The 55,332-nt window shown below is 64.5% G+C and carries 55 protein-coding genes and 1 pseudogene (2 of these 56 cut by a window edge); 26 read left to right on the plus strand and 30 right to left on the minus strand.

Annotated elements, in window-relative coordinates:
* The 3 genes from ACMGFI_RS08585 to ACMGFI_RS08595 form a co-directional block, all read left to right on the plus strand.
* A protein-coding gene (locus ACMGFI_RS08585) for an aminotransferase class I/II-fold pyridoxal phosphate-dependent enzyme (RefSeq protein WP_436908922.1) crosses the window boundary here: on the plus strand, positions 1–1,011 show its 3' portion. It extends 39 nt beyond the left edge of the window; the window shows 1,011 of its 1,050 coding nt (coding positions 40–1,050); its start codon lies beyond the left edge, outside the window; it ends in the stop codon at positions 1,009–1,011.
* Positions 998–1,735 (plus strand): adenosylcobinamide amidohydrolase, encoded by a 738-nt coding sequence (locus tag ACMGFI_RS08590; RefSeq protein ID WP_436908925.1) that lies wholly within the window; start codon positions 998–1,000, stop codon positions 1,733–1,735. The genes ACMGFI_RS08585 and ACMGFI_RS08590 overlap by 14 nt, the downstream gene beginning before the upstream one ends.
* Positions 1,736–1,797: 62 nt before the next feature.
* Positions 1,798–2,472 carry a cob(I)yrinic acid a,c-diamide adenosyltransferase gene (locus ACMGFI_RS08595; RefSeq protein ID WP_436908928.1) on the plus strand — a complete coding sequence of 225 codons (675 nt, stop codon included), beginning with the start codon at positions 1,798–1,800 and terminating at the stop codon, positions 2,470–2,472.
* Between the two features lie 96 nt (positions 2,473–2,568).
* Here the strand turns inward: ACMGFI_RS08595 and ACMGFI_RS08600 are convergent, their stop codons facing one another.
* The 4 genes from ACMGFI_RS08600 to ACMGFI_RS08615 all read right to left on the minus strand — a co-directional run bounded on the left by ACMGFI_RS08600 (position 2,569) and on the right by ACMGFI_RS08615 (position 7,291).
* Complete coding sequence (locus ACMGFI_RS08600; RefSeq protein WP_436908930.1) at positions 2,569–3,348, minus strand: proteasome assembly chaperone family protein; 780 nt, start codon at positions 3,346–3,348, stop codon at positions 2,569–2,571.
* 123 nt (positions 3,349–3,471) lie between these two features.
* Entirely contained in the window at positions 3,472–5,187 is a 1,716-nt protein-coding gene (locus ACMGFI_RS08605; protein WP_436908932.1) for a hypothetical protein, read from the minus strand.
* Complete coding sequence (locus ACMGFI_RS08610; protein WP_436908934.1) at positions 5,184–6,008, minus strand: ABC transporter ATP-binding protein; 825 nt, start codon at positions 6,006–6,008, stop codon at positions 5,184–5,186. Before ACMGFI_RS08610 ends, ACMGFI_RS08605 begins: the two co-directional genes overlap by 4 nt.
* Positions 6,009–6,484: 476 nt before the next feature.
* Entirely contained in the window at positions 6,485–7,291 is an 807-nt protein-coding gene (locus ACMGFI_RS08615; protein ID WP_436908936.1) for a class I SAM-dependent methyltransferase, read from the minus strand.
* 553 nt (positions 7,292–7,844) lie between these two features.
* Here ACMGFI_RS08615 and ACMGFI_RS08620 point away from each other — a divergent pair.
* Together ACMGFI_RS08620 and ACMGFI_RS08625 are read left to right on the plus strand one after the other, a co-directional pair.
* Positions 7,845–9,407, plus strand: coding sequence for a cobyric acid synthase (locus tag ACMGFI_RS08620; protein ID WP_436908937.1), 1,563 nt, complete (start codon positions 7,845–7,847; stop codon positions 9,405–9,407).
* 286 nt (positions 9,408–9,693) lie between these two features.
* Entirely contained in the window at positions 9,694–11,007 is a 1,314-nt protein-coding gene (locus tag ACMGFI_RS08625; protein ID WP_436908939.1) for an MFS transporter, read from the plus strand.
* A gap of 51 nt (positions 11,008–11,058) precedes the next feature.
* Here ACMGFI_RS08625 and ACMGFI_RS08630 read toward each other — a convergent pair whose 3' ends face one another.
* Together ACMGFI_RS08630 and ACMGFI_RS08635 are read right to left on the minus strand one after the other, a co-directional pair.
* A complete protein-coding gene (locus ACMGFI_RS08630) occupies positions 11,059–12,726 on the minus strand; it encodes a PKD domain-containing protein (protein WP_436908942.1) in 1,668 nt (555 codons plus the stop codon).
* A 107-nt stretch (positions 12,727–12,833) separates the two neighbouring features.
* The gene (locus tag ACMGFI_RS08635) at positions 12,834–13,649 is read right to left on the minus strand and encodes a TrmB family transcriptional regulator (protein ID WP_436908943.1); all 816 of its coding nucleotides are present in this window, start codon (positions 13,647–13,649) and stop codon (positions 12,834–12,836) included.
* A 367-nt stretch (positions 13,650–14,016) separates the two neighbouring features.
* Between ACMGFI_RS08635 and ACMGFI_RS08640 the strand changes: the two genes are divergently transcribed.
* Together ACMGFI_RS08640 and ACMGFI_RS08645 are read left to right on the plus strand one after the other, a co-directional pair.
* Entirely contained in the window at positions 14,017–14,811 is a 795-nt protein-coding gene (locus ACMGFI_RS08640; RefSeq protein WP_436908945.1) for a TrmB family transcriptional regulator, read from the plus strand.
* A 132-nt stretch (positions 14,812–14,943) separates the two neighbouring features.
* Positions 14,944–15,255, plus strand: a complete 312-nt coding sequence (locus ACMGFI_RS08645) for a HalOD1 output domain-containing protein (RefSeq protein ID WP_436908947.1) — start codon at positions 14,944–14,946, stop codon at positions 15,253–15,255.
* Between the two features lie 24 nt (positions 15,256–15,279).
* Here the strand turns inward: ACMGFI_RS08645 and ACMGFI_RS08650 are convergent, their stop codons facing one another.
* Positions 15,280–15,618 carry an ArsR/SmtB family transcription factor gene (locus ACMGFI_RS08650; protein ID WP_436908949.1) on the minus strand — a complete coding sequence of 113 codons (339 nt, stop codon included), beginning with the start codon at positions 15,616–15,618 and terminating at the stop codon, positions 15,280–15,282.
* 195 nt (positions 15,619–15,813) lie between these two features.
* On the opposite strand from ACMGFI_RS08650, the gene ACMGFI_RS08655 reads away from it, so the two are divergent.
* Positions 15,814–16,608, plus strand: a complete 795-nt coding sequence (locus tag ACMGFI_RS08655; RefSeq protein WP_436908952.1) for a nucleotide-binding protein — start codon at positions 15,814–15,816, stop codon at positions 16,606–16,608.
* A gap of 219 nt (positions 16,609–16,827) precedes the next feature.
* Here the strand turns inward: ACMGFI_RS08655 and ACMGFI_RS08660 are convergent, their stop codons facing one another.
* The 6 genes from ACMGFI_RS08660 to ACMGFI_RS08685 all read right to left on the minus strand — a co-directional run bounded on the left by ACMGFI_RS08660 (position 16,828) and on the right by ACMGFI_RS08685 (position 20,867).
* Positions 16,828–17,229 carry a HalOD1 output domain-containing protein gene (locus ACMGFI_RS08660; protein WP_436908954.1) on the minus strand — a complete coding sequence of 134 codons (402 nt, stop codon included), beginning with the start codon at positions 17,227–17,229 and terminating at the stop codon, positions 16,828–16,830.
* Between the two features lie 343 nt (positions 17,230–17,572).
* Positions 17,573–17,926, minus strand: coding sequence for a DUF7344 domain-containing protein (locus tag ACMGFI_RS08665; protein ID WP_436908957.1), 354 nt, complete (start codon positions 17,924–17,926; stop codon positions 17,573–17,575).
* A gap of 70 nt (positions 17,927–17,996) precedes the next feature.
* Positions 17,997–18,653: a helix-turn-helix domain-containing protein gene (locus ACMGFI_RS08670; protein ID WP_436908959.1), complete on the minus strand. Its 657-nt coding sequence runs from the start codon at positions 18,651–18,653 to the stop codon at positions 17,997–17,999.
* A 107-nt stretch (positions 18,654–18,760) separates the two neighbouring features.
* Entirely contained in the window at positions 18,761–19,579 is an 819-nt protein-coding gene (locus ACMGFI_RS08675) for a TrmB family transcriptional regulator (RefSeq protein ID WP_436908960.1), read from the minus strand.
* A gap of 247 nt (positions 19,580–19,826) precedes the next feature.
* Positions 19,827–20,183, minus strand: a complete 357-nt coding sequence (locus tag ACMGFI_RS08680) for a DUF7344 domain-containing protein (RefSeq protein WP_436908961.1) — start codon at positions 20,181–20,183, stop codon at positions 19,827–19,829.
* 162 nt (positions 20,184–20,345) lie between these two features.
* On the minus strand, positions 20,346–20,867 hold the full coding sequence (locus ACMGFI_RS08685; protein WP_436908962.1) for an Lrp/AsnC family transcriptional regulator: 522 nt from the start codon (positions 20,865–20,867) through the stop codon (positions 20,346–20,348).
* Between the two features lie 524 nt (positions 20,868–21,391).
* Here ACMGFI_RS08685 and ACMGFI_RS08690 point away from each other — a divergent pair.
* Complete coding sequence (locus ACMGFI_RS08690; protein ID WP_436910228.1) at positions 21,392–22,279, plus strand: RNA-guided endonuclease InsQ/TnpB family protein; 888 nt, start codon at positions 21,392–21,394, stop codon at positions 22,277–22,279.
* A gap of 173 nt (positions 22,280–22,452) precedes the next feature.
* On the opposite strand, the gene ACMGFI_RS08695 is transcribed toward ACMGFI_RS08690, so the two are convergent.
* From ACMGFI_RS08695 to ACMGFI_RS08705, 3 genes are all read right to left on the minus strand, one after another.
* Positions 22,453–22,746, minus strand: a complete 294-nt coding sequence (locus ACMGFI_RS08695) for an amphi-Trp domain-containing protein (protein ID WP_436908965.1) — start codon at positions 22,744–22,746, stop codon at positions 22,453–22,455.
* Positions 22,739–22,909, minus strand: coding sequence for a hypothetical protein (locus ACMGFI_RS08700; RefSeq protein WP_436908966.1), 171 nt, complete (start codon positions 22,907–22,909; stop codon positions 22,739–22,741). The genes ACMGFI_RS08695 and ACMGFI_RS08700 overlap by 8 nt, the downstream gene beginning before the upstream one ends.
* Positions 22,910–23,026: 117 nt before the next feature.
* Entirely contained in the window at positions 23,027–23,263 is a 237-nt protein-coding gene (locus ACMGFI_RS08705) for an HTH domain-containing protein (RefSeq protein ID WP_436908968.1), read from the minus strand.
* A 387-nt stretch (positions 23,264–23,650) separates the two neighbouring features.
* On the opposite strand from ACMGFI_RS08705, the gene ACMGFI_RS08710 reads away from it, so the two are divergent.
* Together ACMGFI_RS08710 and ACMGFI_RS08715 are read left to right on the plus strand one after the other, a co-directional pair.
* Positions 23,651–23,845 carry a hypothetical protein gene (locus ACMGFI_RS08710; RefSeq protein WP_436908969.1) on the plus strand — a complete coding sequence of 65 codons (195 nt, stop codon included), beginning with the start codon at positions 23,651–23,653 and terminating at the stop codon, positions 23,843–23,845.
* 18 nt (positions 23,846–23,863) lie between these two features.
* Positions 23,864–23,968, plus strand: a pseudogene (locus ACMGFI_RS08715) (IS6 family transposase); the annotation flags it as partial.
* 262 nt (positions 23,969–24,230) lie between these two features.
* Here ACMGFI_RS08715 and ACMGFI_RS08720 read toward each other — a convergent pair.
* From ACMGFI_RS08720 to ACMGFI_RS08730, 3 genes are all read right to left on the minus strand, one after another.
* Complete coding sequence (locus tag ACMGFI_RS08720) at positions 24,231–25,478, minus strand: Hint domain-containing protein (RefSeq protein ID WP_436908971.1); 1,248 nt, start codon at positions 25,476–25,478, stop codon at positions 24,231–24,233.
* A gap of 174 nt (positions 25,479–25,652) precedes the next feature.
* Positions 25,653–27,083: a hypothetical protein gene (locus ACMGFI_RS08725; RefSeq protein WP_436908973.1), complete on the minus strand. Its 1,431-nt coding sequence runs from the start codon at positions 27,081–27,083 to the stop codon at positions 25,653–25,655.
* A 1,878-nt stretch (positions 27,084–28,961) separates the two neighbouring features.
* Positions 28,962–32,651 (minus strand): ATP-binding protein, encoded by a 3,690-nt coding sequence (locus ACMGFI_RS08730; protein ID WP_436908975.1) that lies wholly within the window; start codon positions 32,649–32,651, stop codon positions 28,962–28,964.
* A gap of 508 nt (positions 32,652–33,159) precedes the next feature.
* On the opposite strand from ACMGFI_RS08730, the gene ACMGFI_RS08735 reads away from it, so the two are divergent.
* The 4 genes from ACMGFI_RS08735 (at position 33,160) to ACMGFI_RS08750 (ending at position 35,609) form a co-directional block, all read left to right on the plus strand.
* Positions 33,160–33,432, plus strand: a complete 273-nt coding sequence (locus tag ACMGFI_RS08735; protein ID WP_436908977.1) for a HalOD1 output domain-containing protein — start codon at positions 33,160–33,162, stop codon at positions 33,430–33,432.
* 417 nt (positions 33,433–33,849) lie between these two features.
* The gene (locus ACMGFI_RS08740) at positions 33,850–34,818 is read left to right on the plus strand and encodes a transcription initiation factor IIB (RefSeq protein ID WP_436908979.1); all 969 of its coding nucleotides are present in this window, start codon (positions 33,850–33,852) and stop codon (positions 34,816–34,818) included.
* 138 nt (positions 34,819–34,956) lie between these two features.
* Positions 34,957–35,334: a helix-turn-helix domain-containing protein gene (locus tag ACMGFI_RS08745; protein WP_436908980.1), complete on the plus strand. Its 378-nt coding sequence runs from the start codon at positions 34,957–34,959 to the stop codon at positions 35,332–35,334.
* Positions 35,331–35,609: a DUF7521 family protein gene (locus ACMGFI_RS08750; RefSeq protein ID WP_436908981.1), complete on the plus strand. Its 279-nt coding sequence runs from the start codon at positions 35,331–35,333 to the stop codon at positions 35,607–35,609. Before ACMGFI_RS08745 ends, ACMGFI_RS08750 begins: the two co-directional genes overlap by 4 nt.
* Positions 35,610–35,663: 54 nt before the next feature.
* Here the strand turns inward: ACMGFI_RS08750 and ACMGFI_RS08755 are convergent, their stop codons facing one another.
* The 5 genes from ACMGFI_RS08755 to xseA all read right to left on the minus strand — a co-directional run bounded on the left by ACMGFI_RS08755 (position 35,664) and on the right by xseA (position 39,426).
* The gene (locus tag ACMGFI_RS08755) at positions 35,664–35,813 is read right to left on the minus strand and encodes a DUF7837 family putative zinc-binding protein (protein ID WP_436908982.1); all 150 of its coding nucleotides are present in this window, start codon (positions 35,811–35,813) and stop codon (positions 35,664–35,666) included.
* 203 nt (positions 35,814–36,016) lie between these two features.
* Positions 36,017–36,646 (minus strand): cupredoxin domain-containing protein, encoded by a 630-nt coding sequence (locus ACMGFI_RS08760; RefSeq protein WP_436908983.1) that lies wholly within the window; start codon positions 36,644–36,646, stop codon positions 36,017–36,019.
* A gap of 881 nt (positions 36,647–37,527) precedes the next feature.
* Positions 37,528–38,205: a class I SAM-dependent methyltransferase gene (locus ACMGFI_RS08765; RefSeq protein ID WP_436908984.1), complete on the minus strand. Its 678-nt coding sequence runs from the start codon at positions 38,203–38,205 to the stop codon at positions 37,528–37,530.
* A gap of 70 nt (positions 38,206–38,275) precedes the next feature.
* Positions 38,276–38,485, minus strand: a complete 210-nt coding sequence (xseB, locus tag ACMGFI_RS08770) for an exodeoxyribonuclease VII small subunit (protein WP_436908985.1) — start codon at positions 38,483–38,485, stop codon at positions 38,276–38,278.
* Positions 38,482–39,426: an exodeoxyribonuclease VII large subunit gene (xseA, locus tag ACMGFI_RS08775; protein WP_436910229.1), complete on the minus strand. Its 945-nt coding sequence runs from the start codon at positions 39,424–39,426 to the stop codon at positions 38,482–38,484. Before xseA ends, xseB begins: the two co-directional genes overlap by 4 nt.
* A gap of 214 nt (positions 39,427–39,640) precedes the next feature.
* Between xseA and ACMGFI_RS08780 the strand changes: the two genes are divergently transcribed.
* The 3 genes from ACMGFI_RS08780 to ACMGFI_RS08790 are packed head-to-tail and all read left to right on the plus strand — an operon-like array spanning position 39,641 to position 42,170.
* Positions 39,641–40,504, plus strand: coding sequence for a hypothetical protein (locus ACMGFI_RS08780; RefSeq protein WP_436908986.1), 864 nt, complete (start codon positions 39,641–39,643; stop codon positions 40,502–40,504).
* On the plus strand, positions 40,501–41,241 hold the full coding sequence (locus ACMGFI_RS08785; protein ID WP_436908987.1) for a DUF8168 family protein: 741 nt from the start codon (positions 40,501–40,503) through the stop codon (positions 41,239–41,241). The genes ACMGFI_RS08780 and ACMGFI_RS08785 overlap by 4 nt, the downstream gene beginning before the upstream one ends.
* Complete coding sequence (locus ACMGFI_RS08790) at positions 41,238–42,170, plus strand: hypothetical protein (protein ID WP_436908988.1); 933 nt, start codon at positions 41,238–41,240, stop codon at positions 42,168–42,170. The genes ACMGFI_RS08785 and ACMGFI_RS08790 overlap by 4 nt, the downstream gene beginning before the upstream one ends.
* A 201-nt stretch (positions 42,171–42,371) precedes the next feature.
* Here ACMGFI_RS08790 and ACMGFI_RS08795 read toward each other — a convergent pair whose 3' ends face one another.
* The gene (locus ACMGFI_RS08795; RefSeq protein WP_436908989.1) at positions 42,372–42,857 is read right to left on the minus strand and encodes a hypothetical protein; all 486 of its coding nucleotides are present in this window, start codon (positions 42,855–42,857) and stop codon (positions 42,372–42,374) included.
* Positions 42,858–43,480: 623 nt separating this feature from the next.
* On the opposite strand from ACMGFI_RS08795, the gene ACMGFI_RS08800 reads away from it, so the two are divergent.
* Entirely contained in the window at positions 43,481–43,786 is a 306-nt protein-coding gene (locus ACMGFI_RS08800; protein WP_436908992.1) for a DUF7344 domain-containing protein, read from the plus strand.
* Between the two features lie 334 nt (positions 43,787–44,120).
* On the opposite strand, the gene ACMGFI_RS08805 is transcribed toward ACMGFI_RS08800, so the two are convergent.
* Complete coding sequence (locus ACMGFI_RS08805; RefSeq protein ID WP_436908994.1) at positions 44,121–44,633, minus strand: PIN domain-containing protein; 513 nt, start codon at positions 44,631–44,633, stop codon at positions 44,121–44,123.
* A complete protein-coding gene (locus ACMGFI_RS08810; RefSeq protein ID WP_436908995.1) occupies positions 44,634–44,924 on the minus strand; it encodes a hypothetical protein in 291 nt (96 codons plus the stop codon).
* Positions 44,925–45,070: 146 nt separating this feature from the next.
* On the opposite strand from ACMGFI_RS08810, the gene ACMGFI_RS08815 reads away from it, so the two are divergent.
* The 3 genes from ACMGFI_RS08815 (at position 45,071) to ACMGFI_RS08825 (ending at position 49,086) form a co-directional block, all read left to right on the plus strand.
* Positions 45,071–46,243, plus strand: a complete 1,173-nt coding sequence (locus ACMGFI_RS08815) for an outer membrane protein assembly factor BamB family protein (RefSeq protein ID WP_436908997.1) — start codon at positions 45,071–45,073, stop codon at positions 46,241–46,243.
* Positions 46,236–47,522, plus strand: coding sequence for an outer membrane protein assembly factor BamB family protein (locus ACMGFI_RS08820; protein WP_436908999.1), 1,287 nt, complete (start codon positions 46,236–46,238; stop codon positions 47,520–47,522). Before ACMGFI_RS08815 ends, ACMGFI_RS08820 begins: the two co-directional genes overlap by 8 nt.
* A gap of 754 nt (positions 47,523–48,276) precedes the next feature.
* Positions 48,277–49,086, plus strand: a complete 810-nt coding sequence (locus ACMGFI_RS08825) for a DNA-binding protein (protein ID WP_436909001.1) — start codon at positions 48,277–48,279, stop codon at positions 49,084–49,086.
* A gap of 281 nt (positions 49,087–49,367) precedes the next feature.
* On the opposite strand, the gene ACMGFI_RS08830 is transcribed toward ACMGFI_RS08825, so the two are convergent.
* Positions 49,368–49,961, minus strand: coding sequence for a beta-class carbonic anhydrase (locus ACMGFI_RS08830; RefSeq protein WP_436909003.1), 594 nt, complete (start codon positions 49,959–49,961; stop codon positions 49,368–49,370).
* A 187-nt stretch (positions 49,962–50,148) separates the two neighbouring features.
* On the opposite strand from ACMGFI_RS08830, the gene ACMGFI_RS08835 reads away from it, so the two are divergent.
* Complete coding sequence (locus ACMGFI_RS08835) at positions 50,149–50,913, plus strand: pirin family protein (protein WP_436909004.1); 765 nt, start codon at positions 50,149–50,151, stop codon at positions 50,911–50,913.
* A gap of 83 nt (positions 50,914–50,996) precedes the next feature.
* Here ACMGFI_RS08835 and ACMGFI_RS08840 read toward each other — a convergent pair whose 3' ends face one another.
* On the minus strand, positions 50,997–51,710 hold the full coding sequence (locus tag ACMGFI_RS08840; protein ID WP_436909006.1) for a helix-turn-helix domain-containing protein: 714 nt from the start codon (positions 51,708–51,710) through the stop codon (positions 50,997–50,999).
* 89 nt (positions 51,711–51,799) lie between these two features.
* Here ACMGFI_RS08840 and ACMGFI_RS08845 point away from each other — a divergent pair, with 89 nt between their 5' ends.
* The 3 genes from ACMGFI_RS08845 to ACMGFI_RS08855 all read left to right on the plus strand — a co-directional run bounded on the left by ACMGFI_RS08845 (position 51,800) and on the right by ACMGFI_RS08855 (position 55,100).
* Positions 51,800–53,134 carry a cytochrome P450 gene (locus tag ACMGFI_RS08845; protein ID WP_436909007.1) on the plus strand — a complete coding sequence of 445 codons (1,335 nt, stop codon included), beginning with the start codon at positions 51,800–51,802 and terminating at the stop codon, positions 53,132–53,134.
* A gap of 149 nt (positions 53,135–53,283) precedes the next feature.
* The gene (locus tag ACMGFI_RS08850; RefSeq protein ID WP_436909009.1) at positions 53,284–54,234 is read left to right on the plus strand and encodes a helix-turn-helix domain-containing protein; all 951 of its coding nucleotides are present in this window, start codon (positions 53,284–53,286) and stop codon (positions 54,232–54,234) included.
* Entirely contained in the window at positions 54,231–55,100 is an 870-nt protein-coding gene (locus tag ACMGFI_RS08855; protein WP_436909011.1) for a hypothetical protein, read from the plus strand. Before ACMGFI_RS08850 ends, ACMGFI_RS08855 begins: the two co-directional genes overlap by 4 nt.
* Before the next feature lie 229 nt (positions 55,101–55,329).
* Here the strand turns inward: ACMGFI_RS08855 and ACMGFI_RS08860 are convergent, their stop codons facing one another.
* Positions 55,330–55,332, minus strand: the final stretch of a protein-coding gene (locus tag ACMGFI_RS08860; RefSeq protein WP_436909012.1) for a type B DNA-directed DNA polymerase. It continues 2,148 nt past the right edge of the window; the window shows 3 of its 2,151 coding nt (coding positions 2,149–2,151); the start codon falls outside the window, past its right edge — the gene reads right to left on this strand; its stop codon occupies positions 55,330–55,332.

Genomic DNA, 55,332 nt, shown 5'->3' on the forward strand with positions numbered 1-55,332 from the left:
GTGGTCCACGGGAGCAGCGACGACCCCGACGCGCTCGATTTCAGCGCGAACGTCAACCCCGAGGTCCCCGACGGCGTCGCCGAGACGTACGCGGGCGCGCTCGACGACGCGCGCAGCTACCCGCCGGAGGACTACCCCGACTACCGACGGGCCGCGGCGCGGTACGTCGACTGCGAGGCCGGCGACGTGATCCCGACGGCGGGCGGGCTGGCGGCGATCCGGCTGGCCGTCGCGGTGACGGTCGACCCCGGCGACCGGGCGCTGGTCCCCGCGCCGACGTTCGGGGAGTACACCCGCGAGGTCGAGTTGCAGGGCGGCGAGCCCGTGGCGGTCGGCCACGACGCCCTGCTGGAGCGCGACCCCGGCGAGTTCGCGCTCGCGATCCTCTGTAATCCGAACAACCCGACCGGCGACGCCTACGAGCCGGGAGCGATGGCCGAGTTCGCCGAGCGCTGTCGCGCGGCCGGGACGCCGCTACTGGTCGACGAGGCCTTTCTCGGGTTCACGGACCGGCCGTCGCTGGCGGGCGAGTCGGGGGTCGTCGTCGCGCGGTCGCTGACGAAACTGTTCGGACTGCCGGGGTTGCGGGCGGGCTTCGCCGTCGCGGCGGGCGAACTGGGCGAGCGGATCCGGACGGCGGCGATCACCTGGGGGCTCGGCTGGCCGGCCGCCGCCGTCGGCGCGCACTGCATGGACCGTCCGGGATTCGTCGCGGAGACGCGCGACCGCGTCGCGAGCGAGCGCGAGCGCCTGCGAACGGCCTTCGACGCGGACCCGCGCTTTTCGGTGTACGAACCAGACCCGCCGATGGAAGACGCGACCGCGCCGTTCCTCCTGCTGGACTGCGGGAGCGAGGGGGGCGTCGAGGAACTGCTCTCGCGGGCGCGGGCGGCCGGCATCGAACTCCGGGACGCCCGGTCGTTCGCGGGCCTGGACACCCACGTCCGGGTCGCGGTCCGGGCGCCCGCCGACCACGACCGCCTGCTGGGGGCGCTGGATGTTCGAGAGTGAGGTGGCGGCGGACGTGCTGTGCGTGCGTCGCCCGGACACCCGCTGGCTCTCGACGGGCTTCGCGGGCGGGTACCGCCGGGCCGACGCCGCGTACAACTGCACGGTCCCCGAGGGGTTCGACCGGACAGATCTGTCCGCCTACGTCGCCGAGCGGCGGGAGCGGGCGGGGTTCCCCGAGACCGGACCGGCGATGCTGACCGGGGTCGACGTGCGCCACGCCCGGCGCGCTCGGCTGGACAGCGTCGAGGTCGTGGCGACCGCGGGGGTCTCGAACCCCGCAGAGCTGCCGATGGGTGACGGGGCCGCGGCGGAATTCAGGAACGGCGGGGTGAGTTCCCACAGCGGCGACGATCCGCCCCGGCCGGGGACGGTGAACCTCGTCGTCGGGACGAGGCGGGCGCTGGAGAAGGGTGCGCTCGCGACGCTGCTGGCGTCGGCCGTCGAGGCCAAGACGGCGACGCTGCTGGCCGAGACGGGCTTCACGGGGACGACTTCCGACGCGGTCGTCGTCGGCTCGGACCCGTCGGGCGAGCCCGCGGCGTTCGCCGGCAGCGCGACGCCCGTGGGGCGAGCCGTCCGGGTCTGCGTCCGCGACGCGGTCCGGGCGAGCCTCGCCGCGCGGTACGAGGGGGTCGACGGCGCGGCCGTTCCCGAGAGCGTGGGGTCGGCCGAGTACGGCGCGGTTTCGGATGGCGAACCGACGGTCTCGCGGGCCGACCGGTAGGGGTCGGGGACCGGGCTCGTCGTGTCGAAGCGGCTACGACCCCGGGGGCCGTCGGGCCGGGTATGAGCGACGACGCGTCCGGCGACGGAGCCGACCGTAGCGACCCGCTGGAGCCCCGACCCATCGAACCGGCGGCGCCCGAGGAGTTCGGACTGACGCAGGTCTGGTGGGGCGACGGCAAGGGCAAGACGACCGCCGCGATGGGCATGGGGATGCGCGCGGCCGGCCACGGCTACCGCGTCCACATGCTCCAGTTCATGAAGGGCGGGACGAGTACTGTGGAAGACGTGCGCGGCGAGTACAACGCCATCCACGCCCTCCCGGGCTTGTCCTACGAGAACAGCGGCCACTACGGCTGGCACCGCTTCCACGACGGCACCGACGACGACGAGCACGCCGCCCGCGCCAAGGGCGGGTTCGAGCGCGCGAAGGAACTCGTGGCGGCCGCCGGCGAGGCCGACCTGTCGTCGCCGCTGGCGCTCGACGGCCCCGCCGACGACGGCGTCCACATGCTGATCCTCGACGAGATCTGCTACGCGGGCAATCGCGGCCTCGTCGACCCCGACGACGTGCGGGAACTGGTGGCGTCGAAACCCGACGACCTGGAGTTCGTCCTGACCGGGGGACACGAGCGCCCGGAGTTCGTGACAGACCTCGCGGACCTGGTGACCAACGTCCGCAAGGAGGCCCACCCCATCGAGTCCGGCCACAGCGCCCGCAAGGGCACCGAGTACTGATACGGATTATTGCAAGCGTTTACCGGGTCGACCCCACGCAGTCGTGCGGTCGATCCCGGAATGTCTTGCAATAATCCGTATGACGCGGTTTCGAGCCTACTGGAACATACTGGGTTCGTCGTCCTCGGGCGGGGGTCGCTGGAAGCCCTCCTGGGCGTCGACGCGCTGCATCTGACGGGCCATCTCGGCCATCCCGGCGGCGAGGGCCTCCGCGCTGGCTTCGAGGTCGCTCGTGTCGAACGTCGCGTCGACGACGGGTTCGAGCCCCTCGCGGAGGAGCGCGCTCGCGGCGGCGGGGTCCGGGCGGTACGGTTCGACGCCGACGACGAGCGCGACGGTGGGGACGCCCTCCCGGACGCAGGCGTCGACGATGGCACCCGTCGGACCGCCGATGGTGCCCACGCCCGGCGCGGGCGGGACGCCGGCGTCGCGCAGCGTCCGTTCCAGCGAGTCGGTCGTGGTGACGGCGGTCACCGCCGCGTGGTCCTCGAAGGATCCGTAGGGCGCGCCGATGGGGATGACAACCTGGTCGCAACCGTCGGTCAGGTGTTCGACGACGCCCTCGGCCAACGCGCCGAACGAGCGCGGCGGGAACACCAGGTCCGACAGCAGCGCCGTCACGTTCGCTCCCTCGCCGCCCTCGCCCGCGTACACGCGGACCGACTCGCGGACGCGCCCCTCGGCGTAGGTGGCGACGTGGGGGAACCGTTCCGAGTCGAAGTGGCCCCGCTCGGCGAGTCCGAGTTCGTCGGCGACGTGCTCGACCGCGATGACGCCGGCGAGCCCGAGCCCGGGCAGGCCGACCAGCACCGTCGAGCCCGCGGTGTCGAGGTCGCGGCTCGCCTCGAACGCCGCGGGTTCGGCTCCGTGCGTCATACTGTCGGAATCGTCGCCCGGCCTCAAGAGGACTCTGCGCGCGCAAGCCGGGTGGAGGGCGTCCGATCACCGGGAATCGAGGGGGATCGTCCGCCGTCTCCCGCTGCCGCTCGTCCCCGTCGCTCACGCCAGTTCGTAGCCGTCGAAGGTGCGGACGGCGTAGCGATAGGAGAGGGCGGGGAGCAACAGGAGGACGACGAGCGCGACTGCACTGGCGTAGTAGAGCGCGGTCGGGGAGAGGCTCACCTGCGCCGAGAAGACGAGGGAGGCGAGCCCGGCGACCAGCGCGACGCCGAGTTCGCGTGCGCCCTCCAGGCCGACGAAGACGGCGGCGACGGCGGTGACGACGACGTGGGCGCTGAAGAGGAGGAACGCCCAGGGGCTGGGGACCACGGCCTCCATCGAGCGGGTGATGTTCGTCGCCTCGAAGCGGGGGAAGGCCGTGCCGATGCCGACGGAGAGCCCGGCGGCGACGACCATCGCCACGGGCGAGAGGCCGACGAGGATCGCCGTGTTCCGGACCCCGACCGGGCTCAGGACGGCGGCGACGGCGACGAGCGCGGTGCCGGCCGGGATCACCACGACGAGGCCGGCGAGGACGTGCGCGAGGACGAACTTCCGGCCGGTCACCTCCGAGAGCAGCGTCGTAGCGAGCACGGAGCCCTGGTCGCCCAGCGGGTTGAGCGTGAAGACGACGCCGCCGGCCCAGGCGACGAACACGAGCAGCCCGTAGGGGAGGTAGGCGGGGATCTGTCCCGTCTGGACGATGTCGACGAAGATCCCCGTGGCGAAGAACAGGGGGTAGGCGGCGTACATCAGCTTGAGCGGGGCGCGGGCGGCCCGGCGCCACGCGAGGACGACCAGCGCCGCGGTCGGCCGGTCGACGACGGCTTCGAGCCGGCGGGCGAGCCAGTCCTCCTCGGCGGTCGCCGGGGTGACCGCGTCCGCCACCCCGGACGTGTCGGACTCGGCGGGCTCGTCCTCGTCCTCGCCGGCGAGCGCGGGGTCGGCGAACCAGTGGCGGCCGGCGACCCAGGTGCCGGCGGCGACGGCGACGGCGGCGAACGCGACCGTGGCGGCGACGACCGCGCCCGCTCGCGTCCCGTCGAGGGCCACGTTCGGCAGGCCGACGAGCGCGAGGTCGGCGTACCAGCCCATCGGCGAGGCGGCCATCGGGTCGAAGAGGACGGCGATCACCTGGTTGAGCGACCCGCTGACGATGGCGGCCATGTAGAGGACGAAGACGAGGACGATCAGCCCGTTCTTGTGCCGGGCGACGAACGGGAAGCGCGTGACGACGTGGCGGAGGGCGAGCCCGAGCGCGTAGGCCGCCGTGACGACGGTCGATCCCCCGAGCGCGACCGCCAGCGGGACGCCCGCGGCCGGCCACAGGGTGCCGGTGCCGAGCGCGAGCCCCACGCCGGCGCCGACGGCGGGCAGTAGCGTCCAGACGAGCAGATAGACGTACTCGCTGGCGACGTGGCCGAGGTACGCCTCCGGCGTCGGGACGACCGTCAGGACGCCCTCGGCGTTGGTGAGCGTGCCGCGCTGGCCGACCGCGCGGACGCCGAAGACGCCGACGGTGATCACCCACGTGACGCCGGCGAACCCGCGGACGGCGACCGCCGTCGCCGTCGGGATGAACTCGAGCGAGCCCGCGGCCAGCGCCTCGCCGAGCGCCCGGCCGCCGTAGACGCCGCCGGCGGTCAGCCCGAGCATCAGCAGGGCGTACAGCCCCACGGAGACGACCGAGGCGAGTCGCCTGTCCGGGTCGGTCCGCTTGCGGGCCATTCGTCGCACGTCGATGCGGGTCAGCCGCAGGCTGTGGCCGAGGTTCATGACTGGGTGTCCGGCGCCGTCGCGTCCCGGTCGGCCGCGCTCGCCTCGGTCGCCGTCGCCTCCTCGGCGTGGTCGGTCGTCACTTCGAGAAACACGTCCTCAAGCGACCCGGCCTCCCCGCGCTCGGCGCGCTGCTTGAGGCGGTCGGGCGGGCCCTCCGCGACCAGGTCGCCGCGGTGGAGCACGCCCACCCGGTCGGCCAGTTCGTCGACGACCGGCAGGATGTGCGTCGAGAGGAAAACGGTCGTCTCGCCGCCCGAGAGTTCGGCGATGAGGTCCTTGACCGTGCGGGCGGCCCGCGGGTCCAGCCCGCTGGTCGGCTCGTCGAGGAACAGGACCGGCGGCTCGTGGATCACCGTCGCGATCAGCCCCACCTTCTTGCGCATCCCCGTCGAGAAGCCTTCCAGCCGGCGGTCGGCCTCCCCGGCCAGCGAGAAGCGGTCGAGGTAGCGGTCGATGCGGTCGCGGGCCCGCTCGCGGGGCACGTCGTGGAGAGCGGCGACGTGGCGCAGTTGCTCGCGGGCGGTCAGCTCGTCGAACAGCGGCGGCTCCTCGGGGAGATAGCCCACCACCGAGATCAGCTCCCGCCGGTCGGCAACGTCGATGCCCATCACGCGAGCCGACCCGCTGGTCGGTCGAGTGAGCGTCGTCAGCATCCGCATCGTCGTCGTCTTCCCGGAGCCGTTCGGCCCGAGGAAGCCGTACACCTCGCCGCGGTCGATATCCAGGTCGAGGCCGTCGACCGCCAGCACGTCGCCAAAGCGCTTCGTCAGGTCCGTCGTCTCGATCGCGGGACCGTCCGGGGGACGTTCAGGGGACATACTCGTCCTTTCACGCGTCCAACCCTTATGTGATCGGTCGGGCGGTGACCAGGCTGTCTCCCCGGCCCGCTCGTGGTCGTGAGCTTCGTGGCGGTGGTTTCGCTCTCTTGATTTCCGAACCGGCGCGCGCTGGAGCGCGCTTTCATGCGCGCGACCGTAGCCGCGCGAGGGATGAGCGGAGGAACGAAGTGACGGAGCGAATCGGCTGGGGAGGTGTGTGGTTCACGCCTGTCCGTCCGGCCGCCGTTCTGACACTACCGTGATGAGATCACTCCTGGCGGACTGAAAGGGCGAGGCGCGCTCGCGTTTATGTAGTCGCCTGAGCGACCCCTATCCGCGCGGGCCGTGCGGAGAGCGCGGATATGTCGCTCAGCGACCGCGAGCGCGCCGAGGGCTTTCACCGTCTGCTGTCTCGTGCGGTCGCGTCGAGTGCGGTCAAGATGACTCGGAGGAACGAACCGAACACACTCGCAACCCTACTCGGTGAGTTCGGCGCGGAGACAGAGCGACCGCGGCGGTCGGTCCACCAGCTCCGACACCTCGTCCACCAACTGGTCGTCCAGCCGCTCGGACAGATCGGGCTCGCGCAGGTCCGCCAGCACGAAGCCGGCGTCGAACAGCGGGCCGGTGAGCGCGTCGAGCGGCCGTCGGTGGAAGGTCGTGGGCTCCGCTTTCCCGTCGTCGTCCCCGTCCGACCCTTCCGCGGACACTTCACCGCCCCAGTAGAGGTCGTAACGTTCGGTGTCGGCGTAGGTGGGCGAGCGGCCGTCGGCGTCGACAGCCGGACGGGCGTCGAGCCCGTCGATGGCTCGGGTATCAGGATATGACTCGTCGCGGACGACGAGATACTCGTGGAACGGGTGGTGGGTCGAGCAGACGACCGCGCCGCCGGGACGGAGCAGGCGGACGAACTCGCCGGCGACCGGATCGAGAGCGGGGACGTGCGAGAGCACGTGCTGGCAGAGGACCAGGTCGAAGCCGCCGTCGTCGAGGGAAGCGAACCCCGCGGCGAGGTCACCACAGCGGAAGTCGGCGCGGTCGCCGTAGCGCTCGCGGGCGCGGTCGACCATCGCCTCACTTGCGTCGACGCCGACCACGTCCGCGCCGCGGTCGGCGAGTCGGGCCGCGTGGTAGCCGTCGCCGCAGCCGGCGTCGAGGGCTCGAAGCCCGTCGAGGTCGGGGAGCAGGTCGGTCAGCGTCGGCCAGAGCACCTGCCCGCGCCACGGTACTTCGGCGTAGTCGCTCCAGTCGTCGGCCAGGTCGTCGTAGTGGTCGTCGGGCATGAGGCGGTTCCGCGCTCGGATGGGCGGCGTCGTCACTTCAGTCGTTCGACCGTTCGGAGCCCGTGTGAGTTGATCGGCTGTTCCTGATTGTGGTGTCGCGAAATGAAGTCGTGTGAGAGTGACCGCACTCGACAGCGAGCGATGAAAGCCCTCGGCGCGCTCGCGGTCGCTGAGCGGGATATCCGCGCTCTCCGCACCGCCCGCACGGATAGTGCCCGCTCAGGCGACTATCGGCGCGAGCGCACCTCGCCCTTTCAGTCCGCCAGGACAGCACCGCCCCGCACAGCAACCACAGACAGCCACGAGCCTCCCCAGCCGATTCGATGCTCGTCGCAGGCTCCTGCGCGTCTCATCCCTCGCGCGGTTCTGTCGCGCGATGAAACGCGCGACAGCGCGCGCCAACCGCACCGCGACCGCAACAACGCTCACCCGTACTGAGCGGTCGGTCGGACGGATCCGCGATCCCCTGCTCCCGCGACGCCGGCCACCGCCCCGACCGACTGAACCCCGTCCCGTATTTACCGGTCGGGACCGAACCGGGGAACAACACCAGATGGCGCGGACCATCCTCGTCGCGGGCACGGCCAGCCACGTGGGCAAGAGCACCGTCGCCGCGGGGCTGTGCCGGCTCCTGGCAGACCGGGGCGTCGCCGTGGCGCCGTTCAAGGCCCAGAACATGAGCAACAACGCCCGCGCGGTGCCGAAAGCCGAGGCCGTCACTGAACCCGGGTCCGACACCGCGTTCGGCGAGATCGGCGTCTCGCAGTACGTCCAGGCCCGCGCGGCCCGCGTCGCGCCGACGACGGACCACAACCCCGTCCTGCTCAAGCCTCGCGGGGACAGCGAGTCACAGCTCGTCCTCGACGGGGAGGCGGTCGCCCACTACGGCGCGGGCGAGTACTACGACGACCACTGGGAGCGCGCTCGCGAGACGGCCCGCCGCGCCCACGAGCGACTCGCGGCCGCCCACGACGTGGTCGTCGCCGAGGGGGCGGGCTCGATCGCCGAGCCGAACCTGCGCGAGCGCGACCTCGCGAACGTCGAGACCGCGCGGTTCGCCGACGCCCGAATCGTCCTCGTAGTCGACATCGAGCGCGGGGGCGCGTTCGCCAGCCTCGTCGGCACGGTCGAACTCCTGCCGGCGGACGTGCGCGAGCGGGTCGCCGGCGCGGTCCTGACGAAGTTCCGCGGCGACGCGTCGCTGCTCGACCCCGCCGTCGAGGAGGTCGAGGAGCGGACGGGCGTCCCGATCCTGGGCGTCGTCCCCCACGACGACCCCGGCCTGCCCGCCGAGGACAGCGTCGGCCTCCCCGCCGAGGGCGAGCGAGCCGTCCGGGGGCACGACGACGGCGTCGCCGACGACCGGGCGGTCACCGTCGCCGTCCCGCGGCTGCCGCGCATCTCGAACTTCACCGACCTGGAGCCGCTGGCCCGCGAACCCGGCGTCCGCGTCGTTTACCTGCCGCTCGATGCCGAGCTCGCGGACCCCGAGGCTGTCGGAACGGGGACGGGCCGCGGCGCCGACGCGGTAGTCCTCCCGGGCACGAAGAACACGGTCGACGACCTGCGGGCGCTCCGGGCGGCCGGCTTCCCCGATCGACTCCGCGCGTTCGACGGCCCGGTCGTCGGCCTCTGCGGCGGCTACCAGATGCTCGGCCGCTGTATCACCAACGCGGGCGTCGAGAGCACCGACGACCTCGATACCCTCGAAGGCATCGGCCTGCTCCCGGTCGAGACGCGCTTCTCGCCGGACAAGCGAGTCGAGCAGGCCACCCGGCGGATCGACGGCGTCGGACCGCTGGCGGGCGCCGCCGGACGGGTCTCGGGCTACGAGATCCACATGGGTGAGACCCGACCCGTCGACGGCGGGGCCGCCGCGGTCGAACGGCCGTTCCCCGACGCCGGGGCCGGCGCGGCGACCGACCGCGCGTTCGGTACCTACCTCCACGGCCTGTTCGAGAACGCTCCCGCTCGTGAGGCGTTCGTCGACAGCGTGTTTTCCCACGTAGGTATCGATCGACCGGACGGTGACGCGGCGACCGAGTCGCCGTACGACCGGGCGGCCGCGCTCGTGGCGGACAACGTCGACCTCGCGCCGTTGCTCCCGGACCGCTGACCGCGGTCGGCTCGCGGTTGTCGCCCGCCGTCGGTCGCCGGCCGCTCTCGCCCCCCGGGTCATCGCCACCGGCGAGATCTCTATCCGCGCGCGAGCGCACGGCACCGGCGACGGTCAACACCAGGCCGCCGTCGCGGCCAACCCACTCGGTGACTGGCGAACGGCTGTGAACGTTCGTCCGAATAACGTAGCCGAATGTGTTCGATCACTCTATAATACTGCGGAGCAGTGCAGTATTTGCGAAACAGATCGGAACAAAATTACGGGCGTACTATTTCGAGCCAGTATGAGCGTGCATCGGATACGCGGGAGCTCGCGCCGGGGGCTGGCGTCGGCGACGCTCGGCTTCTTCGTGGGATTCGCCGGCGTGGTGCTGTACGGGCCGGTCGCGACGGAGTTCGAGTCGGCGATGGGGCTGTCCGGGCTGGCGCTCGGGCTGCTCGTCGGCGCGCCCCAGCTGACGGGGTCGCTGTTGCGGGTCCCCTTCGGCGCGTGGGTCGACGAGGTCGGCCCGCGCAAGCCATTTTTAGTCCTCCTGACGCTCTCGATCGTCGGGATGGCGGGACTCTCGGTCCTGCTTGTGACGGCCTACCCCGGCGGGCTGACGATGGAGCTGTACCCGCTCGTGTTCCTGTGTGGCGCCCTGAGCGGCTGCGGGATCGCTACCTTCTCCGTGGGGACCACCCAGACCGCCTACTGGTACCCGAAGGACCGCCAGGGGACGGTGCTGGCGGTGTACGCGGGGCTGGGCAACAGCTCGCCGGGCCTGTTCACGCTCCTGCTCCCCATCGCGCTGTCGGCGCTCGGGCTGACGACCTCCTATCTGGTCTGGTTCGCTTTCCTCGTCGTCGGGACGGTCGTCTACGCCGCGCTGGCGGTCGACCCGCCCTCGTTTCAGTTGCGCGAGCAGGGCCTCGATACCGACGACGCCCGCCAGCGGGCCGAGGCCTACGGCCAGGAGCTGTTCCCGGGCGGCGACGCGTTCGCGTCGATCCGCGAGGCCGCGGCGATCCCGCGGACGTGGGCGCTCGTGGCGCTGTTTTTCACCTCCTTCGGGGGCTTCCTCGCGCTGACGGTGTGGCTGCCGACCTACTGGACGGCGATCCACGGGATGGGCGTCCAGGGGGCGGGGGCGCTGACGGCCGTCGCGTTCACCCTGCCCGCGGCGATCCTGCGGGTGCCGGGCGGGTATCTCAGCGACCGGATCGGCGGCGAGGTGACGGCGGTCGGGAGCTTCGTCGTCGTCGGCCTCGCGGCGCTCGGGCTCGTCGTCACGCGGACCTACGGCACCGCGCTGGGGGCGACGGTCTGCCTGGCCGTCGGGGTCGGCGTCGCCAACGCCGCCGTCTTCCAGCTCGTCCCGAAGTACGTCCCGGAGGCCGTCGGCGGCGCCTCGGGGCTGGTCGGCGGCCTCGGCGCGTTCGGCGGGTTCGTCGTCCCGCCGGTGCTGGGGCTGTTCGTCGACAGCTTCGGCCGGTCGGGCTACGCCACCGGCTTCGTCGTCTTCGTCGCGCTCGCGCTGGCGTCGGTCGCGCTCGCCGAGCGGCTCTACCGCACCCGGGCGAGCGTCGGGGTCGACGCCGCGGCCGCCGGGGACTGATCGCCGGTCGCGGTCCCGCTCACGGTCCACCCGGACGCGGGTCCGGCGGAGTCACTCGACGCTGATCTCGACCTCGTGGGTCGTCGAGTGGCCCGTGTTGTCCGTGGCCGTGAGCGCGACGGTGTAGGTGCCGGCGGCCTCGTAGGCGTGGGAGGCCCACCAGCCCTCGGCGGTCGTCCCGTCGCCGAACGCCCAGGCCAGCGAGTCGATCCAGCGGTCCTCGCCCGAGCAGTCGCGGGCCTCGAACTCGACGGCCTCGTCGACGGCCGCGTCGGTCGTGCTCGGGTCGGCCTTCGCGACCTTCTCGGTCAGTTCGGTGACGGTGATCGCCAGCCCGTGGGTCGTCGACTCGCCGGCGTCGTTCGTCGCGGTGAGCGTGACGTCGTACTGCCCGGGGTCGTCGAAGGTGTGGGAGGCCCACCAGCCCTCGGCGGTCGTCCCGTCCCCGAACTCCCAGGCGAGCGAGTCGATCCAGTGGCCCTCGCCGGACCGGTCGCGGGCTTCGAACTGGACGGTGTCGCCCTCGGTGGCCTCCGTCATACCCGGGTCGTGGAGCGCGATGGGTTCGTCGGACGTCTCGGCGAGCCACTGGCGGATGAACCCGCCGTGTTCCTCGGGCGCCGAGCGCAGCGTCCAGTCGTCGGTGCCGCCCGCGCCGGGCGAGTCGAACATCGCCGGCGCCCAGGAGTCGTCGAAACACCAGGCGGCCCACCCCATGTTGTCGTAGCTCTCGACCCACTCGCGGAACGGCTGGCCCCAGTCGGTGTTGGTGCCGTAGTCGAGGCCGTCGCTGTAGGGGTCCCAGCCGAACTCGGTGACGAAGACCGGCACGTCCTCGGCGGGCGCGCCGTAGGTGTCGTCGAACTCCTCGGGCTGGCCGTTGTCGGGGTAGATGTGGGCGGCGTAGATCAGGTTCTCCCCCTCGAAGGGGTACTCCGGGGCGAAGTTCGTCCGGGAGGTCCAGCTGGGCGACCCGATGACGATGGGCGTCTCGGGGGCCTCCTCGCGGACCATGTCCACCCACGGCTGGGCCGTCTCGCGCCACAGCAGCCACTCCTCCTCGGGGCTCTCGACGTTCTCGCCGTTGTCGCTCCAGAAGATCGGGTAGGTCGGCTCGTTGAACAGCTCGTAGAGGACGTGGTCGTCGTCGGCGAAGGCGGGCGCGACGCCGCCCCAGAAGTTCCGGACGATCTCGTCCGGGCTGGTGTCGTAGTCGGCGTCGTCGGCGGCCGCCTCGGTGTAGGGGTGGATGACGTGGAAGTCGATCAGCGCGTAGGTACCTCGTTCGCCCAGCAGGTCGACGACCGGCCGGAGCACCTCGTCGACCAGCGCGTCGACGCCCAGCTGGTCGACGTCCCACTGGGTGACCGGCAGGCGGACGACGTTGGGGTACCACCCGCGGGCGGGGTCGCTCGCCCAGCCGACGACCTCCGTCGGGGTCTTCGGGTGAGTCCCGTCGACCGCGTAGAACCCCATCGACGCCGTCGCGAGGCCGCGCAGTCTGAGGGGTTCGCCCTCCTCGTCCCGCACCCACCTCCCGTCGGTGTGCAGCCGCGGCGGCGTCCCCTCGTCGGCCGCCGCGGCCCCCGCCAGCCCGCCGAGGGCGACGCCGGCCACCCCCGCGCCCGTCGCTCGCAGGACGCCGCGTCGGGTCGCCGTCCGTTCACGCGTGCCCGTTCGCCGCTCGCCTGATCCGTTCCGATTGGCATCCGGTGTCATGCGAGACGGTCATCGGAACGATACGACGTAATACCACAGCCGAGTGAAACGTCTCGGAGCCGACACTGCCGGGGTTTCACAGTGTGGGACGACGGGTGAGCGGTCGGTCAGTCGGTGCCGGGGTCGTCGACGGGCAACAGGCCGGTGGCCATCAGCCGTCGGACGATGGTGACGAGGCCGTTGTCGAACCCGCGGCCGAAGACGGCCTGCTCGTCGGCGTCGTCGTCGCCCTCGTGGGTCGTGCTGATCAGGATCGTCGTGCGGTCGACCAGCAGGATGCGCGTGATGTCGGTGTCCTCGTCGAGGGCCGACCCGTCGAGCCACGGCAGTTCGGAGACGAACACCTCGGCGTCCGGAAGGACCTCCTGGACCCGGTCCCGCAGCGCGCCGGTCACCGTCCCGACGACGACCGATGCCCCTCGGTCCTCGGCGGACGCGAGCGAGTCGAACAGCGACTCGGTGGCCACCGCCTCGGAGCCGAGGATCAGGACCGCCTCCTCGTCGGCCTCGCCCAGGAGCTGTCTGGTCCGGTTGCCGATGGCGGTGCGTCCGGTGAGCGACCAGACCTCGTGGGTGCTGTCGACACCGTCGGTGTCGCTGGCGGGCTCGATACCGTCGAGCGCCTCCCGCAGCGAGTCGGTCTTGGCCTCGTACTCCTCGCGGAGCGTCTCGGCGGCCTCGTCGATCCCGACCGCCCGGAACTGCTGGGGGTTGGCGTGCTGGATCTCGACCAGCCCCTTCGTCTCCAGCACGCGCACCGCGTCGTAGACGCGCGTCCGGGGCACCTCCGAGACGTCGCTTATCTCCTTGGCCGTGGCCTGCGGGAGCCGCGTCAGCGCGACGAACGCCTTCGCCTCGTACTCCTTCAGCCCGAGGCCCTGTAGCAGTTCGATCGCCTCGTCTGTTTTCGAGATGTCATCCATAGGGTCCCAACCTAGCGCCGGTCGCCCGGTCACTACGTCCGTGTAACCGCTCCACGTGAAAACCACTTGCCCTTGGGAGCTCCCGGCCCTGCCCGTCGCTACCGCCGGCCCGGCACCACTCTTCCGACCGATTTATCGGGTCCTGACCCCCAACAGCGATCCGTCCGGTCGCCGTCCCGCCCGGTCCGCGACCGTTCGGCGGGTCGTCGCCGTCCCTCGGATACCCACTTGTTCACCCAAATAATCACAACACCACTATATAGGAGCGCACCGAACGATCCGATGGCACGCGGCTACCAGTAGGGTCCCAACCACGCTGTCGCCGCGCGCCCCGCTACCCTTCCCGGGTAGTGGTTTCGAGAATACTATGGATCAGGACGCATCGGCGGCGCCCCGCACAGTCGCGGTCGACACGCTCACCGAACTCGGGTTGAGCACCTACGCTGCGCGGACGTTCGTGGCGCTGGTCGAACTGGGCGAGGGGACGGCCCAGGACGTGAGCGAGGTGGCCGACGTGCCGCGGACGCGGGTCTACGACGCCGCCACCGAGCTACGGGACCGGGGACTGGTCGACGTGCGCCAGTCGAAGCCCAAGCGCTTCTGGCCGGTCTCGGCGGCGACCGGCGCCCGTCACTTCGAGCGGTACTACCGCCACCGCGTCGAGCGGCTGACCGAGGCGCTGGACGCGGTCGAACCCGTCGACCGCGCCGACGAGCAACGCGGCGTCTGGACCGTCACCGGCCGGGAGACCGTGACCGAACGAGTGCTCGAACTGCTCGACGAGGCCGAGGAGGAGATCGTCTTCATGACCGTCGAGTCGCTGCTGACCGACGACGTCGTCGACCGCCTGGCCGCCGCGAGCGACCGCGGCGTCTCGATCAGGGTCTCGGGACTCTCCGCCTCCGTCGAGACGGTGCTCGGCGAGCGGGTGTCCGGGATCGATACGTTCGACTCGATCTGGGTCGGGTCGGACACGCCCGCCGGCCGCCTGCTGATGGTCGACCAGCGGCGGGCGCTCGTGAGCGTCCTCGTCGAGGGCGAGGGCGACCGGCCGTCCGAACCGCGCGACGAGACCGCGATCTGGGGCGCCGGCGAGACCAACAGCCTCGTCGTCGTCCTCCGTGCGATATTCACCTGGCAACTCGACGGCACCCGCGACTGATCGTCTGTCACCCGTATCCTCACAACAAGCCTTTCCCGCTCGCCACTGACGATGACGTATGGAAGCCTCTACTACGAACGACTGCAAGCGGAGAAACGAAGCCGGATCCACGCGGGAAACGACGGTGGCCTGATGCGCGACGGCTCCGGCGTCGACAGTCCTGCGGGAGGGTCAGCGGACGAACCGATAGTCCTCCGTCACGACTGGACGGGCCGACGCGAGCCGGCCACGGCCGTCGTCCAGGCAGTCGCGGTCGCGGCGAACAGTGCTGTCTCCGAACTCGAACCGCTCGGAAACGCCGTCGACCCGGACGCGCTCGACGGCCTGGTCGACAGGGAGGGCGATGGCTCGCCGGTCAAGGTGTCGTTCGAGTACGAGGGGACCGAGGTTGGCGTCCGGAGCGACGGGACGATCACGGTCTGTACGGTCCTCGACGACGCGTGAACGCGAGCCGCCGTCGCGAGTCGGTCAGCCGTCGGCGGTGGCCGGCTCAAGCTCCTCGGTGACAAAGCGCAGGAGCTTCGCGACGCGCTCGTTGCCGGCGTAGCGGACGGTCCCCGACCGGGGGTCGAACGCCAGGATCCCCGCGTCGGCCAGCTTCGGCAGGTGGACGTGTTGGCTGCTGATGCGGAACTGGTCCCGCCCGGCGGCCGTATCGCAGTCGTCCGCCAGTGCGTCCGTCAGCTCCTCGACCGATATCACTTCCTCGTCGGTATCCCGGAGGTAGCGAAGTATCTTGCGCCGCTTCGGGTCAGCGACGGCAGTAAGTAGTTCCTCGGTCGTAGTGACCGCACTGTCGGTTTGCATTGGTTCCTTCTCCACATTCGCTGTGAAGTCCACGGCGGACGAACATGGATCTAGATATGGGTGCCGATCACGGAAGACGGTGGTGTTGACCCATATCGTCACACCTCCGCGCAGGGTCGGGCGCCGTCCGCCGGGACCGCTCGGACCTGTCGGCGACACGAACGTTTTTACCGGAGGGGGAACCACCCCGGGATGATGGTCGAGGCGTTCGCGGTCGCCAGCGGGAAAGGGGGGACCGGCAAGACCACGAGCACGCTCGCGCTGGGGATGGCGCTGGCCGAGGAGCACGACGTGACGGTCGTCGACGCCGACATGGGGATGGCGAACCTGCTCTTCCACGCCGGCCTCGCCGACGTGGAGACGACGCTGCACGACGTGCTCGTCGAGGGCGGCGCCCCTGTCGAGGCGGCCGTCTACGAGCGCCACGGGATGTCGGTCGTCCCCTGCGGGACGAACCTCGCGGACTTCGAGGCCGCCGACCCCGCCCGCCTGCGCGAGGTGGTGGCGACGCTGGCCGCCGACACCGACGTGCTCCTGCTGGACTCGGCGGCGACGCTCTCCTCCCGGGCCGCGGTCCTCCCGGTCGTGCTGGCCGACCGGGTCGTGGTCGTCCTCGAACCGACGATCCCCGCGCTCTCGGACGGCCTGAAGGTCCAGGAGTACGCGAGTTCGTACGGGACCGACACCGCGGGCATCCTCTTCAACAAGGTCACGGCTGATTCGGAACTGGGTCGACTTCATGAACGAGCCGAGCGGTACTTCGATGGGCCCATTCTCGGGAGTATCCCTGAGAGTGCTGCCGTTCGGAATGCACGAGACGCTGGTAAACCACTACTCGTAGCAGCACCGGGATCATCGGCCGCAGCTACATATGGAAATGTTGCGGCGTCGGTTTCGATCCACGATCATGATCCCGAGGCCCTTGCCAACAGAACAGTTAGCGCCATCCAGCCTGATCCGCCGGTCGATTCGGGACAGATTCCACGGTAAAATCCACCCTCTTGCCGCACTTGCGCCTGAAGACTTACTTACTTTTAGAAAGAGATAGTGCTCAGTACAGACGAACTACGTACCAGTAAGTCGGAGATCGGTTCTGCCACAGTCGGGGCAAGAATCGACTCGTCGTGGAACGGGTTCAGCAGTTCCGTCACCAAGGAGAACAAATTCACAGTTCTAACAAACAATAAATTTAGACAATGGGAGCTGTTCTCACTCGGTTTTCTGCTCTCCCTCAGGATCACTATTGTCCGCTTCTGGTGGCTGGACAGTTATGATTCCGTAGTTGTGGACGGTTACCGTACAGGCGTTAAAGGTGAATCTGACGTGACCGTCGTTGTTTGACGGTCCATGTATCGCCGGTTGAACCACCGTCTCAAGTTCCTCCGGATCACAGACAGAATAGAGGGGCGGCAACTCCATCGGTTCCGTCTCGGAAACGACCGCGACAGCCGAGACGACTGCCATACTTACCGAGTCATCGCTATCGAATGAGACACGGTAGGTATCTGATTCAGGATTATATTCGAGAGCTTCTCTTTTTCCCGTTGCATTCCAATCACCGCCCGTGATGTTCGGGGCCGGAGGTGGCCCTTGGAGGAATGAATTGGTCACCACGGTTTTAGCTCGGTGAGACACTTAGACCTTACACCTGTTTTTGTAAGTGACGTTTTCATACACAACCCGCTTTTTATGTCGCTACTTACTGCTCGGTGCCACCAAGAGACAAGTCGTGTAATGTGATTTCTGCATCGCCACAGGGACACTCCGCCAGCCCATCCAAATGGAATGACCCGTCCGAACTTATTTTGGCCATGTAGATCGACCCACAGGTGCGGCATCTGGCGACCGTTCGGGTGAATTGACCGTCACTCTGTTTTCCCATCTGTATTCTCCCTCTATTTCACAGCTGTCGGCGTTTGAACGTGGAGTGAGAGCGATTGATCGGTACTACAGCTCAACCGGCGCTTTTGAGCGAGGGATCGGCGTCAAGAATCGTAGACACGGTCGATTGCACCGAATCTAATTGTTTGGTCGGTTCCACGAGGCGTCGTTCTGAATCATAGTCGATGAGTCCTTCCGAGGCCAACTTCGGGAGATGGACATGATATAATGAGAGGCGAATCTTTGTTAGTACGTCTTCAGAGGCCTCTGTAAGCGGCGTCTGATGATTGTACTTGATGACGGCCTTCGTAAGGTCGTCGAGCGTCAATGCCCGTTGTTCTTCTGCGAGTGCCCCGAGGACGATCCGACGGTGCTGGTGTTGACACAGGTCGAGTACCGAGTCGAAGGTAATAGAATCTTCACTCATCAGACCACTGTAACCGATCGACGGCAATCACGCTGACTTTTTCAGGTACAGACCTACTTTAAGTACCTAATCAAGAGTGGGCTGTCAGGGCAGAGAGCGTGCTTCCGAGGACGTTGTTGATCCCGCCCCGGAGGCGGGAACCGACGGCCTGCTGTGAGATGCCGAGTTCCTCGCCGAGGGCTTCCAACGTGACCTCGCGGGGGGACTCAAAGTACCCGCGCTCGTAGGCAAGCACCAACGCCTCTTGCTGCGTGTCAGTAAGGACGGCTTCAGTCTCTGTCTCAACCGGTGTGAGCGCGTGCAACTCCGTCAACGTGATCGGGATGTCCAGCTCTCGACAGCGTCGTTGAAAGTCTGCGACATCGCTTCGGTCATCACCGCGGACCTCGAACGTCCACTGTTTGTGCGTACCGGTGGCCTCAATCAGTGGCACCTCTGTCTCCGCTAGAATGGTCAACACGTCGTCGTAGTCCAGCCCCCACTCGACGCGTAACAGGTACTCGTCCTCGACAGAGTCAACGAGCCGAATCCCCTGCACGCCCGGGTGTTCTGTGAACGCGCTCTCGATGTCGTCGACTTCGGTTCCCCGCACCCAAAAGTAGGGGATCACCACGTCCTGTGCGGGGATCAGTCGCTCCAGTTCGACCGTCACGGTCGGCAGTTGGCTGAACACTGTCCCCAAGGGGAACTGGTCTGGCGGAACCGTGAACGTCGCCTCAGTAGCCATTGTCTGTACAGTGGGCTTCCAGCTGTAAATACAATCGACTAACCGTTCAGTATAGCGCTTATAGCCATCACTCTGTTCGTGCAGTCTGGCCCGGGAGCCACTGCTGGCTACTTTACCGGGTTCGCCACGGGGAGCAGACCCGAGGAAATTATCCGGCGAAGGAGGACGACGACACCGTTGTCCAGGCCATTAGCGAAGACCGCCTGCTCGTGTGAACCGTCGTGGTCGGTGTCCGGGTAGAAAGAACTGACCAGCAACGTCGTGCGGTCGACCAATAGTAGGCGGCTGATGGCAATCTCGTCGTCGCTCGCCGGCCCTAAGAGCCAGGTCAGGTCGGTTTCGAACACCTTCACGGATGGCAACTCGGTACCGAGCTTGGCGATGATCGCGTCCGTCTTGCCACCGATGATCACGTCGACGCCGCGGTCTACTGCATCGTGGAGCCGCTCGTACAACGCCTCCGTCAGGAGTTCCTCCTCGACGACCAGCAGGACGATCTCCGAGTCAGCGTCCTCCAGCAGCGTGTGTGTCCGTGATTCGATGCCGTCGTGGTCGGACAGCGTCCATACCTCCTGCATTCGGTCGCTATCGTCGACCTCCGGCTGAAGATCGAGCGCTTCGAGGTGTGACTGGAGGCTGTCGATCCGGGTGCCGAACTGCTGGCGCAAGATCGCGGTCGCCTCCTCGATGCTGACCGCGCGAAACTGTTGAGGGGTCCCGTGCTGCACTTCGACCAGTCCCTTTGACTCCAGCACTTGGACAGCGTCGTACACCCGGGTCCGCGGAACCTCTGAGATCTCGCTGATTTCCTTGGCGGTCCCCATCGAGAGTTGGGTCAATGCCAAGAAACTCCGCGCCTCATACTCCTTCAGCCCGAGGTCCTCCAACAGACTCACCGTCTCGGCTTTACGTTGCTCAGCAGCCATTAGGTAATCCTGTCATGTTCGACTGGTTGAGAGAGCTAATTCACGCTCGGTCGGGATTTGGGTGACTGACTCCCCACACTCCGAGCAAGCGTCCATCTCCTCGCTGATATACGTTATCTCACAGGAAGGACACGAAAACAGTGCCGTGGTGGCTTTATTCTCGGAGTCCTGACGAGAGGCCAGTGGCTCAGCCTGTGTGCGCCCACCGAGTCCGGAGAGCCACGTGCGAAGACGGTGGCTCATTGGGTTATGGCCACCCCGTGGGCAGTTCGTCTTCGTGGTCGGACATCAACCGGAGCAACGGCCCGATCTCGTCGAAGTTTGGTCCCTGCCGAATCGTGCGGGAGTCAACATCCCACTCGATATAGCCTGCCTCGGCGAATTTGGGCAGATGCACGTGATACAGGGCCGTGCGAATCTCGGTGAGGGTGGCGTCGTCGACAGCGTCCGGGTCGCCCTCGGTGTGCCAGGCAACAACCCGAGTGGCGAGGCGGTCGAGGGAGACTGGAGTCTCCTGCTCATCGAGGTAGTCCAGAACGTACCGACGAACGGGATTTGATAATATACAGAAAGTATTGGATACTGCCTCGGTTGATTGGGCCATACTGTGGTGAGGACGTACTAACGAATAAGCCCTTTCTGTAATATAATACATATATTTGGAAAATCCAACAGAATCCAATAATCAATGGATATATTGAAGCAGGAATGCAGGTAGTGGAGCTATAGACGCGAGTGAGATTGAGATTTTCAATCGATTGTCCGGCTATCCTTGATCGGTGACCGACCCGTCGTCGGTGTCATCGTCCTGGCGTGCGTCGGGGCCCGTCCGTGGATAGAAGTGGTCCCATGACTGGACCTGCGTCTCGGAGATGATCTCAGAGCTGTTGATCGTCATGCCCAAGTCCGCCAGTTCGTTGCGGATCTCTTCGATCTCCCTGACCGAGCCGGCGACGACCTCGACGTGGACATTCCGTTCGCCTCCAAGCAAATCGCGGGTGGTCACCACGCCGCGAACGTCGAGGATCTGTTCGGCCATCGATTCCAGCTTATTCGGATTGACCGTGCAGACAAACATGACGTGGAGAGGGTAGCCCGCTTCCTCGTAGTTGATCTCGGGATGGTAGCCCCGGATCACACCCCCGTCTTCGAGTTTATCGAGGCGATTCCGGACCGTCGTGGAGGTTACATCCACCTTCTCAGCGATCTCCGTATCGGTCTGGCGGGCGTTGAGCTGGAGTTGGTGCAGGATGCTCCGGTCCACATCGTCGATTTGAATGCCGGACATACCGTGTCCTTGGACGGGGTGACTGAAAAGTCCGCATGGGCCTTCACTAGCAGAGATTGAAGCAGTCCATCCGATAACTCCGCAAAACTACTGAACAGTGAATTCATCTCTGTTTCAGATGGAATCAATTCTAAGATAATGGTCTCTCCTGCTCCTGAGGTTTATATAGCAACCCGAGGCGAACGATCCTCGTGACCGCCGAATACATCCGTCGGACAGCGATCACGCGGTTAGTGGTTAGCGAATCCGCACACCGCCTTCTTGAAGAGACACTCAGTGCGTGGAAGGACGGATGTCAGATTGCGGTCGACAAAGCGTGGAGACAGTGCCACGAACAGCGTTCCATTCAGTCGATAGCGTATGATGGGATCCGGTCGGAGACTGATCTTGGAAGCCAACACGCGATATTAGCAACTCACCAAGCGGCCGAGGCAATTCAGGCGTGCCGCACACGAGAAGAGAACGGGCGGTCCGTCTCCAAGCCCACGTTTTCAGCACCAACTATCCGGTATGACTCCCGGTCAATGACGCTGTTCGATGATGGCACGGTTTCACTATCGACTGTCGAAGATCGTGTGCAGTGTGAACTGGCACTTCCAGACGATGAGGATGGCTATCAGTACAACTATCTTTCCGATCCGGAGTGGAAACTCACCGAAAGTACGCTCACGATCCGGGATGGACAGTGGTTCCTCCATCTCGGATTTCGGAAACCGTCCCCAGCTCCCGAGTGCTCAACTGCCGAGAACGGAACGGTTCTCGGGGTTGATCTCGGGATCGAACATCTCGCTGTAACTAGTACGGGGCGATTCTTCTCCGGGTCCTCACTCCAGCACGAACGTGACCAGTATGAAGAACTACAACGAAGGTTGCAGAAGACTGGAACGCGAAGTGCATATCAGACCCACAGGCAAGTGAGTAGACGACTTCGCAGGTTTGCGATTGATCGTCTTCACCGAGTTGCGAATGGCATTCTCGATGAGGCGCGCCGCTATGACTGCTCAACGATCGCGTTCGAAGAACTAACTGGAATCGTAGACCGACTTCCGAACCAGACAGTATTCGATAGCTGGGCGTTTCGACGGTTAGTCTCTTACGTGGAGTACAAAGCGACTGTACACGGCATCGACGTAATATTGGTCGATCCACGGAACACCAGTCGGATGTGTTCACGGACAGATTGTGCGCACGTCGACTCCGCAAATCGATCCACCCGTGACACGTTCCAGTGTCAGGAGTGTGGATATGAGGTTCACGCTGACTACAATGCAGCCAAAAATATCGGTCTTCGAGCAGTCCGGTGTGGCCACACGTCGTCACACCGGACGGGCATCAGTCAATGTGCCCTCAAATCCGGAACTATTGCACCCGAGAAGGGGTTTGTCCCCCACTCACCGGGTCAAACAGAATAGTTCACGGATAAGTCCACGCCTTGGACAGTTGATCAAGGTTCGTGACGCACTTTGACTTCTCGAAGACTGAAGATTGATCAGTCAGTGATTTGGGTCTCAGTACTTTTTGAGCCGTGGTCAGCAAACCCCTCCGGTCCCAATGCGAACGAGCGATTGTACATGCACGCCCGACCCTACTCCACGGAGGGCGCCTCGTCGTCAGGGCGCCCGGGGAGTTCGAGTTCGATCTCCAGTTCGGGGTCGTCGACGCCGTCGAAGTCGACCTCGAGTTCGACGGGCTCGCCGAACGCGAAGGGGAGCTCCCACTCGTCGGTCGCGACCGTCAACTCGTCGCCCTCCCGGAGCTGTTCGCCGAGTTCGACCAGGAAGTCGCCGGCCTCGCTCGCGCTCAGCCGGTAGGTCTGCTCGAACTCGCGCCCGTTCCTGATCGTCGTCCGTTCGTCGTCCGTGTCGTCCGTCTCAGACATAGTCAGTGATCTCGACCGTGGTGTCGCTGGCGATCCAGCCGTCCGTGTTCCCCGATTCGACGAAGACCGACCGGCCGGGCGCGCCCGCCCGGACCGCGACCTCGGGCCGCGCCGACCGCTCCGGTCCCCGCTCGACCGTACGTGACTGCCTGCCGATGCTCATCGACTCCCTTTAGGCAAACCTAAAATAAAAGCGACTCGGTTCCGGTCGGTGAGCGGTCGCGCGAGCGGGCTGGATCGGAGCGAGCTGACTACTCGGGGCGCGACCGCACAGCACGTCTCACTCGTCCATGCGGACGGGGATCCACCAGACGCGACTGCGGCCGCCGACCTTCTTGCTGGTCACGTCCGTCTCCTCCTGGAGGTCGTGTAGCCGGTTCAGGGCAGTGCGACGGGAACAGCCCAGCGCCTCGGCCACTTCGCTCGCGGTGAGCGGCTCCGCGTAGTCGTTGCGGTCGCGGAACACCTCGATCACGTCCGACTCGGTGTACTGTGTCTCGCGGCCGGGGTCGACCATACCCGAGGTAGGGACGCTCGACTCTTAGTGGTTCCCACGAGGGAACGGCTACGTGACCGTCGAGCGGACGGTGGCGATGGACACGTGAACCGGAGCTGGACGGAGCGGTTCGGGCCAGCGCCGTGTCGGGTTTCGGACACGCCCGCAGGTCCGGCGTGGCGGGCCCCGGGGACACGCTCGACGTGGGTCCGGGAATCCGTCGACTGAGCGTTCGCTTCCGGCCAGGCACTTTCGGCCGGTCCTACCGTACAGCAGGGGTGACTACGGTGAGTCGGACGCGTTCGTCCTCGGTCGTCACGGTGAGGTCGTAACCGACCGCGAGGACGAGCGTCCAGAAGCGGGATCTTTACTGGTTATTATGCTGACTGATTCGATATGCCTGCTCAATTGGACCCTGACTTCCCACTGTTTCTCGGCGGGATGCTCGCGGCGATCTGTGGTGCTGTTGCAGTGCTGGTCTACGTCGTGGCCCTTCCCGGATCGGCAGTAGTTGCACTGGCGTATGCGTTCGGCGGCCTCGGGATCGTCTTTCTGCTGTGTGGTATGCTCGCGGCGCTCGGTCTATGGGTGTATCAGAATTAGGACCAACAGGTCACACCGACAGTCACCATGCGGATCGACCGCTTCCACTCGTTCTGACGTGGCAGTCAGTCAAGTGCGAGACGGTGGTTACGTCGGTTCAGACACTACTACAACCGCCACTGACCGAATCAAGCGTTAGATGGCTCGACTCCTGCTGAGGAGGTGCTGAACTAGACAGTGCCTCCTGCTCGCTTACATCATATTCATCAGCTTTCAGGATGGTTTGTCAGAGAGATGGCTCGAAACATGGAATGGGATAGTTGCGGGGACGTCAAGGAGTTCGACAACATCGCGACTGCTTCCGACTCCTGTCCGCGATGTGGCGAGCACTGGAGCCCGCAGTATTGAGCGGTTGGCAACGCGCTTCGGTGTCGCCTCTAGGCACTTACGCGACGGCACTCACGCCCGTCCATTGGAAGACACCGTTCCGACCGGCCAGCACCGTGGGATAATCGGCGATGGTCAACCGATAGAGGATCCCTGGCGAGGGTGTCCGTCGGACGTTCCGCGATGATTGAAACCCGTCATTTATCGTTTGCCCGCGCACTTGCCACGTACCGCCCCGGTGTGCCCGTCGCGGCTTCAGGCCGAGTTCGACGTGGAGTCGACACACCTGTGCGGCGAGTTGGTCGCTCGTCGTATAGTAGGTCCCGTTGTCGTTCGCATCGCCCGCAAGCAGGGTGTCATAGAGTAGTCGCTGTTGGTCGGGTGCGAGTTGCCAGACCAGCGAAGGCAAGCGCTTGTCGTGACTCCCAGTGCCACACAGCGACCGGACCAACCGCCCGAACACCGTCGACGAGAACCCGAACGCTCGGTCGTGGGCGGTCCCGAGGAGCCCCATCCGTTCGAGGAGCGCCCGAATCGCTGGTCGGTGGTCCGGATCCTCCTGTGCGATCTTGATTCGGATGGTGTCGCTCGTCGGTGAATCGCTAGCGCTTCCCTCCGTCACGAACCATCCCAGAAACTCGACGAAGTCATCCCCGTCGAATCGATACGGTCGCCGATGGCAGTTCGGTCCGGCGTGGATGGTCACCTCCGTTGCGATCGCCTCGATGTCAGCCTGATAGCGCTTGAACGTCTCCGGATCGAAAAAGTACCCCATATGTGAATTCCGCCGTACCGGCTCACACCCGTCCGGAAGCTTCCGTCGGACAGTGTGGCCGTGTACGTCCGTCGCCGCACACATCTCGTAGTCGTCCAAGAAGTCGGTGATGTCCACCTCTTCGAGGGGTTCTCCTGGGAGTGTCTGCCACTCGTTCGCGAGCTTGTAGGATTCGTAGGCGTCGAGCTGGCATGCTGCTCGGGTCTCCAGATCCTCCTGCCCTTCTGTCCGGCAGACCACTCGGTGGTCAGGATGGACATGGAGGTCACACCGCCTCGTTTCGATTGCAACGAGGTCGTCCTCGTAGGGGACCTGCTGGACGTTCACTACTGGTTTCAGTTTGGCCAGATGCGTCGTCGTATCGAGGCTGTAGACGAGATCTCCCGGGCCGAGATCCGACACGGCAACTGGGCCCGTCGCCGTGATGACTTCCGTCTCCGGTGTGAACCCACCGGCCGCCAACTCGCAGACTTCTGCCGTCGTCTCTCGGAACGATTCATCCCCGTCAGTTCCGGCGATATCAGTCGACATGGGGGGCACTCCCTCGTCCCCCGATAAAAACTCTCGTCGGAGCTTTGGGTGGGAAGCCCTCGTGGTGCGCTCCGAACCAGCTGACTCCGGAGATCGTCGAGGGCGATGTGGGTCCTGGCACGGGATTCGCTGTGGGCGACAGTCACCGTCTCGTCAGTGTTGGTGGCGATCCCATCACTCGGCGTGCCGTTCGATCGAGGCCTCGTAGATTCCAACCCCGTGGATTCGATATCGCTTGCGGTCGCTTTCGTAGCCGACCACCGCTTCGGCCACCTGCTCGCTCGTTCGGAGGGTGACCGTCTCGACATCGTCAGTCAGGAGGGCGACGGTGTTCCGGAGGCCGCGGTTCCGTTCCTGGAGGACCTGCTCCGGGATGACCGTCCGGTCGGCCGTCGATGCCCGCGTGAGTGTGAGTGTCGCCGACGTCGTGTGGGCATCACCATTGCGTCGTGGTGAACGGACCCTCACTGTCGTGCCGGACGATTCGACCGTGAGGTCGTCGGTCGGTTCGATAGCGACCGCATCACCCTCTAGTTTGACGAGGGCACCGCTCTGAGATGTCTCCGCTCCGTAGCCGGCGACGACACCGTAGGTCCCGCCGCCCAGGTGGCCGAAGGTAGCGCCACTCCGGTAGCCGATCGATGGCAGTGCTTCTCCGGGATACGCGTTGAGGATCCACGTTTTCGTCTGCCCGGGGGCGAGGAGCCGACAGTCCGCGGTGTGGCCATACGGGCCGATATGGAACCATTGCCCGTCGACGAGTTTGTAGAGGTTCCAGTGCCCACATTGGGTCTCCGACCGCGATTTGTTCACGAACGTGAACTCAACCTGCAATGGGAGTGCTCCCCGCTCTTTGTCCGGGTGCAGGTACGTCGTGGCCGTGGCGTCTGCCTCGTGATACCAAGCTGTCGTCGTATCCCCCTCGAACGACGGGACGGTTCGGCCTGCGAAGCGTGATTGCTGGTTCGGCCCCGGCGCAGCAGTCTCCGAGACGGCCAGCCGAAGCGTCGAATCACTCCGGCCGCTGAATTCGTAGATGCCGGGTGGCCGTCCCTGGCCGGCACCGTCGGGGTGGCCGACGACGGCGTACTCACCGTGAATCATTTCGCCCGGCTGCAGTCGGACCTGTTCGGGAAGCCACTGACTCATTCCGTCGGCCAGTCGCCAGAGGCCATCGTCATCACGGTCGACGGCCGGAGGGTCGTCGACGAGGTCGTGATTCTCGGTCGGAACGAGCAGGAGGCTAGATCGGTAGGTCGTATCAATATTTGGTGTACCGTCGTGGAACGGCGAGGGGTTTCGACTGGAGAGCCGACCGAACGGTGGCGTCCACTCGATCCGGAACGTGTTCTCGAAGTCATTCGTGTTTTCGAACATCGCCGAGAGGGTCGCCGGGTGGTCCGCTGTCGCCGTCGAAGTAAACTGAGCGGTGATCTCCCCCTCATCGGGCGTCCGGTAGTGAGTTGGTGTCAGTGTGTACGTGCGGTTGACCGTCTGGAGATCGACGATGCTGGCGAAGTCCGGGCGTGCGTCGCCACTTGGCGTCGACGGCGTGTCAGTCGGTGAACTGGTGGGCCTACTCGTCGGTTGTTCTGTGGGCGTCAACGTTTGCGTCGGACGGTCGGATCTCGTCGGGGTCTGTGTTGGTGAATTGGTAGCTGTGGACCCGAAGCCCGCACAGCCACTAAGACCCACCGCACCGATTGTAGCGAGGAACGACCGTCGATCCATACCCGATGGTCCAGGCGTGACTCAAAGTGTTTTCTGGAGGGTCAAATCCCAACGAGACCAACAGGGATCTCACGGTTTGAGACGCACTACGAACCTGATAGGTATACCAAACGAGGAACGGATTGTACAAACATATGGAGGTGGTCGGCTATTTTGTCCTGCAGTATTTCAATTCGATTATTATCCTTGTTACGCACGAATCCATCTACGACTACGGATGAAGAGAGATGATGTTCAGGAATCACATCAGATATCGTATTGTTATCTTAGCGACTTCGCAGCTCTTCAAACTGAGCCATAGACCCTGGTTTCGGACAGCTCCAAACAGATTCTAATGTATATGTATATAGGTACTTTGCTCGTCGGAAGAGATCCCAATCAAAGTACTCTGGGACAACAACGCGAAGTATCAATTTCTATTAAATATTGAATTCGCAGGCGAATACTCGACCGTGATCTACATCGGTACGATGAGGTTGCCATCTTGAGAGTTTTAATCATATTCGATATATTTCTATCGCAGGTGTCTATTCGGACGAGATATTGTGACATTGCTCTGTTGACCCAGCCCTGTATACGGTTCTCCGCCCGTCCGTCACTGCACCCCCTGCATAGCAACGGAAATCGAAAATACCAGCGTTTCACTGGGGTTTTCGCACGTATCATACCAGCACAGTTGCCGCTATAGTAGTGAAGTGATTGGAGCGATCGCGACTAGCAGTCACCGTTGAGCGGAGCAAGCGCAGGGGTGGCCTGCAAGCAGGGCTGAAACGGGAGAAAGCAGGAGTCTAAGCGGATCCAAATATAGACTGCTGGGAAACATCTCGGAAAACAGGCACAGATAATACCTGGCGTGAGAGCGCCGCTCTAGCCAACTATTTCCGATTTCGGGGGCTGTGAAGTCCCTGCCGTGACAGCGCACACAGACATCTCGACCGGGACCCGAAACCCCCAGCATCGCTTTAGACACCGAAATTCACCAAATATAGCCACTCTCAGGCGCCATCGATCGATTCCCTACCGAACCCTCCTAGTCGCGATCCACGCACTCACCCACCACTAGTAGCGGTGAATCGCCCAGGGTGTACCTGCCGGAAACCCCGATATGATAGGGGTCTTCCCTCCAAATCACCCTCTCAGAGACCCTTGCACGCGGCAGATCCACTGGCATCGATGCATCCGAAGTCGCCGATTCAGGGAGCCTGGTCCCACTCGGATCCCGGTCGAATGAGGCGGCGAACCCATTAAATCATACTGAGTCTGAAAATTAAATAATAGACGAGACAAGCGAATTGACGACTGCTGGATCATCGGCCACCGTGCGAGATAGTCTGACATGTATCACTCGATAGATAGTATTTGGAGCGGACACGGCCGTGGGGTCAGACCTCACCCACACCCCTACCGAATCTGATGTCTTTCCGATGATCCGGATTCCGTTGTCTGACACACACGACTCCAGGAGACATGCAGACCGCACCGCCCACGCGATATTATCTGAAATCAGATGTACTATTCCATTGCCCCAGCCGACGAGAGAATCAGACCAAGAGGGCGGCAAGGTGCGATTACAGTCAGGATCATTATATACGATCTGAGGGGCTCCAAGGACACACTGTCGTGGCCAACAGCGAGGTCCCAGAGTAATCAGATACGGTACCAATCACGGTGACCCAGCAAGTTTCCTGACCACCGAATGCCGGCTCAGTTGCACCGAAAGTCGATGCCACGGACCCGGGATGCGACCGGTGGTTAGAGGAGTTCGTTGCGCAGTTGGGTCAGCGTGTAACAGTCGGTGAACCCCGGCTGGTCGATCCGGAAGGAACTCGTCGGGGTTGACTCCGCATAGGTCTTCGAGATGCGCGGTTCGCCTTCGAGGGGGTCGTGTAGCGCCTGGACGATCTCGTGGGCGTCCGAACTCGACATCGCGAGCCAGATAGCTTCGTCCGGTTCGCAGGCAGCCATCTTGTCATAGTCTTCGGGGACTGCACGGCGTGTGTCGTGGTTGATGCGCTCAACTTCGACAGTCACGATAATCTCACCGGCTTCGTCGAGCCCGACGACATCCAGCCGGCGGCGCTCGAAGTCGTTGTCGGCGTCGGCGACATCCTCGTCGTCACCGAAGAAATTCGCGGCGTCGATCGACCCCTCTTTCATATCGTAGTAGGGACGCACCGTCACCACATCCGAATCGGGATCGTTGGCGTACTCGCGGGTGAGCCAGCGGACGACGAGTTCGACGCCCATGACGTGCTCGGCGGACTCGTCGAGGTCGCCCTCGCCGTGGCCGAAGGCGACACCGTGCCGATGGGACTCCTGGATCACTTCGCGGCCCTCCGGGCGGACAGAGTACAACCGATGGGGCCGGTCGGTATCCTTCCGGAGGAGGTCATCGTCGATGAGTTGCTCGATAGCCTCGCTCTCGATGCCGGCGTACTCCTGGATGCGGACCATCGAGTCGCGGACGATATCGAATTCCGGTCGGTCGTAGCGGCCCTGCTGGGCGTTGTAGACGGCCTGGAGGAAACACAACTGGGTCGGGGTGTACTCTGATTCGGCGACTTCCTCGGGTGCGAGCTTGAGGTCCACGTCGCAGATGGGGAAATCGTCTTCGTCGACTTCCGCCAGCGAGTGACAGCAGTTGATCGCCTGGATCATTCCCTGGCTGTCGCTGTTGTAGCGGGTCTCACACGACCCACAGCGCAGGGCATTGGACGGCTCGTCGTAGGTGACACAGTCGGGCAGGCGCTTCGTATACGGCAGGAGTGTGTCGACACGCGGTACGTCTGGTGCGTCGGAATCGGCCGCGCTCTCGAAGTCGTGGTCGACCGTCGCCGGCTCTCCAAGTTCGATCCCCGCTTCGTCGGTCGTCCGCTCGAGGACACCCTCGACGGCCGCTTCGAAGGTGCGTCGGTCACGACCGCGCAATGGGCGTTCGCTGGCGGGGTGGCCCGGTGGGGCCGGCAGCGATTCACCGAGCAACGGCCGGAGTGGCGACTCGCCGAAGCCCGCACCCGGACGCACGAGCCACTCACCGCGGCCTAACGCGGCGAGGCGTCGTTCCACGTCGCTGGGCGACATCTCCCCCGTCGCGAGCACGTCGGGTAGGTGACGGTCGACAGCGACGTTGCCGACGACGAACGTCGCCGTCTCGTTGAGTGCTTCGCGGTAGGTGTTGTTCGCGGGATCCGGTGAGTCGAGCTGTTCGAGGAACTGCACGCCCAGCGTCACCGAAAGGTCGAAACTCCGGCCCTGGGCGAGTAGCGTATCCACGAGTTCCGTGTCGGCAACGTCCTTGGCCTCTTCGAGGTAGAGGTTCACCTGCGGGTTGTCCGTCTCGGCCGGCGTCCCCTCCTCGCGAGCTTTGAGTGCTGTCCAGAGGTTCGACAAGAGGACGAGCGTGAGCGTCCGCTTGACGCGGGTTTCCATCCCGCCAAAGTCGAAGATGACGACCGTATCCTCATCGACGATGTCGCTGAAGTCGAAGTGGGCATCGTCACCCGCAGGGACGTGATTGAACAGAGGTGCGAGCCGGCCGTCGAGGGCGATGTTCTCGACGCGGGAAATTGCCCCACCGAGGATTTTCGTGAAGACATCGCGGTCGCGGTCGAGGAGGCCCGCAAAATAGGTCTCGAAGGTGGCCTCAGAGACGGAAGGCGGCGTCTCGTTGCCCTGGGTGCGCTGGAGGGCCTCGTAGAGTTTCCGATGTGCGAACGCGTCGGAGCCATGAACGGGGTCGTACAGCGCCCGCAGGTGATTGCGGATGACCTTCGGCGACTCCGTCGCGTCGTCGTACTGGTCGGCGGGCATCGCACCCCGTAGAATCTCTTCGTAGTGGCCCGTCTTGCGGGAGCGGGCTTCCTCGCGCGGGAGCCCAGCATCGAGGAGCGGCTCGATATCGAAAAAGGAGAAGGCCGGCAGGACGCTCGTCAGGTCGAAATACAGGACATCCTCCAAGTCGTCCTGCGTGGCGTAGTGGGCTTGCAGGTACTCCTGGGCGGTGCCCCCGCCCTTGTAGTCGAACAAGATGTCGGGGCCGTCGGTGGCGTCGAGATTCGAGAGCATCGCGCCGATGGTGAGGACGGACTTGCCCGACCCCGTGTCGCCGACGACCACCTGGTGGCGGCGCTGATACTCAGGCGGGAGGACTAGCGGCTGGTCGAACGGCTGGCGGTCGCTGGTCAGTGGACGAGCGAGTGCCATCCCCGGCGGCCGGTAGCGCTGGAGCTTGCCCGGTGCCGGCAGCGCGATGCCCGTCCGTTCCTGGTTGCGGACGCCGACTGCACGTTGGCCGGTCGGCGTGAGTGCCTTCCCGTCGAGCAGGCACAGGCCCGGGAGTTCATCAGGAGACACGACGATTCCGGAGCTGGTGAACCGGCGCCTGATGCGATTCCAGGTGGACTCGTAGGCGACAGCGTCGTGGGTCCGATCGCAGAGTGCGTCGAAGCACTCGGTTGCTGATCCGGACTCGTCGGCGTCGTCGACGTGGACGGTCCCATCGATGTGATGGAACGGGCCGTCGACGGGGCTCAGTGCCGTCGCAAGGCTCTCGGTGATCTTCGTGGGCGGACGGCCCGTTTCGTCGGGGAAGACGACTGCACGGGCAGTCACGTCGAAGGTGCGATGGGTCTCGCGACCGCGCATGTCATCGATACGATCCTGGTCGCCGGCCGGCGGCTCGTAGTTCCGTTCTTCCTCGACGGGCCGGGGGAACAGCGCCTCCATCAACTTGCCACCGAGCGTGGCGGTCCCCGTCTCGAGTGCGAGTTCGTATTCCTCGACATCGGGCGTGATATCACGGTAGGGCCGACAGAGCACTTGGTAGACGATCGGCGCCGTGGTGTCACGCATCGTCTCGACGAGCGTCGTGAGTGGGAGTCGGTGGGTCTCGTCGTCACGATGGGTCTTGTCTGTCCTGAGCTCGTCGAAGGGCGTGAGTGGCGTCTGCCAGTCACAGGGGCGGTCGGCGTGGCCGTGATAGTCCACGGCTGCGAGCGGTGGCGTCGTGTCGGTGGGGTCTGGATCGGCTACGTCTGTATAGAGGTCGGTGAGTGAGGTCGTCACCGCCAGGTCCGTGATATCGCTGGGATGCCAGCTGACCGGCTGGAGTTCGTAGGTATTCGGCAAGGCCGTCCGCAGGATGCGCTGGCATTCGTCGATGAGGCGCTCGTCTGTCGTGCCGACGAGATAGCGGATCGAGGTATCCGCGGCGCCATCGGCGACGAGCAGCCACTCAACGCTCGGCTGGGCGGTGTTGCCCCGGAGGCGGTCGCGGAGTCGTGTCTGTGTTTCCCGGTCGAGTGTCGTGTAGAGCTGGGTCATCGCCTGGCCAACGGCGCGCATCGAGAGCGGCCGGTCGGTGGGGCGAATCTCGATGTAGGTGCGTCGCGCTGTGGTGTCTGTGTCGGCGTCGTCGGTGGTCGTGAGGTCCGTGCGGTCCACCGGGACCGGGAGTGGACGCCGTGCTGATCGGTCGTCGGACGAAGGGTGGTCGGCGTCGGGGGTCAGTGGGTCGTCACTTGGTTGCGGACTGTCGTCACTCGCCATCGCGATCACCCACTGGGCTATGATCGAGTCGGACTTTCGTCGGTGATTTCTCGAGCATACGACCCCGTTGCCGTCGACGTATTTGTACTTTATTTCGTAGCTAACTATCTAGAGATAAATTTGCGGATCGTGACTGGTCAGGGGCCGGGGTGAACGGCCTGATTGATTTCTCTCTTGCGGCAGTCTCCTGTGGGTCATTCCGGTCGGCCACTACCGAACTACTGACACCGTGGTAGCTCGGGTCTTATGTAACAACCGTAACTTTGACCGTCCGGACTGTTACATAAGAACTGCTGGCTCGGAGGCATAGCACTCCCGGCAGGGTCGCGGGTACGGCGAGGAGGGCTAGTTGGAGATAGCCAACCGAAGGGACACAGTGGTCACTACAGTTGATCTGTCTACGATGAGTGGACCGGCGAAGTCTCGTCTCTCTGTGCAACGGCAGTATGACTGCTCTGAGACATCGCCAAGTCTTGCGGTCGTACATACGCTTGCGGATATCAAGAACTGTGACCCCGCGAACCTTGTCGATCCACAGCTTTCTGAGTACATCGATCCCGACGCAGTTGATCGACTCGTCCGAGGCAACGAGGACGTGCAAGTGTCGTTTTCGATCGACCGGTATCGGGTCTGTCTTGCTGGGACCGAACTGACGATTCGGTTGCATCGTAGCTAGGGACTTACCCACCTCACAGCCGCGCTCGGAGAGTGGCGTGGGTGCTGCCCGGGGAAGCAACGGAAGCCCTCGGTTCGCTCCGGTCCGCGGCTCGCTGCGCGCTTCGCGCGGAGCGCTGCAGTGCTTCTTCCGAGAGCGCACGCGCTCTCAACGTTCGCCTCGCAGGGTTCGGCTCACCGTCGCCGGGGTTCCCGGAGCGGGCCTCGCCCGTCCAGTCCGCTAGGAAGGCGGCTGGTCGCTGAGCCGGAACGGCCGTGTTGGGAGCGATCTGTGACCCTGACCGGACCGAGCAGTGTGACATACTGTTCGTCCGGTGGTGTCCCAGTAACTGGGACAGCGCCGCATCCTCATTTTGAAGACCCCCGATATTGGTGGTGACTGGGAACAGTCCACGTGGACCGTTCCTGAACCCCCACAATGACCCAAACGAGATACGACTCCGAGCGCGACCGCGTCGGGCAGTCCGATACAGCGGACGAATCGGTTGCCGGGACCACCTGTCCGGAATGCGGTGGGCAGGTCATCCAAGACGAGGGCCGCGGCGAAGCGACCTGTGAGGCGTGCGGGCTCGTCATCGACGAGGCGACGATCGACCGTGGGCCCGAGTGGCGGGCCTTCGACGACGCGGACCGCGATGAGAAGAGTCGGGTCGGCGCCCCGATGACCGAGCTCATGCACGACAAGGGGCTCAGTACGACCATCGGGTGGCAGGACAAAGACGCGTACGGGTCGGCCCTGTCGGAGCGCAAGCGGGCACGGATACAGCGATTGCGTACCTGGGACGAACGGTTCCGGACGAAAGACGCCCAAGAACGCAACCTCAAACAGGCGTTCGGTGAGATCGACCGGATGGCTTCGGCACTCGATCTCTCCGAGCCGGTTCGCGAAACCGGTGGAGCCCTCTATCGCGCCGCAGTCGAAGCGGACCTTCTCCCCGGACGCTCTATCGAAGGGATGGCGACGGCCGCCCTGTATGCGGCGACACGACAGCACGGAGCGCCCCGACGGGTGACCGAATTCGCCGACGTGAGCCGGGTATCGCAGAAACGCATCGAGCGAGCGTACCGCTACCTCAAGAACGAACTCGGGCTGGCCATCGAGCCGGAGGACCCGGCCAAGTACGTCCCGCAGTTCGCGTCCGCGCTCGAACTCAGTGACGAGGTGGAACGGCGAGCCACCGACCTCCTCGCGGTTGCGAAACGAGCCAACAGACATAGCGGCAAGAGCCCGGCCGGCCTGGCGGCCGCGGCCGTCTACGCCGCGGCGACGTTGACGAACGAATCGACCACGCAGGCGGACGTGAGTGCCGTCGCGGACGTGAGTCGGGTGACAATCCGGGACCGCTATCAAGAGCTCCTCGACGTGTACGCCGACCAGGAGAGCTGAATCGATGGTACCAGCGACGATGGGGGCCATCCTCCGGCGGTCGCGTGGCCGACGACAGCGACTGACGCCCGCTACCCACTCGCACGTACTCGGTACGCGATCGGATAACATATTCACACGCATCTGCAATTCTGTGTAATGGCGGACGATTCAGCGCCGGCGACGGAGGAGACGTCGCTGACGGCTGTGCTCGAGGCGCTGAACGACCGCGACTGTCGGGCAATTCTCCGGGAGACAGCTGAACCCATGACCGCGACTGACCTCATCGATGCCTGTGACATCCCGAAATCGACGCTGTATCGCAAACTCGACCGCCTCAGCGCAGCCGACCTCCTTCGTGAACGCGATACGATTCATCCGGAGGGTGGACGGACGACCACGTACGAACGCGATTTCGACACCGTCCAGATCGCGATCGACGACGATGACACCTTCTCGGTTACCGTCGATCGCCCGCCCCAGACCGCTGACGAACGACTCGCGGACATCTGGTCGACAATAGGAGATGAGCTATGAGCGAGTTGACGGTCGCGATCGCCGTCGTCAAATCCATCATCCTGCTGTTGGGTGGCGCGATCACGGTCGTCGCGTATCGTGCCTATCAGCGGACCGGCGATCCATCGCTGGGGCTTCTCGGTGCAGGATTCGGTGTGATCACGCTCGGAGCGCTCATCTCCGGCGCCGCAAATCAGTTTTTCGCCGTCCCGTTCAAGACAGGCATCCTCGTCAATAGTATCTTCCTGGCCATCGGACTCGCGATCATCATGTATTCGCTGTATCGGCAACGGTGACAGGCGACCCGGTGGACGCTCGGGGTGGATACGAAGACGCTGAGTCCTCGGTCGCTACTCGGGGTGGACAACTGTCCCGCAGTCGGGACACTCAGCGTAATAGCGAGTGCCTGTGTCGGTCTCGTATTCGACGAGGATGGTGACCGCATGGAGAGCGACACTGCAGTGAGGGCAGGTGCCACGTTGGTCTGAGCGCTGGTACATGGTGTATCTTCAAAGGGGAATGGGGGGGATACGAGGCCCGAAACCGGATAGTGAGATAGCTGCGCGCGGCGAAGCTATCGTGTATCGAGGTCACCGCAGCCGATATCCGTGCCACACGGTGCCCGTAGGGCCACAAGCCCGAGGGCACCCGACCGGAAAAGATGGTCAAGACAGTCTACATCGCCATTCCCGACAGCGGGGATCTACTCGCCGCTTTCGACAGGACGAAGCATCGGGCGCTTGCTCTCGGCGGAGAGGTCACTCCAGCTGACCGTTCCCTGATTGGCGATGGTCTCGGGTTGCATCGCGGGGTCGCTGAGTACGAGCGCCGCGGTGAACTCGGGTGGGCGCGACTGTTCGCTCGGGGCAGGCGCTTCGCCGACGGCGTTGGAGCCGGGACCAGTGGCTGAACCGACGACGATTCGGCCGACCATCCCGAAGACCTCGTGGGGTGCACACATGATGTCATAGACGCCCTCTTGCTCAAACGTGTACAGCCAGTAGTCACCGGCCGCCAAGATTGGCGACGAGAAGGGCGGGACAGCATCCGGAACGCGTTGCGTGTACCCGAACGCGGGATGATAGGCATTGATATTGTGATGTGGCGTGGCGATATTGAACCGAACCGTATCGCCGACATCGATTGCGAGTCCGGTCGGTTCGAAGTAGAACTCGGGGATCGGGTTGTTCTCGCGCGGTTTGATCAGGAGATTGACCGTATGGTCGGGCTCAACGGGCGGTGACTCCTGGTCGAGGCCGATATACCCGAACCGCGGATCGACCTGCTGGCTGGACTCCTCTGACGGTGTCTGTGTTGACGTACTCGTGGACATACTTGTCTCAGTCGCTGACTGGGTTGGGGTAGTCGTTGGTGGTGCGGTCGTCGGCTGGGTGGTTGTCCCGTCGGCGGGCGACGAATCGCCGGAACAGCCGGCGATCCCCGGTAGACACGCAGTGCCCAGCGCCGTCAACAGCTGTCGACGCGACGGGTCGATCCCGGCCCGGGAGGCCGATGCGTCGCTCTCAGTTGATTGCTCGTTAGTTACCACATAGATGCATTTCTATCCCGTCACTTAGAAATACCGATACTGTGGGTTATTCTCCGCCCTATATGACATGAGACAGATGTAATATTGTGGGAATCCCTTATAGAATTCCGTGTGACATTGGATGACCCAGGGCGACTGGCTGACCTACATCGGGTGGGCCGCTACTGAGTACTCCTCGAAGGGGTACAGCGGTCGTTCTTTGTTACTCTCTGGAGCGTAGGACTTTCAGATGCGTTGCTGTACGCGACAAGACTGTCACTCGGGATGGGCGACTGTCAGGCAGTCGGAATACTCCGTGTAGTAGTGGGTGGCAGTGTCGGTCTCGCTCTCGAAGCCGTGGTTGGTGATTTCGAGCGTCTTCTCGCATCGCTGCACGGGGAGGTGGCCGCTCGGTGTCGACTGTGGTTCGCCGGGAAGTGGGAGTCGCTGGGGCGTGGCTGTCAGTGTGGGCGTCGACCGTCGGGGCGCAGGGTCGGAGCCGTCGTCTCCCGGAGCGTCGGGTGAGTCGTTCGGTGGTCCATACGCTGTGTCCGCACAACTGGCTACCTCGACTGTCGGGACAGCTCCCAGCGTCACGAGGAACTGTCATCAGGTCGTCATTATTCTCGAACGGTTGTTCGGTAGTACTGCGAAGATTAGGAATCTCCGTCGGTTACTGCGTGGGTCTACGACAGCGTGCCGGTCATCAGATAGTACTCGTGGTGTGGCTCGCGACCCCAGAGCACTGGATCCATCAGGGGCCCGGTCTCAATGTCACGTAGACCCTCTTCCCGAAGGATCTCACGCAATGTTTCGGGTGGGCGCCCGTCGTACAGCGGCAATCGGTCGTGGACCTGTTCGTATTCGGCCCACGGTTCGGGATGGTCCCAGTACCCCTCGAGGAGTAGCAGTCGGCCACCCGGTTCGAGGACGCGCTGCCACTCCTGGAGTGCACCACGGGGATTCGGGAGCGTCCAGACGAGGTGGCGGGCAGTGACCAATTCGACGCTGTCGTCGGCCAGCGGTAGCGTCTCCGCATCACCCTGGAGGACCGACAGCGACCGATCAGTCCCACGGCGTTTCGCCCTGGCCTGGTCGAGCATCGCCGGCGCCGCGTCGAGCCCGACGACCTCGTGACCGAGTTCGGCGAGCAACAGGGCGACGACCCCGGTACCACAGCCCACGTCGAGAGTCCGACCCGGGTCGTCACCGACCCACTCGCGGAGGACCGCAAGCCAGCGGTCGCGCTGGGCGTCGGTGTGGATCCCGTGGTGGGGTTCGTCGTCGAACGTGTCCGCCCGCCCGTTCCAGTGCTCGCGGACGAGATCCTTGACCGCAGTCCGGTTGGTCGACGAGTCCGTCACGAGTCCCCTTGTGAAGTCGTTTGGGCGGCTTCCGTCGCGGCGGCGGTCAGTCGAACGGCCATCGAGTGTCTCATGGGTCGGGATCGGACGAGTGGTCGTGGATCGTACCGTCGCGGAGTTCGAGGTCGGACTCCAGGTTTTCGAGAAGCGCTTCCCCTTCGGCGTGGAGTTCCTGTGCCCGCTCTAGGGAGACCTCACCGTCTTCGAGCTGGGTAATGATCGCTTCCAGTCGGTCCGTCTTCGCTGCGATCGAGTCAGGGGATGAGCTGTCGTCGGTCATAGGTTCAGAACGAGTAGCGCGAGTGCGAGCAGGAGCGCGATGAGCAGGACCGCGATGACGATCCGTTGGCGGCGCGTCGTCTTCCGGTGGGCGGCCACCGCCTCGGCTTTCTCCTGTTCGTGTTCTTTCTGCTGTTCGACCGTCTCGTAGGCGCGGTCGAGGCGGTTCGACAGCGTGGTGAGTTCGTCGTCAACATGACGTTCGTAGGCGTCATCGAGGCGCTCGCGTTTCGTGTCGAGGTGCTGCTGGACGAGCCTGGTGTAGGCCTCGTCGAGGTCTGTCGCGAGGGTGTTGAGTGTGTCCTGGAGGTCGGTCTTTCGCGGGACGACCTGCCCGACATCCGTCGGCGTCATCACGCGCCGGTCGGCCACCTCGTCGACGAGCGTCCGGTCGTTCTCGTGGCCGATGGCGGCGACGACGGGCGTGGCCGTCCGGTGAATCACCCGACAGAGCGGCGTCTCGTTGAACACGCGGAGGTGCTTGTCGGCGCCACCGCCTCGGGTGACGACGATCACGTCGACTTCCGGGTCGTCGTCGAGCGCGCTAATGGCGTTCATCAGCGACATGAGCGCCTCGTCGCCCTGAACAGTCGTATCGTGGACGACGATATCCACGTCGGGATAGCGGTCGTGGATACTCGTGACCGCGTCCTCGCGGGCGTCGCTGTCGGCGCTCGTGGCGAGGCCAATGCAGGTGGGGAGCTCGGGTAGCGACTGTTTGGCGTCCGCGTCCAGGAGGCCGTCCTCGGCGAGCGCCTGCCTGTTCTGCTCGTAGACCTGCTGGTAGGTGCCGTCGCCGACGGGGACGACGCGGTGAACAATGAGTGACACTTGGCCTTCGCTCTCGTAGTACGAGAGGTCGCCGTCGACGGCAACCTGCGTACCGTCCTCGATATCGTCGGTGACGCGGTCGAGCCGGGAGGCAAAGACCACGCAGTGGATGGTCGGTCTTTCAGACGCGCTCCTGGTACTTAACGACGGGTTCGTGTCACCCGGCGATCAATCGGCCTCACATTCAAATAGCAGAACGGGAGCAACCAGCCCCGGAACGATGACTCGAACTCAAGATCCAACGACGGTTGTGTTTTTCGCGCCGACGAAGGGCGCCGGCGTTCCTGTCAGGGGCGCCGGTAACCGAACGTGAGTACCCAACTGTATGATTGACGACATCGACCGCGACGTGTTCGTGCGGATCCAGACCGACCTGCTGGTGGTCGGAGACAGTATCATGACCGACAGACACCACGCTTCGAACGGGAACTACGAGGACGACGACCCGCAGAACCAGATCGGGGGCATCATCCCTGCGTTTCCACTCTCCGGGTGGCTCCGTCATGGAGTGGAGTCAGTCGTTCAGAGACGTGGGGGCACTGCATGTCACCCCGGCGAGGCCAACGCGAATTTCATGAAAGCCGATGTCTACGAGCGCGACCTCGATGACGGCTACCACGAGAAGGGCACATGTACTGACGACCCGAAAGAAGACGACGGCTGTGTGGTCTTCGATCTCTTCGGTGGTTTCGGTGGCATTCCCGGCAAGGTGATGCGCCGCCCGATCAAATTCACGCCTGTTCGATCCAGCGTGAACTATACACGCGGACAGGCCGAAGGCCACTACCGCCGGCTGAACCGGAACGTTGTCTCTCGAAACGCCGATGACAACCGAGAGCCACTGCGGAATTCGGAGGTCGACGCAGTAGCGAATCTCGACGGGTGTTGGCACCTTTCGTTCCGTGAGGTGAAACCCGAGTTTGTTGCGCTGTTGAATGAAGCAATCGAATATCTCAACGAACACAAGACCGACTTCATGCACCAACTCGGCGGTGCGCGGAACTTCGGCGCAGGGATCGTCGACTGCGGTCTCATCAACCCACTGTATAAGGAGCGCGAACTGAAGCGCGTCTTCGACCGCGGGAAAGGCAACACGAACGCGATGGACGAGAAAGATGACCAGTGGGCCGATGAGTACCGCCCGGCGTTCGTCGACGCGCTCGAGGAGCGCATCGAGGAGGGACCATGAGCGACGACACGATGGTGGCGGTCTACCGCCACGATGCGCACAAGATGAACGGGCAGCCCCACGACTACGCCCCGGAGACGTTCGCGGGCGTCCTAGTGAACCAGACGGTCTCCCATGGCGCGGATGGTGATGCGTCGGCGCTCAGCCGGCCCAGCGGCCACCCAGAGCAGACCGTTGAGAACCACGAGACGCTCTACCGGCTATCGCTCATCGAGGGAGAGAGTCGGTACGACCCACAGGAGTTTACGCGCAACGGCGTCGAGAGCGGCGTGAGAGAACTCCTGACTAAAGACAACCCAGAGACGATGCATCGGGCTTGGCTAGACAGCAACGTCGTCTCGGCGTTCAACGAGAGTGTCTACTACCCGTACACGAGCCTGAAGTACCACACCCTGCTCGTGGCGGCGCTACTCGACAACTACCGCGACGGCCACGAGTTCGCCGACCTCCAGCTGGTCGTCGACGACGCGGACGAGATCGTCCCTCACCGGACAGTCTACGCGGGCGACCGCTTCGCGCTTCGAATCGACGAAGACGCGGGCGGGCGACCGTCGTCCCGCCTCGGGAGTCGGCCGCGGCGGTCGTGGGCTTCGACGTGGAACCGGCTGACCGCGCACCCGATCGATGCCGCTCACGACAAGTACGACATGGTGCTGGACGCGAACCTCCGCCGGATCGGCGCATGGTCCACCGCGCTCCAGTACATCGAGGACTTCCGGGAGGCGTTCGACCGATGACGCGCATCCAGCAAGTCCACTGGGAGTTGGAGATGGACTACATCGGGCACCCATACTACGTGAGCGGGAACGCGATCATGCACGCGCTCGGTCAGCAACTCTCCTACGATGTCTACCGTTCCCTCAGCGCCAGTCACGGCGTCTTCGTGCCGGGTCAATTCGGGACGTTCCCGGAGGAACATTCCCAGAGCGGTAGTCACCCGTCCCTCGGGAGCGGTCTCCCCGACGTTGAATCCTACAATGACTTCTTCCTGTTACGGCAGCCAACACATTCGTGGCTTCTCGACTCCCGGCCGCGAGACGCACTGAATGCGCATGATGTCCGTGTTCAGAGTGGTCATCCGGCGCTGACCCACGAGACGATCATGGGGAAACCCGACGACGCATGGCAGCAACAGCAGACGACGAAATGGTACATCAATGCGTACCTCCACGCCGACCGGGACGACATTCTCCCACTTGAAGACCGTACCTTGGATGGTCTCCAGTTCGGCGGGAAGCGCAACTACGGCTACGGCATTACGCGACTGAAAGACACGCAGGTCGTAGACCTGGAGGCGCTCGACTACTCTCGACTCGAAGACGGCGAGGCGTTCATCCTCGAACTCGTGACGCCGTTCGTGTTGGAGTCAGAGTATCCGAACACCCACGACCAGGATATCCCGTGGTGGTGGAAGGAAGACCGCCCAGACCTCCGTGAACGCGAGGAAAAGATACTGGAGCAGCGGGAGGTGTACAGGCTCCAGACCGTGGATTACGGGCAGGTAGTCGCCTACGAAGGTGACCGTCCCGTGGAAACCGCGAAGAGCGGTCTTCTCCGGGTCGGTAGCCATTCGAAGTACGGCTTCGGCGAGCTGCGAGTGAAGCCCGTCGAATCCCAGCCGGACCAGTATCAAAACTCTGGGAAACAACCGAAGGGCAGCGGATGAGATGCTCCATGCGAGTCGGGAGAGTTGGTCGGAAAAATCACGCCGCAGACTGAATAAAGAAATCGTATTAGCAATAATTTGGGCTCGGTCTCCATGGCTCTGTGATGTGTCGGTATCGCGTATAAACGCTGGGTTGCCGGGCACGGCCATCTGTATCGATGGAACTCAACGAATCCTGAGGTGGGGCTCAAGAGACTTCGCTTATTCTGGAGTTGCGGTGTGTTGCTGAACCTGAATGCCGCTGTGTTGGTTCTCTAGTTGTTCTACTACCCAGTCGCCACTTTCGGCATCGCTAGATACGCGATAATATGCGTTCCCCTGTGTGCCTTCCTCCATCATGTGACTTTCCTCAGAGTCGGTCACCAGGACCTCTTCGGGTGTCGTGATTCGGACCGCCCTTGTGACTGCAGTCGTTCCGGAAACGCTCACTTGGGTAAGTCCGAGAATATCAGTTGCATCGATTGAACCGCTTCTTCGCTCGAACTTGACGACGATCCATCTGAATCCGTCCGGATTCGGGTGTTCAATCACTTCATCAGGGATTTCCTCGTGTGTCTTCAGTTTAGAAATGGAATAGTTGATCCGGGGGATCTCGACGTTGCTCTCTACATTGTTCTCACTACAGCCGGCTGTTATACCGAGTGTGCCGAGGAGAGTGGTTGTTACCAAGAACCTGCGCCGATTCATGTCGGTGATGTTAGGTATTCACAAGATAAAGCCACGGTCTGAGCAGGTGCTGGTGTGTCGGGTAGGTAGCAATCCGACAGCACCGGCAAATAGCCAATATCGGGCGCAAGTCCTGCACTAACGGTCAGTCAGATCAAGGTCGTTGGATCGGTCAGTACAGATGGTAGCTGTACTATTCTGGCGTCATAGAACAGTTGGCACACCCGCTCGCAAATCGCTCAGTGCAGATGATAGACTTATCAAGTGAGCATCCGCCGAGCGAACGAAGTGAGCGAGGCGGTTCGCCGGACGCGAGGGAGCGAAGCGACCGAGTCGTCCGGCCTTTTTCCCCAAGTTTTTGCGACGGAGGATCCCCGCAGCGAGGCCGAAGGCCGAGCGAGGAGCTCTCCGTCGCAAAAAGTGGGTTCGCAGACGTACTGAGCAAGAGATTCAATGAACAGCCCACTGAAATCAGTGTCCGGTTCTCACCGCAGAGTCGGATCTGGTTCGTACAGCCTACCAGTTGAGCGCCGGTTTCTCTGTTAGATACTGAGAGTGTTGAAAGCAACCTGCTCAATACAGAGGAGACACCTATTTGAGCAGGCGCCAGACGTATGTGATTATAGTTCATTATGTTATTGGACATGGACGAGTATTTCCAGGCGTTAGCGAATATCCATCGCCGCCGGCTACTCGTCGCTTTATTTGAGGACAACTCACAGCGAGATGGGATTTGTGTTCCAGAGGACGTTCACGAGGGGAGGACGGCGTTAGCGGCTCTTCAGCTGGAATTCTACCACACGCATCTCCCAAAGTTGGAAGAGGCAGGATTCATCGATTGGAACCAAGACACTCATGAAGTTGTGGAAGGACCGAGGTTCGACGAAATTCGTCCGCTTCTTGAGCTACTAGGGGATCATGCCGATGAGCTTCCCGACAACTGGCCGTAATTGCTCAGTCTGCAAGCCCACCTATCAACGAATTCAGCCAGTTCTCCGATGAAACCGACCGCTCAACACATCGGTCTCCGGTCCCCTCGAAGTAATTCCCGTAGCCAACAGCACTCGTTGAACGCCCTCGGCGCGCCCGCGGTCGCTGTCTCCGAAAACCGGAGATTTTCGGGATGACGAGAGAGCAAAGCTCTCTCGAACCACCCGGGATATCCGCGCTCTCGGCACCGCACTCGCGCGGATAGTGGCCCGCGCAGGCGACTACTGGGCGCGAGCACGCCTCGCCCGTTCAGTCCACCAGGGTGCTGGTTGGGTCACCGGTCGCGGCTGTCGGTCAGTCGGCCAGCGCGTCGAGCTTGGCGCGGATCTTCGCGTACATGTCCGTCGAACAGTACCACCCCGCGTCGACCATCGCGTCGATCACGGCTCGCCCCTCGCCGGCGGTGATCGCGTCGTCGCGAACCGACGAGAGCACGAGGTACGCTGTCCCACGGGTCGAAATCCCTTCCACCGACGCGGCGTCTCGCCCCGCAGTCTCGTCCATGATGGCGACTCCGTCCCGGGCCGCGGCACAGGCCAGCACCGCAACATCGGCCTCGCTCAGGTTCGGGTTCGACACCAGCCGGGATCGGAGCGGCGTCGTGTCGACCGAGACGACATCGAACGTGTCGGCCTCGATAGCGGCATCGATACGGCGTGCGTCCGGATACCCCGCTTCGATGCCGTCGGCGACGACCTCCTCGTGGACGGGCGCCGGCACGACACAGCGCTCGTCACGGTCGTCGACGATGTCGAGCGCGTCGGCCTTCGCGAGGTAGATGAGCGGCGTCGCGTCGAAGACGAACATTCACAGCGCCTCGAGGTCGTCGTCGAGGTGGTCGTCGTCGACCCACGTGATGTCGCGGTCGTTTGCGAGCTGGGCGAGTTCCCAGACGGACACGCCAGCCTGCTCGGCGGCGGCGCTGACCGTGATCTGGCCGGCTTCGAGTTGATCGAGCGCCCGGTCGCGGCGCCACTCGTCGAGCCCCTCGGTGAGTAGTTTGCGAACGGCCGTACTCCGGTCGAGGTTCTCTTCGTCGAGATAGGCTTCGAGTTCGGCCTCGAGTTCGTCGGGCACCCGCGCCGAGATCGTTCCCATAGTGTATACTTTGTATGCAGTGCAAACAGTCTTTCGGGCAGTGCACTTCGGGTGTGCAAACCTCGGTGGCAGCGTACCGATCCGTTCTCCTCACAGCAGTCTCGCGAGAACAAGACTGATACCGATGCCATCGAAACGGCCGACGAATGCCCTCCATGACACGTCGCGCGGTTCTGGGAACGCTGGCCGGGGCCGTTGGAAGCCTCGCCGGCTGTGCCGGGCTCCGCGACGACGATTCACCCCCGATCGAGCGGTCGTGGTACGTCAGTTTCCGGGAGCCGTCGTCGGTCGCCGTCTCCTCGGGCGGCCAACTGCTGGCCGGCTCGCACAGCCCCTTCCGTGACCGACCCATCGTCGCCGGCCTCGACGAGGCGACCGGTGAGACAACCTGGTCCGTCACGGTACCGAAAGGCGACAAGTCACCCATCGGCGTTCACGACGATCGTGCGTACGCCGTCTCGAAGGCCGAGCGGATGGTCGCCGTCGATACGGCCGCGGGGACGGCCATCTGGCGCCGTGACCTCGCCCCGCTCGACGCGGCCGACCCCGGTGTTGTCGAGTTCGCGCCGATCCCGCTCGGCGACCGCGTCGTCGTCCCGCTGTCCGGGACTGAGGACGACGTGTCCGACCGACTCGTCGGTGTCGCCCGTGACGATGGCGAGACGCTGTTCACCCATCGCGTGTCCGCGTCGCTGTCGGGTGCGCCCGGCGTCCTGTCGGACGGTGTGGTCGTTCCCCTGGTCGACGGCCGCGTAGTCTGTCTCGACCGTGACGGCTCGGTTCGCTGGACGCAACGTCTCGACGCCGCGCTGTCGGCCGTCGGCGCAGGCGACGGGCTGGCGTACGTCGGCGCCGCGACCGAGGAGCTGGTAGCGCTCGACGCGGCGACCGGGACCATCGAGTGGCGCGGGTCGTTGGCCAACACCGTCTTCGCGCGGCCGCTCGTGACCGACGACCGCGTGTACGTCGGCGGCGCGGACTACTCCCTACGGGCGTTCGATACGTCGGGCGAGCAGCTGTGGCGCGACACCCTCGACAACGCGGTGACCCACGGGCCGATGCTGGTCGGCGACAAGCTGGTGACGCTGGTCGGTGGCGACCGGCGCGTTCGCGGGCACAGCGGGACGATTCCGTTCAGACCGACCACGCTCTACGTCCACGACCGGGACGGCACACGCCGTCGAACAGTCCGGTTCGACGACAAACAGCGGTTCGATGGCGGTGGTGTCAAGTGGGCACAGGCGGCCGGCGACACCGTCTACCTCGGGCAGTCGTTCGGGCTGACCCGAGTCGCTCCGGAGGCGATCGCCGATGCGTGACACGCCGGACTCGGAGACAGACGGGCTCTCGGGGTCCCGGGCTGGGTGGCACAGCGGTCGGCCTGTCTCGCGCCGACGGGCGCTCGCGACGCTTGCGTCGGCGGGCTCACTCGCGCTGGCGGGCTGTTCGCTGGCGTCGTCGCTGTCGGGGGTCGACCCCGTCTGGGAGCAGGATCTCCCGGATGCAGCGGGCGCCGGGCCTCCGGCCGGGACTGATGAGTACGTCGTCGTGGGCGGTCAGGACCGGCACATCCACGGGTTTTCGGCCGACGGGGAGCGCCGCATCGACATCGAGACGGGTGGCCCCGTCGAGGCGCGACCAGCCGTCCCCGGGACGGGCGGGCCGGTCCACGTCCACAGCACCGACGGCGACCTGTATACGGTCGCCACGTCGGGCGAGCAGTTGTGGCACGTCGAGGGACAAGCCCGGAGCGGCTGGGTGGGTCGCCACGGCTCGCTGATCGTCGCTATCGATCCGATCGCCGGGACAGTCAGCGGCTACGATGCCCAGGAGGGGACGCGTCGGTTCCGACGCCCCAGCCCAGACTACCCGTATCCGGTGTTGACCGAGACGGTCTGTCTGTTGCACGGGACGGCGCCCGACGGCAGTCGGCGGCTCGTGGCGGTCAATCCTGAGACCGGGGACGTCCGCTGGGACCGCTCACCGGACGAGGGGTATCTGAACCCCATTGCAGCTGGCGACCGAATCGCGACGGTTCGCGAGTCGACGGTGCGATGGCACCGGGCCGGCGACGGGACGGTGCTGTGGCGCCAGGCGGTCGACGGCGAGGTCGCCAGCGGCTTCGCGCCCCCCATCTGGGTCGGTGACGACATCTATGTGCGGGTCGAGCATCGCGATAGTGCGGACGAGCTGGTCGCCCTGAGTCGGGACAATGGGACGCCCCGATGGCGCCGGCCTGTCGGCTACGAGCTCGAAATGGTGGATCCGTCGGGAGCGGGCGTGGTCGCCGCGAGTTCGGTCAACGACCCCGACGGCGGCATCCTGATCCGGCTGGACGCCTTCGACGGCGATGGTACGAAACGGTGGCAGACGACGACCGACATCTCGATCGGCGGGACGGTCGAGGCGCTGGGCCACGCCGGCGAGATCGTGTTTGCGGCCAGCGACAACGAGATCGCCGCCTACGATCCAGCTGACGGGTCACGCCGGTGGCACTACGAGCCCGACAACTCGCGGATCGGCGTGGCGGCGGCCGACGATGCGCTGTATGTCTCCTATCGGGATAGCGGTGGCGTGGCGCGGCTCCCGACGAGCTAGCTATCGTGGCCTGTGTTGTCGCTCTTCTCGGTCTTATAGACGGCTTGGGTGTGGAAGTTCGTCGGGTCAGTGACTGCGATCCCGGCAGTGCCCACTGAACGCCCTCTGCGGGCTCGCTCTGAATCGGGTCCACGGCAGTCGGCTGTAAGCAGTGAAAGCCCTCGGCGTGCTCGCGGTCGCTGAGCGACATATCCGCGCTCTCGGCACCGCCCGCGCGGATAGGGGTCGTTCAGACGACTGCAGAAACGCGAGCGCGCCTCGCCCTTTCAGTCCGCCAGGGAAGGGTTGGGTCAGCAGTGTTCGTCGTCGGCTGGCCAGGTGTGTCGTGACGGCCCGCCCCGCTCGCCGCATACCGCCCGGAGCGTCGCTCGCGACCGAACCATTCCGGGCTTTCGGGCGCTCTCCGCACCGCAAGCGCCCGTTCCGGGCTAAAATGGATGTGCCTTCGGCGCCAGCGGGTCTCCCGTTTCGGTCCCGGACTTCCGGCGGCTTCCGGGACTCGGAGACCCGCGACGGACGTGGTTGCGTCGCGGGCGAAACGGGGACTCCGCTGGCCGCTCGCTCCGGGCGGGTCGGCGCGCGGTGCTGGATGCTGGGTCCTCGATAGCGCGCGCTCGTCGCGCCCGGAGGGCGCGAACGAAGGCGCGAACGAGCGCGCGCAACTGTGTCTCGTCGGACGTGTCGTCGGAAAACCGCGATGTAGTAGCATCGCGGTGGCGGCGCGTGAGCGCCTTCGGAATTGTGATGAATTCCAATGTCTAGTGAAACGCGATTCGGTAGTAAAGTTTCGGACGCACAGGCGGATGACCAGAACGTCGACGCGGCAGTTGAGGAGAGCCCGGAGCTGCGGCGGTCGGTCGATCAAGAGATACAGGGGAAGGTCGATACGAACCATCCCGAGGCCAGGCCGGAGGGCATGACCCTGGAAGGCGAAGAGAAGTTCCGAGCGCGGGAAGACGAAATTCGAAGCACGCGCCAGCGGCTGGACAGACGGCAGTCCTCGGATCGGGAGGGACGGACGCGCGAGGTGGTGAGTAGCCAGACACGCTATGCACAGGAGGAGCCCCCCGAAGATCCACGGACCAAGTTGAGCCAGGAGCAGTTGGCAGAAGTGAACGAGCGCGCAGCGCAGATCGCGGACGAACTGGACGACCGTTCCAGGGCGGGGGCGGCGTATCGGCTCGCACAGAAGGTTGTCGAAGGCGTAGATATGCTGAATGCGGTGTTGCTGGTCAAAGAGGAGTTGCACGCCTCACCCGGAGTGGCTGTCCCGATCGAGACGCTCGAGGAGGTCCCACGGTCGACGGTCGATATTGAGGGAACAATCAAGCAGCTGTGGGATGCGGACAATCCCCGGATTCAGCAGGTTGGACTCATCGAGGACGACTCGGGACGAACGAAGTTCACGGTCTGGGAGAAGAGTGGACAGCCGTGGGTCGAAGAAGGACAGACGGTGCGACTGCGCGAAGTCGAGAAGAGCTGGTACGAGGGTCGCGTCTCGGTGGCCGTGACGGGCTGGTCGAAGGTCGAATTCCCGAATCGCGGTCGGTGGTGGGACGAGTAGGGCGGAGCAACCACTCTCGTTTTTTATTCGGTGCCGGACCGACCCGACCCCGCCTCCCCACCCTCCGCTCCGTGCTCGCGTCCAGTCGTCGTTGCGCGCGCAGCCACAACCTTTCGTGGACAGTTCGGAGGACGGGGTGGCTCCTCGGTGAGTGGCCGTCGAGCGGTACTCGGACCCCTGGGCGAGTTTATGGAAACCCCCTTCCCTGGTTCCCTGGGAGACTCCCGTTCTGCGCGTACGATAGTCTTGGTGAGCGGCCGACGTGCAAACCGGCCGCTGTGCTACGCCTGTCGTTCGCTAATCTCGTCGGCGATGCGGTCACCAGGTTCCCGGAGTTCCCCGGATTCGACCTCGTAGACGTACCCCGAGACGGTGACCTCCTCGGGAATCAGGTCGGACTGCCGCAGATACTCGACCTGTGCCGCACAGGCTTCGTCGATGTCGTCGGTCATCTTGACCCAGTCGATGATATCAGCATCGCCAATGTCGAGTTCGGGAAGCGACGGATCCAGATCGACATCTGCTAAGTCGCCGCCCTGTGCTTCGAGCCCTTCCCAGACGGCCGCGTCGGGGGCGCTCATCATCCCACAGTCGGTGTGGTTGATGACAATGATCTCATCCGTGTCGAAGAAGTTCGTCGTCAGTGCAGCCGAGCGGATGACGTCGTCGGTGACCTTCCCACCGGCGTTCCGAAAGATCTGGGCGTCGCCGAGTTCGAGCCCGAGTGCCTCTTCGACCGGGATCCGTTCGTCCATGCAGGCGATGACGAGGAGGTTCTTGTTCGTCGGGATCCCCTCGCGACGGCGGCGAGCCCAGTCGGAGCGCTCCGCGACTGTCCCGTCGACGTGTTCGTGGTGGTTGTGATCGTCTGCCATCCTTGGAAGACAGGACTGAATCGGGAGGAATGTTTGGGTACGATACGGTGTTGCCGCTGGCTGACGGTCATCAATTTCCCTGTCGCTGGCTCGGTTCGCCGGCGACCGGACTGACTGGGCCGTTGAGTGTCCCACTCGCGACACCCCGCGCAGAACCCATATACGGCTAAGAGCCAATACGTTGGTAATGGACGATTCGCCCGCAGCACGAACCCAGCCCCGGATCCATACAGCGCCGCGCACGGACGTTTCGCAAAATCAGGGCAAGTTCCGCATCCACCTCAACTTCCCCGGCCGGGCCGTCCCCGACCACGACGACCATGGCTACGGCCCGCTTGCGACCGTCGTCGAGTCGTTCATGGATCCCGACACGCTGATCCGGATGCACCAGCACAGAAACGAGGAGATCATCTCCTGGGTGCCGGAGGGTGTGATGCGCCACGACGACCGGCAGGGCAACGAACTCGTGACCGACCCCGACCACCTGATGGTGATGAATGCCGGCAGCGGCTTCTGGCACTCCGAGGAGACGCTCGCCGACGACCCACCGTTGCGGATGCTCCAGATCTTCGTCCGGCCCCACAGCCTCGACCTCGAGCCGGGCATCCAGCACGAGCCGATTCCTGACCCCGTCGCCGGCGAGTGGCGCCACCTGTTCGGCCCCGAAGGGACCGACGCGCCGCTCTCTGTCCGTAACGATGTCGACTGCTATGATTGCCGCCTTGCGGCCGGCGCCACGACCACGCTACCGTCCCGGCCGGACTGGCACACGTATCTCTACGTCTTCGACGGCGCCGTCAACGTTGGCGAGGAATCCATCGGATACACCGAGAGCGCACTCGTGACTGACGACAGCGACGTGGCCGTCACCGCGACCGAGGACTCGACTATCGTCGCGTTCACCATCAATCCCGACGCCCCGATCACGCGCCAGGGCACGATCGGCCGCTGAAACACGAGCGAACTTCCAGTCGCTTTTCGTTCCCCTGAACGGGTACGGGCTCCGTTGAGAGCTCCCACAGGCAGGCGATTTCATCACACTTCGCGAGCGGTTGCGGGTGGCGCTGGCTCTCGATCGACAGTTCCCCCATAGCGGTCGAATACCCGGGAGAGAACGTCCCGCTCGGCCCGACGGAGCAGTTCCGACGCAGTGCTCTCCGCACAGTGGAGTTCGGCCGCGATGTCCGCGAGCGTCGCGTCACGCGGGACCTCGTAATAGCCGAGCCGGAGTGCCGTCCCCAAGGCGACGAGTTGCCGGTCGGTGAGCGTGGCGGCCAGCGTCCCCCCGCGGCGGTCGTAGGTTCCGATCTCGTTGACAGTCACCTCTACCTCGGGGGGGATGGTCTCGATCGTGTCGTGGAGAGCAGCCCCATCACCGACGATCGTCATCGCCATCGCGGCTGTCTCGTCAAACCGGATCGGTGGCATCACGATCAGTTGCCGGTCGGCGAAGGCGTCACGCCACGCTCGTGTCTCGGGGCGCGTCTCCTCGCACGCCCAGACGTGTGCAGCGTCATTGTCGATCGGTGTGATCCGGCAGTCGACGACTGTCTCCACTTCGCGAACCGCCTCGCGGTATGCCTCCAGGTCCGCCTCGACGTAGTACAGAGCGTACTCCATATCCACCTCGGGACGGACGCGCCAGGCGAGCATCTCCTCGTACCGGACGGTGTCGTCGTGGCGGATGAACGCCTGCATCGGATGGAGCATCCGGTCTGGTAGGTCGATTCGAACGTCGAGGTACTTCATGTCGTCTCGGTGTGGTCGCAGCCGGTACATAAAAATAAGCTAGAAGCTTCGCCACAGTATCGAACCGTTCGGCGGTCGACTCGTTATTCATGACTGCACGGCCTTCGGCTACCGACGCGACGGCCTCACCGCCGACACCGGACGGTGTCCCACTGTTCGGCAATGGCCTCGCATTCGCTCAGAACCCGGTCGATGCACTGGAGCGGTGGGCAACGCTCGGGGACGTGGTTCGCCTCGACATTCCTGGCCAGGAGATGTATCTCGTAACGGGCCCTACGCTGATCGAACAAGTCCTCGTCGACGACCACGAGTCGTTCACGATCAGTCCCGCCCAGCGCGAGACGTTCAGCGGGATCGAGGACCACGCAGTCACGACGACGACCGGCGAGCGATGGGAGCGCCTTCGGAAGGCGTTGCGCCCCGCGTTCACCCGCGACGCGATGGCCCGCTACGCCGACCGGATGGTCGAAACGACGAGGACCTACGTTCGAGCGTGGGACGACGGCGACCAGATCGACCTCTATCGCGAGATGCGGCAGCTCACCGTGACCGTCCTCGCCGATGCGCTCCTCGACGTGGATATTCGTGGCCGCGAAGCGGTCGTCATGAATGCGGCGGACGCGCTCGTCGACCGGGCGAACTTCCGCAGACCCGGCCAGCTGCTCCCCGACTGGGTGCCGACCCCGACGGACCGGCGGTTCAAGCGAACGGTGACCGAACTCGACGCGTTCGTCGAGGACATCCTCACTGAGCGTCGGGGGACGGACCGAGGTGAGGACCTCTGTTCGGTCCTGCTGGACGCCCACGATGCGGGCGACCTGTCGCTGGCCGAGGTCCGGGAGAACGTGGTCGCGATGTTGCTCGCGGGCCACGACTCCCCCTCAGTCGCGCTGACCCACATCTGGCGGGTGCTCGACGAGCATCCGGACCACCGGGCGACGCTCGCCGAGGAGGCCCAGACTGTCGCCGAGAGCGACCGACCGGCCAGCGAACTGCTCTCGGAGCTGGAACACACCCGACACGTCGTGGCCGAGACGCTACGGCTGTATCCGCCGACGCTCGGCGTCACGCGGCAGGCGACCGAGCCCGTGACGCTCGGCGGCTACGACCTTCCGGCGGGAGCACAGTGCCTCCTCCCGCAGTGGCCGGTCCACCGCGACGACCGGTTCTGGGACGACCCGACGGCGTTCGACCCGACTCGCTGGGAGCGGGCCACCGACCGCCCCGAGTACGCCTACTTCCCGTTCAGCGGCGGCCCGCGCAACTGCATCGGGAGGCACTTCGCCAAGCAGGAACTGGCGCTCGTGGTGGCGACGATACTCGCTTCCGTCGAGTTGGCCGTCTCGGTCGACGGCCCGCTGACGTTTACCCCCTCGTTACAACTGCGACCCGAACCGGCGATCGAAGCGACTGTCACCCGGTGATAACGGGAGGCTGACTACTCAGGCAGGCACGCTCTCAGAGACGACTTCCAGCGTTATTACGCCTCATAGACTCATCGATTTAGTGAATCGGCTATCGTAAACTAGAATCCAGAAACTACTTAATAGAACAGGATTAATAGTAGACACAGATGCTTACCAAGGCCGGCTTCGCTGTCATCGACGCGTTGCAGACCGGCCGGGAAGCGACGGTTACCGACCTCGCTACGGACACCGACTATTCGCAGGACCATCTCTATGAGGTCCTCGATACGCTACTCGACGCGGACCTGATCGACGAGCGCCGCGGGCCAACTAACCAGCGGCGGGTCCGGCTCGCGACGCATCCGGTCGTCGAAGCGTATCGGACGCTGCAGTCGGAGCTGGGCCACGTCGAGTGGGCCGACCTCCTCTCGCCGGCCACGCTTCGCGTCTGCTGGTATCTCGACGAACCCCGGCGGGTGGCCGCGATCGCGGACCGGCTCGACAATACCCGACAGGGTGTCCACAAGGCGCTCTCGCCGCTCAAGCATCGCGCGATGCTGTCCCCGTCGGGTCCGGAGTACGCGTTGAGCGATGACCTCGCGCCCCTGCTGGCGTTCGCCCGGGCTGTCGTGCGCCACGAGCACCGGGCGCGAGCCCGGGCACTCGCGCCGAGCGCGACCGTCGAGTGGTGTAACCCGACGCGAGCGCTCGTTCGCGTCCAAACGTCCGAGGATACGGCGGCACTCGAGGACGCCGCGGAGTGGCAGCTGACCGGGCTCGCCCGGTTCGCCGAGTACGGCCTGGACTTCTTCCTCGCGGACGAACCCGCGTTCTGGTACGCCCCCGACGCGGAGCTCACCCCTGCCGAAGTGGTCTGTCACACGCTCGCGCTTAATAGCGGATCCCGCCGGGTCAGTTACGCGATGCTGTTGATCGAGACGCTGGGGCTCGACCGAGCGACGCTGCTCGAAACTGCCCAGTGGTACGACCTAGACGCCGCGGTTGCGGCGATGTATCGAGCCCTCGATGGGGCGTTCGATGCTGGGGCGGCGTCACCAGTTCCCCTGCCGAGTGAAGCAGAGTTTGCGGCGCTCAAAGAGCAGTACGGCCTCTCATGACCGTGTTCACAGGCGGCGAGGCGATCGAACGCTTCCTCGGCGAATTCGACAGCTGGCTCTCGGAGTCGGTGACCGTATATCTGCTCGGCGGGTCGGCGATGACGGTGCAGGGGCTGAAAGACCAGACTGAAGATATCGACCTGGCGCTGAGTGTTGCCTCTGAGTTCGAACACGTCCATCAGGTACTCCAGGCACGGGGGTTCACAGTCACCAGCGAGCCAACGGCGGCGTTCGAGGATATCGGCAGAACAGTCGAGTTACAGCACGACGAGCGTGGCCTTCAGATTGACCTCTTCGAGCAGCAGGTCGTCGGAAAGGTCTGGATTTCCGACCGGATGCACGACCGGGCAACAGTGTTCTGGACCGGAGACCAGGCGACGGCATTCGTCCTCGCCGACGAGGATATGTTCCTGTTAAAAGCGGTTTCCGGCGGTGACCTGACCAGTGGTCGGCGCCGCGACATCGAGGACATGCGGATGTACGCCCAGCGTGGGCTGGACTACGACGTGATTCTGACCGAAATCGACGAGCAGCGACCGTTCAATACGGGCGCAACCGAAGCACGACAGATCCGAGACCGCTCGCATCCGCTGTTCGCGATCGAGATGGCGGTGACTTCCCTCTCGGGGTTGCCGTCAACGTTCACAGCCGGAATCGAAGCATTCGCGACGGCATTCGAGGTCGAATACACTGTTCTAAGCGCCGTCGATGATGGGATCGACGATATCGAACCGATCCGTGACCGAGTGCGCTCGAACGTACAGACACTGTCGGACGACCAGCACGACGCCGTCGACGACGCGATCGACCGCCTGGTCGCAAAGCAAGTCCTCGAGCGTGGCGGCGAGACGGTCCGGCCTCGGTAAGCCGGCGCATTGCGAGCCCCCGTAGACGAACCGTCGCGATGGTGCCTGGGCCGAGGGGACCGTATGCGCATCCCGCAAGCAGTCCAGTGGGATGTGTCGTCGCGCGAAGCCGTGTTCGAATTCTAGCCGGTGCCGGACCAGTCCCACCCCACCGCCCCGCCCACCGCTCCGTGCTCGCTCCCTGCGGTCGTTGCGCGCGCAGCCACGACCGTATTCGGTCGCTTCCATCTCA

The organism is Halosimplex marinum (genome assembly GCF_051414075.1).
Lineage (GTDB): Archaea > Halobacteriota > Halobacteria > Halobacteriales > Haloarculaceae > Halosimplex > Halosimplex marinum.

Bases quoted from the DNA above. Each gene is read 5' to 3' on its own strand.
- ACMGFI_RS08590 (WP_436908925.1), top strand. From the start codon at position 998: ATGTTCGAGAGTGAGGTGGCGGCGGACGTGCTGTGCGTGCGTCGCCCG.
- ACMGFI_RS08595 (WP_436908928.1), top strand. From the start codon at position 1,798: ATGAGCGACGACGCGTCCGGCGACGGAGCCGACCGTAGCGACCCGCTG.
- ACMGFI_RS08600 (WP_436908930.1), bottom strand. From the start codon at position 3,348: ATGACGCACGGAGCCGAACCCGCGGCGTTCGAGGCGAGCCGCGACCTC.
- ACMGFI_RS08605 (WP_436908932.1), bottom strand. From the start codon at position 5,187: ATGAACCTCGGCCACAGCCTGCGGCTGACCCGCATCGACGTGCGACGA.
- ACMGFI_RS08610 (WP_436908934.1), bottom strand. From the start codon at position 6,008: ATGTCCCCTGAACGTCCCCCGGACGGTCCCGCGATCGAGACGACGGAC.
- ACMGFI_RS08615 (WP_436908936.1), bottom strand. From the start codon at position 7,291: ATGCCCGACGACCACTACGACGACCTGGCCGACGACTGGAGCGACTAC.
- ACMGFI_RS08620 (WP_436908937.1), top strand. From the start codon at position 7,845: ATGGCGCGGACCATCCTCGTCGCGGGCACGGCCAGCCACGTGGGCAAG.
- ACMGFI_RS08625 (WP_436908939.1), top strand. From the start codon at position 9,694: ATGAGCGTGCATCGGATACGCGGGAGCTCGCGCCGGGGGCTGGCGTCG.
- ACMGFI_RS08630 (WP_436908942.1), bottom strand. From the start codon at position 12,726: ATGACACCGGATGCCAATCGGAACGGATCAGGCGAGCGGCGAACGGGC.
- ACMGFI_RS08635 (WP_436908943.1), bottom strand. From the start codon at position 13,649: ATGGATGACATCTCGAAAACAGACGAGGCGATCGAACTGCTACAGGGC.
- ACMGFI_RS08640 (WP_436908945.1), top strand. From the start codon at position 14,017: ATGGATCAGGACGCATCGGCGGCGCCCCGCACAGTCGCGGTCGACACG.
- ACMGFI_RS08645 (WP_436908947.1), top strand. From the start codon at position 14,944: ATGCGCGACGGCTCCGGCGTCGACAGTCCTGCGGGAGGGTCAGCGGAC.
- ACMGFI_RS08650 (WP_436908949.1), bottom strand. From the start codon at position 15,618: ATGCAAACCGACAGTGCGGTCACTACGACCGAGGAACTACTTACTGCC.
- ACMGFI_RS08655 (WP_436908952.1), top strand. From the start codon at position 15,814: ATGGTCGAGGCGTTCGCGGTCGCCAGCGGGAAAGGGGGGACCGGCAAG.
- ACMGFI_RS08665 (WP_436908957.1), bottom strand. From the start codon at position 17,926: ATGAGTGAAGATTCTATTACCTTCGACTCGGTACTCGACCTGTGTCAA.
- ACMGFI_RS08670 (WP_436908959.1), bottom strand. From the start codon at position 18,653: ATGGCTACTGAGGCGACGTTCACGGTTCCGCCAGACCAGTTCCCCTTG.
- ACMGFI_RS08675 (WP_436908960.1), bottom strand. From the start codon at position 19,579: ATGGCTGCTGAGCAACGTAAAGCCGAGACGGTGAGTCTGTTGGAGGAC.
- ACMGFI_RS08680 (WP_436908961.1), bottom strand. From the start codon at position 20,183: ATGGCCCAATCAACCGAGGCAGTATCCAATACTTTCTGTATATTATCA.
- ACMGFI_RS08685 (WP_436908962.1), bottom strand. From the start codon at position 20,867: ATGTCCGGCATTCAAATCGACGATGTGGACCGGAGCATCCTGCACCAA.
- ACMGFI_RS08690 (WP_436910228.1), top strand. From the start codon at position 21,392: ATGACGCTGTTCGATGATGGCACGGTTTCACTATCGACTGTCGAAGAT.
- ACMGFI_RS08695 (WP_436908965.1), bottom strand. From the start codon at position 22,746: ATGTCTGAGACGGACGACACGGACGACGAACGGACGACGATCAGGAAC.
- ACMGFI_RS08700 (WP_436908966.1), bottom strand. From the start codon at position 22,909: ATGAGCATCGGCAGGCAGTCACGTACGGTCGAGCGGGGACCGGAGCGG.
- ACMGFI_RS08705 (WP_436908968.1), bottom strand. From the start codon at position 23,263: ATGGTCGACCCCGGCCGCGAGACACAGTACACCGAGTCGGACGTGATC.
- ACMGFI_RS08720 (WP_436908971.1), bottom strand. From the start codon at position 25,478: ATGTCGACTGATATCGCCGGAACTGACGGGGATGAATCGTTCCGAGAG.
- ACMGFI_RS08735 (WP_436908977.1), top strand. From the start codon at position 33,160: ATGAGTGGACCGGCGAAGTCTCGTCTCTCTGTGCAACGGCAGTATGAC.
- ACMGFI_RS08740 (WP_436908979.1), top strand. From the start codon at position 33,850: ATGACCCAAACGAGATACGACTCCGAGCGCGACCGCGTCGGGCAGTCC.
- ACMGFI_RS08745 (WP_436908980.1), top strand. From the start codon at position 34,957: ATGGCGGACGATTCAGCGCCGGCGACGGAGGAGACGTCGCTGACGGCT.
- ACMGFI_RS08750 (WP_436908981.1), top strand. From the start codon at position 35,331: ATGAGCGAGTTGACGGTCGCGATCGCCGTCGTCAAATCCATCATCCTG.
- ACMGFI_RS08755 (WP_436908982.1), bottom strand. From the start codon at position 35,813: ATGTACCAGCGCTCAGACCAACGTGGCACCTGCCCTCACTGCAGTGTC.
- ACMGFI_RS08760 (WP_436908983.1), bottom strand. From the start codon at position 36,646: ATGTCCACGAGTACGTCAACACAGACACCGTCAGAGGAGTCCAGCCAG.
- xseB (WP_436908985.1), bottom strand. From the start codon at position 38,485: ATGACCGACGACAGCTCATCCCCTGACTCGATCGCAGCGAAGACGGAC.
- ACMGFI_RS08780 (WP_436908986.1), top strand. From the start codon at position 39,641: ATGATTGACGACATCGACCGCGACGTGTTCGTGCGGATCCAGACCGAC.
- ACMGFI_RS08785 (WP_436908987.1), top strand. From the start codon at position 40,501: ATGAGCGACGACACGATGGTGGCGGTCTACCGCCACGATGCGCACAAG.
- ACMGFI_RS08790 (WP_436908988.1), top strand. From the start codon at position 41,238: ATGACGCGCATCCAGCAAGTCCACTGGGAGTTGGAGATGGACTACATC.
- ACMGFI_RS08795 (WP_436908989.1), bottom strand. From the start codon at position 42,857: ATGAATCGGCGCAGGTTCTTGGTAACAACCACTCTCCTCGGCACACTC.
- ACMGFI_RS08800 (WP_436908992.1), top strand. From the start codon at position 43,481: ATGGACGAGTATTTCCAGGCGTTAGCGAATATCCATCGCCGCCGGCTA.
- ACMGFI_RS08805 (WP_436908994.1), bottom strand. From the start codon at position 44,633: ATGTTCGTCTTCGACGCGACGCCGCTCATCTACCTCGCGAAGGCCGAC.
- ACMGFI_RS08810 (WP_436908995.1), bottom strand. From the start codon at position 44,924: ATGGGAACGATCTCGGCGCGGGTGCCCGACGAACTCGAGGCCGAACTC.
- ACMGFI_RS08815 (WP_436908997.1), top strand. From the start codon at position 45,071: ATGCCCTCCATGACACGTCGCGCGGTTCTGGGAACGCTGGCCGGGGCC.
- ACMGFI_RS08820 (WP_436908999.1), top strand. From the start codon at position 46,236: ATGCGTGACACGCCGGACTCGGAGACAGACGGGCTCTCGGGGTCCCGG.
- ACMGFI_RS08825 (WP_436909001.1), top strand. From the start codon at position 48,277: ATGTCTAGTGAAACGCGATTCGGTAGTAAAGTTTCGGACGCACAGGCG.
- ACMGFI_RS08830 (WP_436909003.1), bottom strand. From the start codon at position 49,961: ATGGCAGACGATCACAACCACCACGAACACGTCGACGGGACAGTCGCG.
- ACMGFI_RS08835 (WP_436909004.1), top strand. From the start codon at position 50,149: ATGGACGATTCGCCCGCAGCACGAACCCAGCCCCGGATCCATACAGCG.
- ACMGFI_RS08840 (WP_436909006.1), bottom strand. From the start codon at position 51,710: ATGAAGTACCTCGACGTTCGAATCGACCTACCAGACCGGATGCTCCAT.
- ACMGFI_RS08845 (WP_436909007.1), top strand. From the start codon at position 51,800: ATGACTGCACGGCCTTCGGCTACCGACGCGACGGCCTCACCGCCGACA.
- ACMGFI_RS08850 (WP_436909009.1), top strand. From the start codon at position 53,284: ATGCTTACCAAGGCCGGCTTCGCTGTCATCGACGCGTTGCAGACCGGC.
- ACMGFI_RS08855 (WP_436909011.1), top strand. From the start codon at position 54,231: ATGACCGTGTTCACAGGCGGCGAGGCGATCGAACGCTTCCTCGGCGAA.